Source organism: Microcoleus sp. N3A4, from assembly GCF_036701805.1.
Taxonomy (GTDB): Bacteria; Cyanobacteriota; Cyanobacteriia; order Cyanobacteriales; family Microcoleaceae; genus Microcoleus.
Genome location: NZ_JAUBRJ010000070.1, coordinates 1 through 42,920 on the forward strand (window position 1 = coordinate 1; position 42,920 = coordinate 42,920).

Consider the following 42,920-nt stretch of genomic DNA (forward strand, 5'->3'; position numbering starts at 1 on the left):
CCCAGTAATCACTTCAGGGTTGAATTTTTAAAATTTATAACCATCAATTCTATTTAAAGACCTGCGGAATGTGGGCTGTAACAAAGATTTCATAATCTGCTTTTCTTCCTAGTTGCTTTTATTCCTAGTACCGTATCTGCAAACTCATCTCCTTAATATAGCGGTTTTCAAGGAAATGAGGTACGCGCAATTCAATTCGGAGCGGGAAAAGGAACCATCAATACCCAATGCCCAATACCCAATGCCCACGAGCACCTAATTTACCTGAGAAAAGCTATATAGCAATATTTAAATACGATTTGGTAACAAATAACCATTCATCTTAAGACTGCAAATTTCTAGGGTGGCCAGAGATAGATCAGTGAGAATAGGACAACCCAGATCGCATCAACAAAGTGCCAGAACAAAGTAGTTGCACTGACACCAAAGTGACTCTTGTTGTAGTTGCCTCGAATGAATGAACGAGCCAGCATCAGTAACTGCAAGAGAATCCCTGTAAGAACGTGCAGCCCGTGGAAGCCAGTCAGCAGGTAAAATGTGCCACCCATCAGCCCCTCCGTCAACCGGAAGTTAAGGTTACTCCACTCGATCGCCACACCAACTAAGAAGTAAATTCCCATACCAGAAGTCAAGGCCCAAAGCCAGCGAAATCTAATAATTTTCTGGCGTTTTAGAGCGTTTTCTGCGGCTTGGATAACGAAGCTACTCGAAAGCAGCACCACAGTATTAATAATAATAAATTTAGACAATTCCGGGCCCTTGATACCAGGTGGCAACCAGTTGGAATGGGTCAATCGTAGAGCAATATAGGTGAAGAAAAAACTGAGAAAGATTAGGCTCTCCGACAGTAGGAATACGGTAACGCCGAACATCCCTTTACCATGATGATCGTGAGCTATGCCGCCACCAATTGGCAAGAACCTTTGCAACCAATTAGGCAGGGACTGTACTAGGCGATCGAAACGGATCGGGCTTTCATCTATATGATGTGTAGGATTTGGCATAACTCAGATGATTTTGAATTTTGAATTTTGAATTTTAGATTAAATAAAACTACTCAATTACTCCTCCTCGCCCGATCTATTCTTGAGTAACGACAGCCTCTGGTATCGCTTTAGAGTTGTAATGATAAGGCGGCTCATTGACAACAGGAATTTCCTCAAAATTCTCTCTAGGTGGCGGTGAAGAGGTCTTCCACTCTAACCCTGTAGCGTGCCAAGGATTATCGGATACTTTTTTACCCAATAGCAAAGAACCGACCATATTGGCAATAAAGGGTAGCGTAGACATCCCTAACAAAAACCCTCCCAAACTAGCAACAATATTCCATCCTTGGAACTGCGGATCGTAAGAGGAAACCCGGCGCACCATGCCTTGTAAACCCAGTGGGTGCATGGGAAAGAAAGTGAGATTAGCACCGATAAAAGTTAAAAAGAAATGCACTTTTCCCCAGCCTTCGGCGTACATTCGTCCGGTTATTTTTGGGAACCAGAAGTAAATCGCTGCAAAGATTGCCATCGTGATTGTATTGTGGACGACGTAGTGGAAGTGACCGACCACAAAGTAGGTGTTGTTGACATGAATATCAAACGGCACTGAACTAAGCATGATGCCAGTAAGTCCACCGAAAACAAACATCACCACACCTCCCAAGGCAAATAACATGGGGGTTAAAAGATGCAGTCTGCCATTCCAAACTGTGGCAGTCCAAGCAAATACTTTGACACCAGTAGGGACAGCTACCAACATTGAGGAAACCATAAATAGTATCCGCATCCAATTGGGTGTAGCACTGGCAAACATATGGTGTACCCAGACAAAGATGCTGACTAAACCAATTCCAAAAGAAGCGATCGCAACCGATCGATAGCCAAACAAAGGATTGCGAGAAAAGGCGGGGAGAATTTCCGAAAAGATGCCGAAAGCAGGCAGCGCCATCACGTAAACTGCCGGATGGGAGTAGAACCAAAATAGGTGTTGATAGATGATTGGGTCGCCATTCTCCAGGGGTTTGAAGAAATTTGTCCCAAAAGTGAGGTCAAAAAATAATAATACGATCGCACCCGTTAGGGAAGGCAGACAAATTAGTTGCAACAACTGGGCGCTGAGAACTGTCCAAACGAAAATCGGCATCCGAAAAAACGTCATCCCCGGTGCCCGCATCCAAACAATTGTAGTAATAAAGTTGACTCCCCCCATAATCGATGAAATGCCCAGCAGCATTACACTTAGTATCCAAATTGATTCGCCGTTGATGGGATAACCAGTTGGGTTTTGGAGGCTGATTGGTGGGTAAGACCACCAGCCAGCTTGTGCGGGCCCGCCTTGTACTAAAAAGCTTGATAGTAGGAGGATACCTGCGGGGGGAATTATCCAAAAGGCGATCGCATTCAGAACTGGAAACGCCATGTCTTTTGCCCCAATCATCAACGGCACTAAGTAGTTGGCAAGACCAGCATTGAATGGGATAATCCACAGGAAAATCATCACCGTACCGTGCAAGGTGAATAAGCCATTATATAAAGAGCGATCGACCAAATCTGATTCGGGAGTAAGCAGTTCGCCACGAATAATCATCGCCAACAGCCCGCCAATTAAAAAGAAAATGAAGGTCGTTACCATGTACTGAACACCGATAACTTTATGGTCGGTGCTAAAACTGAAATACTCCCGCCAATTGGTATCAGGTTTGCTGTTGCGATTTTCGGAGTCGTCAGTAATTGGGATAGAATTATTTGTCATATATTTTTTATTTAGGGGTAGCAGCTTGAGACAGCCATTGACTATAAGCTTCACTTGAATCAACATATACATTCGCCACCATCAAGGCAAAGTCGGTGCCGCTGAATTGGGAATCGCGCAGGTGATATTTGCCGATTTTGGTGGGTGTTAATACCAGGTTAATGTTGCGGTTGGGGATGATATCTTGCTTTAACCGGAATTCCGGGACATAAAAACCGTGAATCACATCTTGGGAATGCAAATTTAAGCGGGTACGTTCATTTACTTTTAGGTGTAATTCATTACTAATGAGATTATTTGGATAGCGGAAAGACCAAACCCATTGTTTAGCAACAACCTCAATATTTTCAGCCACAGGTTGACTGGGGATTTTGACCGTTGCAGCGGTAGCAGGTTCTTCTAGAGGTATGTGCAGATGTACGATCGGTTGTAGCCCCTCAATATCTAGTTGTTGATAAATGCTGAAACTTTGAGCTGCAAGCCATAAAACCAACAAAGTTGGGGCGACAGTCCAGAGGATTTCTAGTCTCACATCGCTTCTGGCAGGATGACCGTGACTCCAGTCTCCCTTGGGCGCGCGACCGATGAGAATTGAGTATCCGATCGTGCCTGCGATCGCCAAAAATATGAACGTTCCTACGGAGGTTAAAAAGCTAAATATCTGATCGACTCGTTTCGCTTCTGCCGTTGCCTGAATTGGCATCCAAGAGTAGGCTTGGTCTCCAATCCAGCGGGCTATTACCATAATTACCGCGATAAAAACCATTAATAATAGTGTGTTGAAAATTCTCCTCATCGCATCCCCTGTAAAATCAATTTTTCTAGTATCTTTGTTGCCATCATTTAAGTAGTTTGTAGAGTGCGTCAGACGCAGTTATTGACTGATAGAATCAGGGCTTGATTGTCTGACGCACCCTACTAATTTGGCCAGTTGCCTAAGTCCTAATTCTAGTATAGCAGTTCTCAAGTAAGTGAGGTAGGTAGTCGATGCTCTAGCCCTCTTAATTGTGCTTATATAGTTAAGTGAGGTAAGCACCTATAGCCTTTCTTAAAAAGATGAGGTATGATTGACAGATTATATAACCACTTAAACTGAGAGGGCTGAAGCCCAACTACGTACCTCATCTTTCTGAGAACGGCTATAACAACTCCCATTACCAATTAATACTCATACCTCATCTACCTGAGAAAAGCTATATATGTGTTGGCATCATTTGAGTAAAAAATTAGGATTTTTACCTTGTCGAATTAAGCCCGCTGCCGTATTATGTATCCCGAACTCGTCTCCCATCTGCGCTCCTAAAGTGCCGTGAATAAATAACAGTCCCAACATGGCAATACCCACCAACAAGTAGCTCCATTGCACTTGGATCGTGGCATCTTTGCGCCAGCGGTAGCGTTGCAATCCCCTCCACACGGTCATGGCAACGATCGCTGCTAACAGTAAAATTCCCCCCACACCATGCAACAGCATCGTTGTACCAGCCCCCAACCCCCAAGCACTTTTGATATTTGTGGGTGGGTTTGCCAGCATAATCTCAAAAAAGCCCGCCGCGACGGTAAAAAATGTGATAACAGCACTAGCTAAAAGATTGTACCAACCAACATCAAAAAAGCTGGAACGAATAGCAGTCAGAGCCAAAAATTTGAGGATTGGTTTTTCAAACCGGAACAGCGTTCCCGCAATATCAAAAATTATGGCAATAATGAATAAACCCAAAGTGAAATGCACTAGCTGCGGATGAATAGGAACCTCGTAGGGTAATCCGTTCGCACCTAGCTTGAACCACAACCGATCGATAAGTTGCGAGTTCATTGTAAAACTCCATTTTTTGTTGCTTCAACTACGGGTTCTACGTGCAGTCCATATACCCAAACTAACTGACTCCCTAAATATTGTTGAAAGAATACTAAAGAAACTAAAAATGTTGCTACACCTAGATAAGCAACAGGTATCTTTTGTGGAGTGCGGGCGCGAATCGCGAATCGCCATGCGGTAATCGCGACAATAATTGCCGAAAGTGACCAGCCAGTAATTGTGTGTAAATTCAGTGTCGGCTTGACGGCTTCGTAAGGTTGGGCCAAACCCGCTTCAAACTGACCAAAGATGACGGCGAGGAAAATACTGACTGAAGCAACAAACATATTCCAGAAACTCACCTCTAACAAACGATGATTGCGGGTAAAATAGCCTACCACGTCGCAGAAGAAAGAAAAAAACACCATCGCGATCGCGAAATGGACGATGATGGGATGGAGCGGATCTGGGTAGGGTAGATTCGCGTTATTGAGAGGCAGAAGCAGAGGCATCGCTTTTTTTACTGGATTTGCTCCCGGAGGCGAGCTGACACGGATTTCTCTAAATACAGAGTGAGACTAATTCTAAACAAACATATCTATCTAAAGATTGATCTAAGCCTAAAAAACAACCCTTGCTTCTAAAACTATTCGGCTTTCAACTCTCTAAAGTTTTAAGGCGATCGCTTGTAATATTTTTGACACACTAATGACATCAAATTTCACATATATCACAAAAAACATTTTTGAAAAATTAAAATAATATGTAATTTTATCGACGGTCGTCAAAAAATTCTATCCTTAGAAATAGACGCTTAACGCAAGTTGCTAGTTAAATTAAGTAGGTGCGTCAGAGCGGTAAAATTAGCGATCGTGTCCAAAAAATTGGGTAGGATGCACCCTACAAGTTGATTTAAGTGGGACAGTTGGCTTCAATCCTGATACTAACGCAAGTTGCTACTTTGACCATTAAAACTCAAATTAGGTATGTAGTTGGGCTTTAGCCCTCTTATTCCAACCCGGGTAAGAGGGCTAAAGCCCAACTACATACCCTAAAATACCCTAAAAGCAAATAACTAGCAACTTACGTTACTAATAGTTTGAGGATTAGATAAGTAGTTGTTAATTTAATTAGGTAAAAATTTACTTGCTAGAAAACAAGATGAGGAAAAAATATGAGCTATTCCCCTAATCTTCTCAAAGGTCAAAAAGCACTCGTAACGGGTTCTAGTTCTGGTATTGGTGAAGGAGTAGCCCGTGCTTTGGCTGCATCGGGTGCTTCTGTTGCAGTCAACTATCATTCTGAACAGGAAGCAGCAGAAAAGATTGTCAGCGAAATTCAATCGGTTGGTGGGGAAGCGATCGCCATTGGTGCAAACGTTGCCAAGGAAGAGGAAGTTTTGTCGATGTTTGACCAAATGTACCAGCACTTTGGCACGATCGACATCCTGGTAAACAACGCCGGATTGCAAAAAGACTCAGCCTTTGTAGACATGACCCTTGACCACTGGAATTTGGTGATTGGCATCAACCTAACCGGACAATTTCTCTGCGCCCGCGAAGCAGCAAAAGAGTTTCTCAAGCGGGGCGTGAAGCCAGATATCTCCTCTGCCGCAGGCAAAATCATTTGTATGAGTTCGGTACACGAGGTAATTCCTTGGGCGGGTCACGTCAACTACGCTGCCAGCAAGGGCGGCATCCACATGATGATGGAAAGTATTGCCCAAGAACTCGCACCCCACAGGATTCGGGTCAATAGCATTGCACCCGGTGCTATTAAAACCCCAATTAATAAGGCAGCCTGGGATACGCCGGAAGCTGAGGCAAAATTACTAACGCTCATTCCCGCAAAACGGGTCGGAGATGTAGCAGACATCGCTAAAGCTGCTGTTTGGCTTGCCTCGGACGACTCAGATTATGTCAATGGTGAAACTCTATTTGTAGACGGCGGCATGACTCTGTATCCAGGGTTTGCCACGGGGGGCTAGATGAACGCAGAACAGCAAAGGTTAGAGGAGAATCAAGCGGATGAACCTTGGTATCGTTGGGGTTCCTACCTGAGCGATCGCCAATGGGGTACAGTGCGAGAAGACTATTCACCTGACGGTTCAGCTTGGGACTACTTTCCTCACGACCATGCGCGATCGCGCGTTTACCGTTGGGGTGAAGATGGACTGGGTGGATGGTGCGATCGCCACAGTCAACTCTGCTTTAGTCTAGCACTGTGGAATGGCCGCGATCCAATTTTAAAAGAACGCCTATTTGGGCTGACCAACGAACAAGGTAATCACGGTGAGGATGTCAAAGAATATTACTTCTATTTAGACAACACGCCTACCCATTCCTATATGCGCTGGTTGTACAAATATCCGCAACAGGAATTTCCCTACACTCAGCTTGTAGAGGAGAACGCTCATCGCCACAAGGATCAGCCAGAATTTGAATTATTGGATACGGGCGTGTTTGACGATAATCGCTATTTCGATGTGGTTGCCGAGTACGCCAAAGCCTCTACAGACGATATTTGCATTCGCATCAGTGTCACGAATCGGGGGGCAGAAACAGCCACAATTGACGTTCTACCTACCCTTTGGTTTCGCAATACCTGGCTCTGGACGGGTAATAAACCGCAGTCACAGCTATCGAAAGTTGCTGATGGTGTAATTAAGGCGATCGCTAAGAAATATGGGGATTATTGGTTATTTTGCGATGGGAATCCTCCGCTTTTATTTACAGAGAATGAGACTAACAGCCAACGCCTCTACGGAGTTGCTAATGCCTCGCCTTATGTGAAAGACGCTTTCCACGAGTATGTAATTCACAACAACCATGATGCAGTGAATCCCGATCGGGTTGGTACAAAAGCAGCAGCTTGGTATCACTTGGAAATTGGGGCGGGACAGACCAGTGTAATTCAACTTCGCTTCACCAACCAATATACAGACACGCCCTTTAATCCAGCATTTGCCGACACCTTCCGCCAGCGTCAAACAGAGGCAGACGAATTTTATGAAACGCTCACATCTGGTCTAGACGAGGATTGCCGCAACGTTCAACGACAAGCGTTTGCCGGACTGCTGTGGAGCAAACAGTTCTATCAATATGATGTTCGTACTTGGCTGCATGGAGATTCAGCGGAACCTACCCCGCCCAGTCAACGCCTGACTGGGCGCAATTTTGAGTGGTGGACGCTCTACACTGAAGAAGTTATTTCCATGCCCGATAAGTGGGAGTATCCCTGGTTTGCGGCTTGGGATTTGGCGTTCCACTGCATTGCTTTGGCATTAATCGATGGAAACTTTGCCAAGCAGCAATTACTGTTATTAACTGGCGATCGCACCATGCACCCCAACGGTCAATTACCCGCTTACGAGTGGGCTTTTGGCGATGTCAATCCTCCGGTACAAGCATGGGCGGCGTGGCGCGTCTACAAAATTGAGGAAAAACGAGTTGGAAAGGGCGATCGCAACTTCTTGGAACGAATGTTTCACCGCTTGATGCTCTACTTTACCTGGTGGGTAAACCGCAAAGACCTACGAGGACAAAACTTGTTTCAGGGAGGATTTCTCGGACTAGATAACATTGGGCTATTTGACCGCAGCAAGCCATTACCAACGGGGGGATATTTAGAGCAGGCAGACGGCACTGCATGGATGAGTATGTTCTCATTAAATATGCTGGCGATCGCTCTGGAACTCTCCCGTGAGGACGAAAGCTACAGCGATATGACGTTGAAGTTTTTTGAACACTTCCTCTACATTGCTAACGCTATTAATCATGTAGGCCCTGAAAAAATTGTGCTTTGGGACGACGAAGACGGCTTTTACTACGATGCCTTGCACTTACCAAATGGAGAGGATGTGCGACTGAAAGTACGCTCAATGGTGGGATTAATACCGCTATTTGCAGTTGATACTATCGAGCCAGATTTGTTAGAAATTGTGCCGGGGTTAAAAGACAAAATTGAGTGGTTTCTCAACAACCGTCCCGAACTGGCAAAAAACATTGCTTGTATGACCATTGAGGGAGAAGGCGATCGCCGCCTGCTTGCTATTACTAGCCCCGAAGCGCTGCGCCGTATCCTGCGACGATTGTTAGATGAGGATGAATTTCTCTCACCTCACGGTATCCGCTCGGTTTCCCGCTATCACCGAGAGCATCCCTTTATCTTCGATTGGGATAGCACTCGCTATCAAGTAGACTATGAGCCTGCTGAGTCTACTAGCGGCCAATTTGGCGGTAATTCTAACTGGCGCGGGCCGGTCTGGTTTCCAGTTAACTTTCTACTAATTGAATCCTTGCAAAAGTTCTATCACTACTTAGGCGATGACTTCACAGTGGAGTGTCCAACAGGTTCAGGAGTAATGCTCAATCTCTGGGAGGTGGCGGCTTATTTGGAGAAACGGTCGATCGCTATTTTCTTGCAAAATCAAGATGGGCAGCGTCCGGTTTACGGTAGTATTGCAAAATTTCAGCAAGACCCCCATTGGCGCGATTTGATTCTCTTTTACGAATACTTTCACGGCGACAACGGGGCTGGATTGGGTGCAAGTCATCAAACTGGATGGACAGCACTAATTGCCAAATTGATTCAGCAGGTAAACGATAAACCATGATTGCCTACTCCTAATACCAATTCTTGAAACTATGACTACAAATCTCTACCCCCCGGCTTTGCCGTCACCCCTTGCAACGGCTACCGTGTACACACAAGTCAAAGTAAACTAGAAAAACGATTCACAGAGGTATAAGTTGCTGTACCTCTTGGTCACGCAAAGTGCTGTATATTGAGTAAAGCCGCAACTAAAATCCACCCAGATATGAAGCCAAAACCAAACAGTACAGAACAATCTGCACAGCATCGCAGGATCAAAAAGCTGCCAGAAGTTACCATTTTTTTCTGGATTATCAAGTTGCTGACTACGGGAATGGGCGAAACAACTTCAGATTACCTAGCCCATCAGATGAACCCAATTTTTGCGGTCGCTCTGGGGGGAAGTGGATTAGTGATTGCTTTAGTAATACAGTTTTCAGTACGGAAATATATTCCCTGGGTCTATTGGTTAGCTATTATTATGGTCGCTATATTCGGAACAATGGCTGCTGATGCTATCCATGTTGTATTAGGTGTTTCGTATCTCCTATCGACTGTAGGATTTTCCATCGTACTTAGTATTATTTTTGCAGTTTGGTATATGAGCGAGAAAACTTTATCGATTAATCATATTTACACACTTCGGCGCGAGTTATTTTACTGGGCAACCGTTATGGCTACATTTGCGCTTGGCACAGCCGCAGGTGATATGACAGCATCAACTTGGGGTTTGGGGTACTTCACATCAGGTGTATTGTTTGCCTTTTTATTTGCTCTACCAGCGCTCGTATACTGGCGCTCAGGACTTAATGAGGTCGGGGCTTTTTGGCTCGCATATATCCTGACTAGACCATTGGGCGCTTCCTTCGCAGATTGGATCGGTAAATCTCAGGATGTTGGTGGAGTAGGTTTTGGTACGGGGCAGATCAGCATTGTCTTAGCTATTCTGATTGTTGGTTTTGTTGCTTATCTCACATACTCTAGCAAAGACAGTTATAGCAATTAATAAATAACTACTCACTTTAGTTGTCCGCGAGCGTATTTTGGCGAACCTTAGCAGTGATGGCACGATCTAGAATACATAGATAATGTTTTTTGTCAATTCTTAAGTCCTAGGAAATTTATTTTTATGACTCATCTTCCATCCCACGAACAAACTGAAGCGCGATCGAGCGATCGCGAGCATCCAACACCCCCGACGATCGACTATTGGCACGTCTGGACTGACGAAGATGGCATCAGCCACCAGTCCCCTTGCCAAATTCAAGACTTCACTCTTAAGAGTATTTCACCACCTGCCTCTCCTCAGTGGCTCGAACAGATGCAGCAAGTTGGTGCTACCGTCGTCTTTACGGTGCAACCTGTTGGCTGGATTGGCACTTGGCATGAAAATCCGAAACCCCAGTGGATTATTCCGCTATCGGGACGCTGGTTTGTGGAGACGATGGATGGCCAACGAGTGGAGATGGGTGTTGGTGAAATTTCGTTTGGAGAAGACCAGAATACTAAAGCCAACGCGCAGGGACAGAAGGGACATCTTTCTGGTACTGTCGGCGATGTGCCCGCAGTTCTGATGATTGTACAACTTGAAGAAACGCCGACGATTGGGCAGGCTTGCCGTTTTCGATAATCTCAAAATTTTTATGTTGAATCGCATTCAGGTACAACGGATTCGTGCTATTGGATTAACAGTGAGTGATGCCGATCGCTCTCAGGATTTCTATACGCAAGCACTAGGATTTGAACCAGTTTCAGACATCACGGTTGAAACAGAGGATTACAGCGACTTATTAGGCGTGGCTGAGGCAACAATTCGCATTGTTACCTTGCAGCTTGGAGATGAACTCATTGAGCTGATGCAGTACCTCAATATTGAGGGAAAACCTCTTCCCAAGGATTCACAAAGTAATGATTTGTGGTTTCAACATTTGGCGATCGCAGTTAGTGATATGGATCGGGCTTATGCTCATTTGCGATCGTTTCCAATTGACCCGATTTCAGTTGAACCGCAGACGATACCAGCCGAGAATAAAGCATCTGCTGGTGTACGAGCCTTCAAGTTCAAAGACTGCGATCGCCACCCTTTAGAGTTAATTTGGTTTCCTGATGATAAAGGGCAAGACAAGTGGCATCACAAGAGCGATCGCTTGTTTCTAGGAATCGACCATAGTGCGATCGCGATTAGCAACACCGAGCAGAGTCTAAAATTTTACCGCGACCTCCTGGGAATGCAAGTTGAGGGTGGCAGTTTCAACCAAGGTGAAACGCAAGCTCGACTTGATAATTTACCAGAAGAAGTTGAAGTCCGAATTACAGCACTGCGACCTAATCGAGGCGGTTTAGGTATTGAACTGCTAGACTATCTTGTGCCTCCAAATAGTCGTCCGATGCCGAGTGACTGGAAAAGTTACGATATTGCCAATATGCAAATTGAGCTAGTTGTCAACGACATTGAGCAGGCTGCGGAGATATTGTGGCAGAATGGTGTTGAGATTGTGTCGTCGCGGGTTGTGGAGTTTACAGAAAGCTGCTGTCCTTATCGTCAAGGTTGCTTGGTTAAAGACCCTGACGGACATGGTGTATTACTGATTGCGGAATAAACCTTTTGTATATGGCCATTCACCCTTTTCTTTATAATCAAGCATCAAGTTCGTGATACTCACACAAGGATATTCCTCGATAAAACACTGAACGATTGTTGGGTAGTAAGTTATGATTGCTGTTGCAATTGCCAAGGGTTGGATAGGTGCGCTATAGAGTCTAGTTGAATTCAGGGCATTTATTACAATATCCATGTTCTCCTGCAACCATTTAACCTTACGGCTATACTTCTTTAAATATGATTTTTTAGAAGTAATAAAATCTTTTATGTCATCTCGAAAAAACTTCCCTTCAAAACCTCCTTGAACCATTTTGCATTCAGCTATGAGTATTATTTTTTCGCTTTCGGAGTAACCCAAAAAATCTATTTCGCCAACTTCTCTAGGGATTCTAATAGCATTATCCTGACTTCCAATCTGCTTTTTTACAGACCTCAATCCAATAAATCCAATAAGTTTTAGATTTTTTTCTACAACAGTTTCAAACCAACTTCCTGATTGATTGGAAAGGCTTGCAATGGCTGCATCAACTGTTTGACTTTTCCATTCTGATGGAATCTGTCTAAACACTACATTCCTAGCAAGCTGATTTAAAGACTCTAGAGCCATGCTTCTAGCAAATGCAAGATGAGTTCCAGTGGGATGTGGCATTTCAAAAAATCCACGTCGAAGAGAACGGTATTCCTGTTTAGGTTTCCAAACTGCTCTACCTTCTGATTCCATGTCAACTTTTCGTATTGTGAAGCTGTCTAGGACAATTTCAATAGCTTCTCTTGGCAGCTTTGTGTACTGATGCAACGTCTCAACTAAGTTAGAGCGATGTAGGAACAAAACAGGAAAACGCTCTTCTGGTGCTGGCATCGAATCCCGTATTACGATGATTAGTAAATTTATCACTTCTTGATAAGATATACCAATTGTTTCCTTCAGGGCATTGCCAATAATTTGATTATGAATGCTAATATCGATGATAAAACTTGCATCTGCTCCGATAACAGAACGCTGGTTTGTTGTATCACGTCTGACCGCTTCCTGTATATCACATTCCTTCTGTACATCTATGCTCCAAAGATCGAAACTACCTTCAGGATATATTTCAAAAGTTGTATGTTCTGGAAAAACCATAAAAGTTTGATCGCTGACTAGATAAAGATCGACCATCTCTTCTGCGGCAATCCATATTTCATCAAGCAGTGATCTAAGAAACTCTTCCGGACTATCAGGTGTTTCATCCGGTTGTAATAGAACAATGCGTTCAGCAAGGTATTTTACAGCTCTCCTGAATATTGAACCTAACTTTCTCCATCTAGATGCTTCAGGCTCGGAAAGTTGCCCATGCTTATACTTATCTTCAATAACCGATGCTTGGTCAAATTGAAAAAGAACAAACTCAATAAAGTTATGTGAAGCTAATTTTGGAATAATTTCTTCAAACTTTTTTGAATAAAACGCAAACTGATGTAACAGAATCTTATTGATTTCTTCTGGCTCGGAGTAAATACCGGGGGAGAATGCTGAACGCAAGTGTGCCTCAGACTCAATACGAAGTTTTAACTTACCAAAATTTCGAGGCCTGTAGACTTCTATACCCCCAAATCTCTCGTTAAATTCTGAGTCATCTTCCACTATGATCTTCATTTATTTAATGCCTCTAACAACTAGGGCTTGACGGTTATTTATTGTAAGGCATGAGTGATACTTATTCATCCTCCAAAAATGATAGCACCCAACGAATACGCACCCAGACCTAAAATCGCGATCGCTCTCCACCTCAGCCAGTCCATAAACACCTTTTCTCAGCGTTTGCTAGAACTAGATACTGGTTGTACTCTCTCATGCAGAGATGCTTGCAAACGATCGATCGCACAATGCAGACATTTCATTTCATGGGCAATTCGGTCTAGTTGTGTGGAAACAGGAGTTTGTTCTCGAACAGCTTGCCTCGTTGACGTTACAGAACCTGGATTCGTAGCCAACTCTGATATCCTAGTGATATGTAACTGTTCAATATCGTTGTGAATTGCTTCGATATAAATATCTAGCCTCGGTAAAGCTAGAGGTGGGTTTCCCTGTTCCAGCGCATTTGCTAAGTTCTCTAAAATTTGGACAATCGCATCGGTAAATCGTTGGAAATCTGCAAATTGGTACTCTCCGCTAAATTTCTGCTGATGTTCTGCTAGGGTTGTAACTGAGCTGAAAAAAGCACGAATGTAAAGTATTAGCATCGCGATCGGTTCTACTTCTCCTCGAACGTGACGGGGTTCGCTGAATAACCTTTGAGCCGCAGCAGCAGCATTTGCATTCTCTAATGCCGCTTGATGACGCAGGTTTCTGATAGTTTCAGTAGAGCACTTTTGTTCTGGGTTGATATAGCTAGCTGCAACCTGTTGAAAGTACGCGAGATTAGAGCGAATCGTTGTTGCCAGTTGTGCCGGAAGTTGCGATCGCTCCCAACTGGGGAATAACAAATAGCTGCCGAGTAATGCTAAAATGCCTCCAATTAAGCTATCGACAATGCGTAATACTCCAATCTCCCAGCCGCCTTGACTCGTCATATTCAGTAGCAATATGACTGCGGGAGTAAGGAGAGTGATAAAGATGCCGTAGCTTAGCGATCGCACCGACATAGCAGTGACTAAGAGTATCAGAAGACAGACTAATATTGCCACTGGATTGTGGATAAGTATGACCAGGCAAATGCCAAAGATGCCCCCTAATGTGGTTCCAATCACCCGTTGCACAGTTGTCTGAGAAGTACCGCCAAAGTTCGGCTTTAGGGCAACTACAGCAGTGAGTGTTACCCAATAGCCTGTGGGTACTTGCAATAGCAAGGCTACTAATTGGGCAGTTGTTACTATTAGCGCCAGCCGCAAAGCGTGACGAAAAATAACAGAATTAAACGTGAGATTGTTCCGCAGCGTGTCAATGATTGAAGAACGCTGTGGCTCTATCGGGGGATAAATGTTTAGCTGGGCGATGCTGCGCCTTTCTCCTCGTTGTAAATCTGTGGCAATTTCCGCATCGGTATGAATTTGTTCTGCTAGGGCTTTGAGACTAGCTACAATCTTGCCAATACTTACTAAGTCAGCATAGTCATCTGCGTGAGCCAAACTCGCCTGATTCAGGACTTGAGAGTGTATGACTTGCCATTGGTATTCTAGTGCCTCGATCGCCCGATCTATATCTCCCAAGCGAACAACATTCTTTCCTTTAGCAAGTGCATCTGACAAGATTTGCAGACCCGTTGCCGATGCTTCTAGCACTTGCTGAATTTCTCTGTGTAACTGCTGGTGGAATAAGGGACGAGAAGAGGCGATCGCTAACAGTTCCACCAGTGCTACAACAGAATTGGTAATTTGGTTGACATCCTCAATTAAGACGAGTAACTGATTGCCGCGCAAATCAGCAGTTTCTCGGCCCGTCCACACAGCACCCCAAACACTCCGGGCAGAGGTCAAATCCTGTATTACGCTGTCTTGACCTTGTAAGAATTGCTCTGCCCACTTCTGACGCTCCTCCAGAGTTAATGGTATCTCGCTTGCCATTTGCAAAAATTTGCTCAATGTCGCATAACAACTGCTGGCTGCCTCGATCGCTGGTGTATAAGGGCGTAACACCCACAATCCTAGAGATAACACCATCGCCCAGACACCTCCAGCTAGGCACAGCGCGCATTGAAGAAAAACAGTAGATAAATCTGGGAACGAAGCGAATTTTGCTAGCGAGACGATAAACATAGTTGATGTAACCAGGCTAACCGTCCCGGCGATCGTACCAAACAGACCAGCTAAGCCAGCGATGAACATCACTAAGAAAGTGGTTGGAATAGCCAGCCAAAGGTTACTACTAACCAGATTTGCGATTAGCAAGGCGACAGTAACGCCAATGGTTGCTGCGAGCATGACAGTCGCTTTTTGGCGGTAGGCTCCACCCGTATCGACCATCCCAACAAACATGGCTCCCATCACCGCGATCGTACTTGCAGCCGGATGACCTGTAATGAATCCAACTGCAATGGGCCCGCTCACTACCAAAAGGGTACGCAAGCCGTAGAGGATGTCAGGCTTACCGGGCAAGGGCTGAAACTGCTGCAACAGCCAGTTGAGAGATTGTCGATGGTCAGATGGCATTACTAGGCTACCTCTTTAAATTAAATTAACTGCTGATACCAGTGATGAGACAAAAAAGTTTTTTAACATATTCTTTAGCAATCAATACTCCGGACAGTTTTTGAGACCGAGGCTGAAACCCTCATTCTACCGTTAGCATTTCACCTCACTGAGAAGGCTGAAACCCGCATTCTGCCGTTAGTGATTGAAAACTGTCCGGACTATTGTTAGCAATGATTAATTTAAAAAGCTTGACATAGAATACATCTGAAAGGTAAGCGTGGGTTCACCGTCCAAAAATCAGAGCGTCCAGCGAATACGCACCTGGGCCTAAAACCGCGATCGCAATCAGCATGACACAATACATAAACGCCTTTTCCCAGCTTGGCGGTTCGCCTTTCCCTAAAGGCCCCTGATACTGTTCTTCAGGAATTAAATAGGGATCGCGAGCCACAAAAGGCAACCCTTGTGCAATTTCTAAAACCATTGCAAATACCATCGAGCCGAGAATTGGTAGACTCGCTAATAGAGTAAGAAATCCCAGAATTAGGCAAATCCCGCCGCCCAACATCGATGCTGCTGATAGAAAGCAAAGAAAGATCGGCATTTTCAGTAAATCAGCCCACTGTCGAAGATGCGTTATTTTAGGATAGCCGTGCAGCAGGAACAATACACCGACACTAACTCTTAATACTAAAAGCATCGCACCTTGCAGTCCGGCTGGGAACACAGTATTGAGCGAACTGAGTAGGTTTGGACTTAGCTCTGGGAGATTAGATGAAATGTTAGGAGTTAATAGAAAGTTCAGCACCAAGCCAAAAACAAATTTGTAAATCATTATCAGGTTTGACTCTTCGTCTCTAAATTTAATTGTGTTAGAAGATGTTTTAAAAGGGTCGTTTTACCTCATAGTTGGCACAAAGAAGCATCTATAGCAATCCTCAATGATTTGCTTGCATTATACGCGAGCTTTCTGGCTCGCACTGCAAGGATTCTGGTCTCGCTCGATTTTGCGACTGATGCGAGGATTGCTATATAGCAGTTCTCAGATAAATGAGGTATACAGAAACCCTGTATTTTCAAGCTTTCCAGGTCAAAATTCGTACCTCACCTTTTTGAGAAAGGCTATATAGCGGTTCGAGCGAAAGATTCGCGGACGTTGTTGGGCCCCGGCCCTCAAGCGTCTGGGTGGTTATGTAAGCTGTCAGTCATACCTCATCTTTTTGAGAAAGGCTATAAGTATGGACCCAAACCTTGATTGATCGTCTCAGCTAAGCCCAATTAGAAGGGCTAAATTATACCTGACCGGACTTTTAAAATATCCTCTTACAAATGATGCGGGCGGAACCAGCCAAGCGGCAATACAGTTATTTTCTAATCACGTCTTTCCTCCTAAATAAGTCGAGTCATGATTTTGATAAAAACTACCTGTTTTGTCGTGAGAATTAAATGATGTAGAATTCGCAACTTAGAGCAGCCGCATAATCGTTTGACTTCCACCCTCGGCTTTAATTTCTAAAGCAATAGCCTTGCCGTTATCGTCTTGTTCTTGCCACAATTCATTGGGAACATCAATTGTATGACCGTAGCTAACTTCATTAAGTCCGATCTCAATGGTTAAGTCATTCCCTTTACCGACAGGATCGTAGACCAATGACCATAGTGGCTGATCTTTAACAGGGGTTTGATCCCCAAGTTCCGGCTCGAGCACTTCAAGCACAATCAAACGTCCCTTGTTACCATTTGTAAACGTATCGCAAAACTCTACCCATTGCTCTGCCGGAATTCGTTTATTGATTGACATTTTTTTCTCCTTTAAATTTGGATGAATGGTATGGATACTTACCTGTATTTCTGCAAGCTGGAACTGTAAGAATCGAAAGCTGTGTTAGTAAATGTTGAGCAAACTGCGATCGCGTTAGCATGGTGCTTTAGCATAGTAGGGCGCTCTTAGCAAGCTATTAAGGTCGCTGAACGCCACGAGTATTGAGGTCGATCGCATATAAAGATGTGCCTGCCGTAATAAACAGGCGATCGCGCTCCACTCCACCAAAGGTGAGGTTAGCACAAGTCTCCGGCACTAAGATTTTCCCTAAGCGAGTGCCATCGGGCGCATACACCTGCACGCTATCCTTAGAGCTAGTAAAGATATTGCCGTACTCGTCCACGCGCAACCCGTCGGGTTGACCCGGATCGATGACTGCAAATACGCGATCGCGATCGTTGGTTACACGCCTACCGTTTACGACCTCGTACACGCGGATATGATGAGGCCCATCGGGGATGTTGAAAGCAGCGGTATCGGATACGTACAGCAGGTTTTCGTCGGGACTGAAAGCGAGTCCGTTAGGGCGCACCATATCTGTTACGATCGCATCGATGTCACCCGTCGCTGGGTCAAAGCGGTACACGAAACATCCACGTTGTTCCTGTTCGCCACCGTACCCTTGGTTGGGATCAGTGATGCCGTAAGAAGGGTCGGTGAACCAAATCGTGCCGTCACTTTTCACTACCAGGTCATTCGGGCTGTTCAGGCGCTTACCCTGATAACGGTCTACTAAAACCTTCCACTGACCGTCGCGATCGCGTCTGACGATCGCGCGAGAACCCGACGAACAAGCGACCAGACGACCCTCCAAGTCGCGGTAATTACCACTTTGATAGTCGGACGGGTCGCGCAGCACACTCACGCCATCACGGGCACTCCAGCGCAACAGGCGGTTGCCGTGAGCATCACTCCACACCACGCTGTCATCTTCGTGGAAGTAAACGGGACCCTCGCTATGAACGGCACCGTTAGCCAGCTTTTGGAGCGAGGCATCTGGGCGCACCAGCCGACGCAGGCGATCGTCATAGATTTCGATGGTTTCAGGCATGGCTATTTTCTGCCTTTTAACAAATGTTGAGGTGCGATGATTGCAGCTTTGAGTTCTGGCTAATTGTCGTTTAATTAGCGGCAATTACAGCTCATATCAATTATTCCGGTTGGATCGGAATGATTTAACCGCAGAGAGCGCAGAGTACACAGAGGAAAAGAAGAGAGAGATGAGTAATTCCGAATTTAATTCTTGACGAAAATTTGAAGGAGTTTTTGTAATAATAAGCCATCAGACAGACGACTTTATTGAGTTTAAGTTATAACCTGAATCAAACAATCTATCGCAAGAGCGATTATCACCGCCGAATTTACGACAAATAATCCTGCTGCTCAAAATTGTTCAAATGTCGAAACACTCAACAGTCAACAATCACCTGACGGTGTAACCGGAATTGATATGACTTCAGCGATCGCAGCAATGGAAAAAATTGCCATGAAAACGACAACAACTCACTACGATGTCATCATCATCGGGACAGGAGCAGGTGGAGGCACACTAGCTCACCGCTTGGCACCCACAGGTAAAAAGATTTTAGTGCTAGAGCGAGGTGATTTTCTGCCTCGTGAAAAAGACAATTGGAACGCAAAAGAAGTTTACCAAAAGGAACGCTATCACACTGACGAACACTGGTACGACAAAGACGGTAAGGCGTTTCGTCCGCAGACGGGCTACTGGGTGGGTGGAAATACTAAACTGTATGGGGCAGCGTTGCTACGACTGCGAGAGCGAGATTTTGAGCAGGTAATCCACAAGGGCGGTATTTCCCCAGAGTGGGAACTCAAGTATCAAGACTTTGAGCCTTATTACACTCAGGCAGAAAAGCTGTACGATGTTCATGGAGAGCGAGGCAAAGACCCCACGGAACCGCCTTGCAGTGAGCCCTATCCCTATGCTGCGGTGAGTCATGAGCTGGATATGCAGACGATCGCCGATGGCATTCACAAGCTGGGCTACTACCCGTTTCATCTACCATTGGGACTGAAGCTCAACGAGAGCGATCGCACTAAAAGTCCCTGCATTCGCTGCGATACTTTTGACGGCTATCCCTGTCTGGTGGGTGCAAAAGCCGATGCCGAAGTTAATGCCATTCGTCCCACTCGCGAGGCGTACTCTAACGTAACGCTGATGACGAATGCCAAAGTCCTCAAGCTGCACACTAGCGCGTCTGGGCGAGAAGTGACTGCCGTTGAAACTGATGTCAACGGCGAGTTGTATCAGTTTTCTGCTGATATTGTCGTAGTGGCTTGTGGGGCTATTAATTCCGCTGGCTTGCTGCTGCGATCGGCTAATGAGAAGCATCCCAATGGACTGGCGAACAGTTCAGATCGGGTGGGACGCAATTTTATGAAACATCACGCGATCGCACTATTATCAATTCATACTGAACCCAACCAAGCCAACTTTCAAAAGACGATCGCCGTTAACGACTTCTACTGGGGCGAACCGGATTTTCCCTACCCTATGGGCATGGTGCAAAATAGCGGAAATGTGCTACCAGATATGATTCCGGCGGAAGCGCCCCCACTTTTAGCACCCTACGTGAAATTGATTCCAGGCTTTGAACTCCACCTGATGGCTGAACGATCCGTGGGGTGGTGGTTGCAAACCGAGGATTTGCCCGACCCTAACAATCGCGTGCGTGTTGTCGGTGACAAGTTACACCTGGATTACACCCTGAATAATACTGAAGCTGCCGATCGCCTGGTTCATCGCTGGACATCGGTGCTAAAGTCGATCGAGCGAAATGCCATGCACGTCATCCCGTTTAGCCTCTATCCCCGCAATAACATTCCTTTGCAAGCTGTGGGCCATCAATGTGGCACCTGCCGCTTTGGTAGCGACCCCAAAACCTCAGTATTAGACCTCAACTGCCGCACCCACGATGTTGATAACCTTTATGTCGTTGATGGTAGCTTTTTCCCCTCCAATTCTGGAGTCAACCCGACACTGACGATTATGGCGAATGCTTTGCGCGTTGGCGATGCCATTGCAGAACGTTTGATATCGTTTACGGTTGTTTCGGAATGACTTAAACGCAGAGGCCGCTACGCAGGCGCAGAGGAAGAAAAGAGAGAGATGAATAATTCCGATGCCAACGGATTTGATTCTTCAATCCAAAATCCCAAATCTCAAATCCAAAATAGATTGACGGTGGCTCCCAAATGCGGCTGCGCTGGCGTTGCTGAATAGAGGTATGACGTATAAATAGAGGGGATTGAATACTGCTTAAAATGAATAATTACTTAAATAGGGAATCGGCACATCATCGAATTTCAGATAATGAATTAGTAACTTAATAGAATATCTCAGCAACTTGTTGTCTAATTTAGAATAACACAGAGTTTTTCTGTGCAGTCGAGCTATCCGGATGTCTTAATCTTGTGTTTTTACCTTCAACTCGGGTCATGTAAATTTTACAAATAATTTAGTCTCCTGCGGGAATAAACATTGGATAAACTTTCGGGCCATCGGTGACATAAAAATAGCATTGCCATTGACTAACGCGCCTCCCATAAAGGCTCAAATGTTTTGGCACGCACAGTCTCCTAGTACCCACCCCAAAATACCTGTCCTAAAGTGGTCTACTGCCCTCGATCGCCAAACTTTTTTTTTAAGCCCACAAATGTTTCTAATTCATCTAGTTCTCCTACAAGAGGGAATTATTTCTGGGTCGTAAGCCGTTGGCAGTAATGCTCCCACCTGCTTAACCCAATTAATAATTGTTGTATGATGAACACCTTTGACTCTCTCTATGGCTCGAAATCCCATACCATTGACATACATTTTGAGGCATTCCTGTTTGATTTCTGGAGCATAACCTTGATGGGTTTGATAGCAGTCTAGGAATTGCCGACCACAATCGACACAAATATAGTTCTGTTTGCCTTTTTTATGCCCATTTTTATTGACGTGAGTTGACTTACATTCAATACATTCCATAGATTTTAACTTGCGGTTAGTTACTTTGATTCATTTCTCTCTCTCTCTATTTATCATACCTTGACTCAGCAACGCCAATCGCATTTTTTGGCAGCGTTTTCACCAAGCTCCTCCATCCGCCAGTTCCAAGCGGTAAGCATAAGTGTGGACGATCGCACCCGAAAGCAACGATTTCACCATCACTCGAGCGCCTGAGACAGCTTTAACCACATATTTTTGAACCTCACCAGCAAACCGCACTAGCGCGCCCACTTTCAATGAGTGTCCTGCGATCGCAGCTTCCTCTGCTGGTGGCACAGCCTCCGATATATTTATATTCTTATCCGACCCTGTGTCGCCAGGAATCGCTTCCAAACAAGGAGCCGCAGCTTCTGCCAAAGAGATAGTCTTCTCATCCCGCTGCTGCCAAGCTGCAAAAATCGCCGACCTGCCGTCGTTGGGGAAATGGAACTGGTAAACTCGAATGCGCTTAGACTTGCCCAAAGCATCTCGTTCCTCCGACCTTTCTTGGCGAACCAGTCGCAGGGTAAAGCCCAGCTTCCCCTTCAAAACGTACTGAACCACCTCCATTGGCTGGGCATTAGGGTGGACGCTGATACCCAGAAAATCCTTCACGTCCGCAGAATACTGCTTGACCCTTTGAGCAAAGGCTATCACCTCCGGGTCAGTCCCTCGATACTCCCTGTCTGAGTCAAAGAACTCCATCAGTCCCAACTTCTTGAGAGCTTCCACAGAAGCTTTCAGGAAGCGCAAATCTTGCGGGCAAACCTTCCCTTGACCCCTTTCTTGATGCCCCGCCAAGTGATTTTTATCTCGTTTCCTGACAAACTCTGGGTCATGGGTCAAATAGTAATGCAGGCGAATTTGAGGCAGCCAGCCGTCGTCGTCCTTCAATTTCAGCTCGGGCGTCACCGACACCCCATAAGTCTCTTGCAGTTGGTACTTGCGCTCTTGATTGAGTTCGCCCCGAGTCTTGGAGCGCTTGTCCTTCAACTCCAGATACTCAGACAGAGTAATATCAGGAGCATCAGCAACAGCATCTGCTTCTACCCTGCTGTTCTCTCGCTGAATTGACTCAGCCTCTTTCTTAGCCAGAGCAGCTCCAACATTTCGGAGATTTAATTCATTTAACCCAGCATCAACCTTCTGGGCAACCTGCTGCAATAGCTTCCAGTTTTTAACCGCGCTGGCTGCTATTTGCTGCGCTAATCCCTCTAAAAGGAGTTGTTCTAGCTGATTTTCTCGGCACAGTTTTACCTGAAACCCTTCAGCTTTTAGGCTGTACCTAATCGCCTCCCTGTAATGCCACATTCCGGCATTAATTCTAGCAGCCATTTTTGCCCAAGTTCTCAGGTGAACCGGGTCGTGGGCCGCGTCGATGTCGAAGTCAACTCCTTGCAGCAAGCGGATGTTGGCTTTGATAACCTTCTGCTGGGAAGCGAGGAGAGCTCGATAAGAAGCGTTGCCGTTGCCAATTTTGCCAATGCCAAAGGGCGCAGTCCAGACAAAGATTGGAACATTTTCATCCCTGACGCGAGCGAGACTTTGCAGGGCATCGTTGACGGCAATTGCTCCTTTGAAAATGCCGAATACCGCTGCAAAATAACCGCGAATGTCGATGCTAACTCCTGTGCCAATGGTGGGGCTAGCGATGATGATGTCGTAGTTTTGAATGGTGGCATTAAGATTCTCAACGCAGCCACAAGCGGGGTGGTTGGGTTCGGCTACTGACTCGCTATCAATCCTGAGAATGCGCTTGTCTGGAAATCGTTTTTGCAGTTGTGTTTCTAGGTTGCGACACGACCATTTTCCTTTGACTTTTTGGGAGTCTTCAGCAACCATAATGTGAGGCTTATCTCGATCGAGCGGGCAGCAGAGGGCGCGACTTTCAAGGTCGCAGCCGGTGACTTCTCGCGACAGAATTTGCTCCATTTGAGCGAATAGTGGTGCGGGACTTTGAGTGGCGTACAAGATCGCGTCCCGCTCTTTTTTAGGTTTCCATTCGTTGACGGCAATCCAAGGTTCGAGAGGGATGCCAGCAAGCGCCTTCAAGTAGTCGATCGCGCAATCAGATAAGTCAGCATCCTGGGCAACGATTAAGCCGCCGGTGGTTAAGACGGTGCGAATGAGTTCTTGCAGGGTTTGCAAGATGGCGACGCGGTTTTCGCGGCAGGTGCTGGAGTTCAAGGCGTGCCAGATGACTTGTTCGCACTCATCAATGAGGACGATCGCCCCAGACCAGTTTTCGGGGTTGAAACGGGCCATTGAGTGGGGGTGGAGGCTGTCTACACACAAGCCGTACCCGAATAATTTGCCTTCCGGCGAGTTCTTGGTTTCGTCGATGTAGTTGATTCCCAACCCGGCGCAGATGGCGCGGCCGAGCTGAATCCTGTGGGTGATGACTAGCACGCGGCGTTCGCCCGTGTTGAGGGCGTGGGAAACCAGGTGGGCGAGGGAGCGGGTTTTGCCGGTGCCTTTGGGGGATTTGATGCAGGCTAAGCCGGCCTCTGGATAGGGGAGTTCTCCCAGATAGCGAGAATTTAGCGTTAAAGACGCGGGATAGGTTAAAAGCCATGATTCCCTATCCTGCCAAAATTGGAAGCCTCGTGCTGCGTTTTTGAGGGCAATGAGCGCATCCTCGCCTCTGGCTACCACGAAATCGTCGATGCCTTTCTCCGGTCCCGGCAGAGTGATGACGCTGACGGAGCATTTGGCGGTGGTGAACAGGCGGCCGAGTTTGTCAATCTCGCGGTTGACGTTGAGGACGGTAGAGTGCTTGCTGTCGCGATCGAAGCCGATGTAGATTTCCCGCCCTGGGGTGGCGAAGTGTTGGAGTTCGGGGATGAGATAGGGGTTGCACTTCTCCCCTAGCGCGTTCTTGGTTCTGACGCCCATCGTGACGCCGGGGAGGGCAACGGCCGCGTAGCCCATTGTGAGCAGGCAGGCGGCTTTTTTTACGCCTTCGACGATGGTGACGGGGATGTTGTTGTCCCACACCCATTGCCAGAATTGAGGCGGGTTTGGGGGAGAGGGAGCCGGGGAGAGGGGGAGAGGGGGAGATTTTCGTCCTCCATCTCCCCTCTGCCCCTAGCCCGTGCTGCCCCTAGCCCGTGTTGCCCCTCTCCCCCTCTGCCTCCCTGCTCAAGAGCTCCCCTGCTCCCCCTCCCCCCCTCTCCCAAATCCTCTAGGTCGATGGGGACGCCGTGGCGTTCTGCAACTTTTGCCCAGATGTGGTCTGGGACTTGCAGGAAGAAGGCTCTGGTGGGGGTTTTGGGGGGGTGTTCGTATTTGACGGGCTTGGTTTTACCGTTTGGGTCGAAGCTGTTGCGGGGCTGATAGGGTTTGAAGCAGCCCCAATACATGGGCTGCCAGTTGTTGAGGGGGTCAAGGCCCGAACACCACCAACCACCGTGCTCAATGTGGCTGTAGTGTTTTCTGGCCCACCGCCATTGTGCGTCGGGGTGGACTCTGCCGGAGGCGGCGTTAATTTCGTAGAGGAGGTAGGCGTAGGGGGCGTCGCCACTAAGAGTTTGCACGTTGAGGGTGAAGATGGCGGAGTCTACGCCGCTTTCTTGCCATTCAGTGAGGGCGGACTTAGACAAGACCATAACGCACCCCCATGTTGGCTGTGTTGACCTTCTGGCCTAGTAGCAATGCGAAAGGCACTCCAAGTTGCACCCGAATCTGGCTACCGCCAGAGCGCCTCATGAACGGGTCAGATGGGGTTAAGTGGACTATGAGTCTCTGTGAGGACTGATTTTGAAGGTCAATGCCTGTGCTATCTCGATAAATCTTCACCGGGCTATTCCTTGAGTGGGGAACATCCCTTTGTCTCATGTTCTGAAAATCGCTGCTTGCACGCCGATCAAAGATAATTAATTAATCGTTAATCCGCGCGTAGTAAGGTTCTGAAATGCTTGCTAGTCAAGAGTTTCAAAATTGAGTTGTCACCAGATCCGGGAGTTTTTGTCACCAGATCCGGGTGTTTTTGTCACTAGATCCGGGTGTGTCAGTAGTAAAGTCATAAGCCTTGCCTGGTAAAAGTTTGAAGGTGATTTTGAGGTCATTTTTGCCTTACTACGCAAAACTCCAGCCTTACTAAGCTTGGGGCTGGAGTTGGGGTCAAGGGGACGGGAAGCTAGATTGACAATTCTGGTAGCACTTTAGGCAAGATTTTTTTGAGGTGGGCGGCGGTTTTGGGGCTAATTGGCTTGCCGCGCTGAAGCTGTGAGACTAGCTGCTGAGATATGCCCAGCTTTTCGGCGATGACTCTTTGCTTCGTCCAATCCTTTGCTTCACAAGCCTTCTGTATCGGTTCCCACTCTAACGGGGCAGCAAATGCTGATTTCCGTTTCCGGGGCAAAGATGCTGATTTTTTAGCAGCTATCAAGGCAGGAATTTTACCGGGAGGCTTGATGGTGACGCCAGCTTCTAGCAGTAAATCAATAATTCTTTTTTTGCAATCTTTGGGTTTACCTGTTGTACTTCCAGGAGGCAACCATTCTGGGTAGGTTTCAGAGTCATATATAATCTGCCAATCTAACTCAGCTAGCTGCATTAAGGCTTTATCCCAACGTTGCTTCAGCTTACCAGCGTAGCGATGATCCTTACGGGCTAATTCAATCTCATTTTTCGGCATCACCATCTCTAGCACGGTCTTAACCGTGTATTTCCCATTTGTATGAATGGCGCTTTCTGTTGTTATATTGATGGCAATTAAGAATGCTAGCTCATCATGATACGGGTTCATTTTGAGCGTCGCTTCTGAAATCCAACCAAATTCATATAAGGCAACTGGAGGTCTGGCATTCTTGCCAGGTTTATTAAAGAAAAACTCAGCCCATCTACCCGCCCGAATGAAGGCTACTATTTCTGTTGGTTCATCAATTTCATCTGTGAAAATGTTACGCTGCCCGTAGCGCTCCACAGCAACGTCCCAAATGAGGGAATTCATATCGCATCCTAGCTTCCCGATATTCCATTTAATGGTAGCGTCCAGCCTTCTCAGAAGCTTCAGGCATTGCTCTATCCTGAGTAACTTCTGGGAAGTGGTCATATCTTTACGCTCACCCCAACCCATTAAGTCTATGAGGTTAGTGCCACCATTTTTCCCAGTTCCAGCTAGCTTAATTTCAGTTCTCCAAGGCACAGCTTGTTGAAAAACATAGGCAGATAGTAAACAGTGGAGTTTGGCAGTATCTTTCCCCAAATTGCCAAATTCCTCAATAATTCCCCAGGCGGCCTTGCCTGTAAAGTAAAAATATTCTTTAGTAACTGGGTCTTTATCCTTTAAGGCTAACTTAACAAAACCCGTGTTGTAATTATCTCGAAAAAACACATTTTTATGGGCATCTTCTTGCCAATCCCAAATTCGTAATAAGGACTTGCAAGCCGTTCTAGGAGGGGCTGAGGTGAGTATTTGAGTGATTGTGGTGCTGATAAATACCTGGGGTTCGGTTGCGGGAACTGTTTTTGAAGCCAGCCCCAGCATAGCGGTTAACTCATCTAGTGTCCGATTGGATAAATCGAGTGGCTCTAGAAAAATTAAAGCTGAATCAAGTGCCACGTTTTTCCATAAATTTTCCTCGGTTCTACCTGCCTGAAGCCAGAGGGTCAGATGATTTAATATTTCCTCTGCTTTTGTCAAGTAGAAAGCATCATCAACTATCTGCTCTTTGAGAAATTTTTCGAGTTCATCAACACACTTATGACTAAAGCCTTCTAATGTTTCATCCCTTTTAGTAATTTCGGCATGAATCCCCATTGCTACATTCAAGGCCAAAGTTTCTAAAAAATTACTCTGGCGTAGCTTCTTGGCGTACTCTTGAATGCGGTTGCCATCTATCGTGGTGGTGGTGGTGGTAGTAGATAACTCCATAGCCTAGCCTCTTCATGCCAATAATAGTTACAGGTTTGATAGACAAATATCTCACTTGCTTTATCGAACGGTTTTGTAAGGAGTAACCCGAACTTTCTGTACTACCACGCCCTGTATCCCCAAAGCATTTGCGTTCCAGTGGTGGCGAGAAATAATGTGTTTTTCCACTAACTTCACGATCGAAAGCTCTCCCATATACTGTCCCTATTCGCTCGTTACTACAGTTTACCATAACGCTATTATTTTAACATTGTCCAGTAATAATTTCCTGCTCTATCGCTGTTAATTTATGCCCGAAACTAATACTATTTTCCTAAAGTCCTGCTACAAATATGGCGTCTAAAATAAATTGCCATCCCGTCAAAGAAGCAATGAATTCATTAGTCAACTTTTTTAACTCTTTTTGCACCGCCGCTCTTAACTCTTCTATTTGTTCAAACCTCAACCATTTCAATTGTTCTTTTATATATCCCCAGAGTCTTTCTATTGGGTTGACTTCCGGACTGTAGGCAGGCTGAAACAGTAAAAGCACACTAAGACGGTATACTGAGATTTAAAGAGTTATGAAAGGGAGCATCCCGGTTTTGCAAATATGCAGAAGTATGATATTTTTGTAAAATTTTTCAACCTCCCTACTAGAACTTTGCCGAAAAATCGGTTTTAGGGTCAATGAGTTATTTTATATTCGGCGAATAATAGAATGGCTCAAGAGTTACAATAGTCAAGGAATAATTTTTAGGAATCCAACATGACACCGGACGAACAAGAACGTTTAGAAGCCTATACTGCTGAAATTGCCAAAACTTTATATAAAAACACTCCCCCCGAGGCATTAGATAGCGAAAGAAAGCATAGAAAGACACCTTAGAAAACAATGGCTTGAAATGGTGGGACCCCAAGTCGCTTTTTTTTATCAAAGAAACAACGGGAACAGAAAAAGGACGTCCCCGCACCGTAAAAAGCTGTGTGGGTGAGTTAACAATAACTGACAAACAAGCGGAACAATTAAACCTCAAAAAATCGACTCAATTAGCTCCATTTTTTGAAAAATGCTGCCTGCGACAAGTAGCCAACTTATCATATTCCAAGGCGTCCCAAGAAATTGAAGTACAGACGGGAGTTAAGATAGGTCATACCACTTTACATAGATTGGTAGAAAACCAACAATTGGTTGAACCAAGAGCCGAATTTCCCATTAAAGAAACCAGCGTAGACGGAGGGAAAGTTCGGATTAGAGGACCAAAAGGGGAGGGGTGTCACTGGCTTGATTATAAAGCTGTTCGGCTTCATGACAGCTTTTATGCTGGATATTTTCAAGAAAATGAAGTCTTGATTGATTATGTCAATCGTCAGCCGTTAAATTCCCTAGTCCAGATGAGTAAACTCGTAAAAAAATCCTTCTCCTGTTAGCGGCTCTACTGCTCCGTACAGCCACATATAAATAAAATCCCATTGTACTTTTCCTTGCGGTTTGATTCCGCGATGAGTTAACTTTCTTCTCTGAATTGTATGTAACCCCATCCGACTTTCATCTTCACTCCCATATCGCACTTTTTTCCACGGCTTTAAAAAGCTCTCACTCTGACGAGCGACTGCTTTTGATTAGAGATGACAGTTTTTTTAAAATTCTTCTACTACTCGCAACTTTTCTGTTTTTCACTCACGGGACGCGGGACTTTTAATTTCCCTTTTAGCCGATATCTTGTCCACTGGTGTACTGTCCGATATGCCACTTTTACTTCACAGCAGCTTGTCAACCATTGATGTACTTCTTTGTAGCTACTGAATCCTTCTGGGTCTTGCAATTCCTTTGATAACTTCTCTATAGTTTCAGGATTCATTATTTTTGGTCTTCCCGAACGAGGTTTCTGGAATAATAATTTTTCTATTCCTCCTTTTCTATAACTAGACAACCATTTTTGTACCGTGGTACGATGTTTCCCGTGCGCCGCACAGCAGCAGACAATACGGTTTCTACCGTTTGGGTTTTGAGCCAATACAGAAGAAGCAGTTTTTCGTGGCGGTGAGCGTCTTTCTCTCTCCCCAGAAGAGCTTTCAGTTCTTCTTCTGTTTCCCGGATATCAATTTTAACCACTCCTGACATTTTTCCGACTTCTGTTTGGGTACTAACTTACAAAAATGACCTCTACTAATTGTAGCACTACTTTAGGAAATTGGTATAACACTGGTCGATTAGCCTTTAGGGATTGAGCCTTAGCCTTGTATTTATTGAACAAAAGGTGCGCGTTCGGCGTTAAGAGTGGCGATCGAAAAGTTTCGCTCACCAACCAATTAACCAGCCCGCTCGTTTACCCTCTGAAACTTATAACAATGCTTTTGCTCGCCGACTGCAAGGGCATTTTTTTTGCATGAGTGAGGGAAGCTCTTTTCCAAAAGATTCATAACTTTTTATTAATGAGGAACGAAAATAGCAAAAAAACTTGCAAGTTGAATCAAAAAATAGTATAATTAAATTGTTACGAGCGCAAGTTATATTTAATCGTGCTGTTATGGTGGCCCTTGAACCTGTTACCTTCGGAGACATCATCGACGCGATCGCTACCTTGCCGATTATCAACTTTCCCGAGAATTCGAGTCAGTTGAATAGCAATAAGCGGGAAGTAAGTTGCAACAAGCGCCTCCGATTGCCCAGAAAGCGATTGAGCCGAATTTGGTTGGCCATCAAAGAATAGAAGCCAGTTAGCCTACTTGACGTAAACCCCCTTTCGTCCAATAATGAAGGAATTTACGCTAAGAGGGCTGCGCCGTGAAGGTTCTTGGGAATGGGCGCGCTAAGATTTTGACGCCCGCAGAAATTGACCGACTGTTTGACCGGGGTTTTATTACAGCAAGGGACAGGCTTTTGTTTGCTGTAACTTTTTACTGCGCCTGCCGCATTTCAGAGGCGTTAGCTTTAACAACTCACGACATTGTTGGGGGGTCAGTCACGTTGCGGAAAGCGACGACAAAGGGGAAATCAGCAACGCGAACGCTGCCGCTCCATCCTATGCTGGCTAAGTATTTAAAGGCTTACAATCCAGATGTAGGTTTTTTGTTTCCGGGGCGAGACAATACGAAGCCTTTGACTCGCGCCGCATCGGATGTGATTTTTAAAGAAGCTTGCAAGCGGGTAAGAATTAAGGGGGCTTCAACACATTCGATGCGGCGGACGGCGCTGACTAATTTGAGCAATGCGGGGGTGCCGCTGCGGGTGATTATGGAGATTTCGGGACACAAAAATTTGTCGAGTCTCCAGCGCTATTTGGAGGTACAGCCGGAACAGCTTGTCAAGGCGATCGGGCTCTTGAAGTGAGGCGACAGAGTTCAATATTTTCCTGTCTGTCCTTCAATATTACCGGAGTTTATAGATATTCCGAAACCGACAGCATTCAGCATCAAACAGCAACTTAACCGTTCCCGTTCCGCTATTGCGCCCTTTCAATCCAATAATTTCAGCCATTCCCCGATCGGGAGAATCAGGATTGTAATAATCGTCCCTGTAAACTCCAAGCACAACATCCGCATCCTGTTCAATTCCACCAGAGCCACGCAAATCCGATAAACTTGGACGCTTGTTCGTGCGAGTCTCTACCCCCCGATTGAGCTGAGAAAGCAGCACAACCGGCGCGTCAACCTCGCGAGCCAAAATCTTCATCTGCCGCGTAATTTCGCTAATTTTATTGACAACATTTTCATCCGCCGAATTCACCATCAATTGCAAGTAATCAACAATTACCAAACCCAATGGGCCGCGCTCACAAACAAACTCCCTAACTCTGGAACGAATCTCCAAGGGAGACGGTTCCAAACTTTCGTCTATCCAAAAATCAGCATCGCTAACTTTCCCTAAAGCCGAAGCTAGGACTTCGTACTTACCAGCTAGGTTAACTTTCCTGATATCTTTCACCGACACCCCACTCTCAAGTGCCATTAGTCGCGCTGCCAAGTCCCGACCTGGCATTTCCATCGAAAACATCAAAACTCGACCGTTCGTGGGAAGGGAAGCAATGTTGTAGCCAAGGGCACAAGCCAAAGCTGTTTTGCCGCTGCCGGGGCGACCTCCTATGACAATCAATTCGCCTCGGTAGAATCCCCCTCCCAATAGGTCGTCGAGGTCGTAAAACCCTGTGCTGATTCCAGGAAAGTAGTTAGCAGTCTCCAAGCGCTCTTCCTCAATTTCATCTAGATATCGCCAAAGCTCTCCGCAGTATTCGGAGAGAGGTCGAATAGCTTTTTGTCGCTCTTCTCTGTACTTATTGAGGGCAAAAATCTTTTCCTCGGCTTTATTTAGTATCGCATCCAATTCGGTGGAAGTCTCGTAGCCAAGCTGCACGATGTCATTGCCAACTTTGATGAGTTCGCGCCGGACAAACTTGTCCATGACTAGCAAGGCATACTGGTCGATATTGACGGCTGAAACAGTTCGGTCTACCAGCATTACCAGTTTGATTTGACCTCCTACTACTTCCAGCAGGTTGTGGTTGTCGAGGAAGGTGGTGATGTTCATCAAATCTGTGGGCTGTTCTAGAGAATGCAGCACCAAAGCGGCCCGATAAATATGTTGGTGGACTGTAATTGCCAATGCTTCGGGACGCAGAATATTTGCGATTCTTTTAATGGCTATTGGATCGATAAGAATTCCACCTAAAATTGCTTCCTCTGCATCAATATTGCTCGGAATAATTTTGTCAACAAAACTGACTGCCATGTCGGGTATTCTCCTTTGATATTGTTGCTAATTCAACTGTGCGAAAAGTTGTCTAAAAGATTAAAAGCTGTCTAAATGGGTTGGATGATCACTGTTTTCACAGAAGAGCTAAATAGCTAAGTAGTAGACAATTTGTTCACAATTTGTTTTGCTTGCTGAGGAAATCGCTGTATCCACTGCAAGTAAATTTGCTGCTGAATACCTAGCGCTGCGAAAGCTTCTTCGCCTAGTTCTTGGAACTGTTCGGATAACTTTCGGTGAGTTGTTAATGGCATATACTGAGGGTCAATATAATCCTCAGTTATTCTTGTTGTCTGTGCAGAAGGAGAATTTTTTGGAGTTGGAGAAGAGCCTGCTGAAGCTGGAGACGAAACAACATTTGTTGGGTTCGAGTTTGGAAAACCATTAGTTTTTCCCCACCAACGACCGCGCAAACAGTCAACAATCCATCCTGAAGGGTTAGATATTTGCTTTGTTTGGCTTCTGATTTGCAGCAGGTTTATGGCTGCTTGAATTTCTTCTAAGTTGTACTGGAGGACGCAAACTCTCAATTCGGGATTCATCCCTCCTGTGGCTTGCATAACTATCTCGACAATCTGAGTCGCATCGGGGTTGGTAATTGCAATCGCTTCAGAGTTAGGAATTGCATTAGGGTTGGCAATTTCAGTCGTTTCGCAATTGACAATTGCAACCACTTTGATAATTTCAGTTACATCAAGGCTGGAAATTACAACCGCTTCAGAATTGGAAATTACAACCGCTTCAGAATTGGAAATTGCAACCACTTCAGAATTAGAAATTGCAACCACTTCAGAATTAGAAATTGCAACCACTTCGACAATTTCAGTTGCATCGGGGTTGGCAATTGCAACCGCTTCGACAGTTTCAGTTGCATCGGGATTAGTAATTGCAATTGGTTCGACAGTTTCAGTCGCATTGGGGTTGGCAATTGCAACCGCTTCGATAATCTCAGTCGCATCAGGATTAGTAATTGCAATTGGTTCGACAGTTTCAGTCGCATCGGGGTTGGCAATTGCAACCGCTTCGACAATTTCAGGAACTTGGGGAGTAACAGGTGAAGATGTTTCAGGACTTAACGGAACAGCTTTATTGGTAGCTATTGGTGATTTGGCGGTAGAGATTGTTGGATTGTCGAGGCTGTTGAGTTCTGTCAGCAGTTTTTGCGGGGGTTTAGAGGTCAAACCTATTTGTTCTGAAGTGCAAGGCATTGCCACATCGACTGCCTGACTGTTATCTGAATTAATTCTCAGACATTCAGCGGTTGGGGCGGAACATTTATTTTCACTAGGGGTTTTTAGTTCTTGTTCTGAATTTTTATTTAATTCAGTGCTTTTAGATTTGAGCCCAGTTACAAGCTGTGGTTTTTTATCTGGTGAGGTTAAATTTTCTTCCTCTTGAGAAAAATTTAAAAAAACAGCAGCAACATTTTCAGTGCTTTGCTGTTCTTTTTTATCCTCTGTAAAGAGTACGGCACCATCAGGGTTTGAACCCCCTGTTTGCTCAATTTTTGGCTGGTTCAGTCGATTTTTTGACGGATTGCTCAGTTTTTGGAATTTTGAATGGGTATGAGTGAAGGGGCGAACGTCGCCCAGGTGCTGCACTGCTATGCGGAAAATGCCACGCCCGTAGTTTTTAAGGATTTTGACCAAACCAAGTTTTTCGAGCTGCTTCAGGGCTGTCCGCCTGGTGTTGGGGCTGTAGGGTTTGCCGTTGCGGACTCTTGTGGCTCGTTTTTCGCCCAAGGGGATGCAGTTGATGTCGATTTCCTCTGGTTTGCCGCCGATGCAGGTTCTGTACAGGTAGAGGGCGAGTTTGACGGCGCTGGGGGTAGCTCCTTCTAGTATGTCGGCTAGGGCTTCATAAATTGCGGCGTGTCGGGCGAATGGCGGTTTGTGCCAGGTAGTTGTATCTGCAACCATTTTTTATTCCGGGGTAAAAATGAGCGTGTTACTTTTAGCGACTGTAGTGGTCGCTAGAAGCGTGCGAGAGGGGTTGTTATCAATTTGGTCGCGGGGTATCCGCTCCCGCTTGCAGCAGGAAGGCGGGATGCGCTCCATCGCGCTGCATTGGCGATCGATCGTCGAGTGCGCGATTATTTTTTCCATCCTGCCAGGTCGATCGTCGCGGGATGTGGTGGCGGATCAGTCTTATCAGACTTATAAGAGTTGTAATCAAAAGCTGAAACTCAGATACAGCAAGAGTTTCAAAAAATCATAATCCCGGGATGTGGATGAGATTATCCTGGGATGTGGATCAGATTGTCCTGGGATGTGGATGTTTTTGTAATCAAGCTCAAACCCTTACATTGTCGGGGTTTGAGCTTGATTTTTAAATTTTTTTTTGTGATTACACGGCTGCTGTCGGCTTGATTACGGCAACTAGCCCTTTAGGATCGCTGGATCTCGCTAATTCTGAAAATAGGAGTATTTGAATGCGTTTGCCTGCATAGCTATCCGCGAGATACTGGACAAAACTGGACAACCAGCTCAAATCAGTAAAGATACAGCCCGGTAAAGTCTGGACTGAGGTTACGTTAAGAAAGTCATGACACCCGCCAGATACGCAGCCAGCCCCAGGCTCTGTCGCTGCGATCGCTCAAATTGAATAACAACTTGAATAACCAATTTTTTATTGCTCGGGCGTAGAGAATTTTTGCTTGCTGTTGATTAGTAAGGCTTTTGCTGGGTAACATCAAAATTCTCCAACGTGGCTAAAATCGACACAGCCCAAGGTCAAAGTTTTTTATCTGCTTGAAGTCACGATCGTAGGATAAAAAACAGTAACCCAATCTATGAGCAGCTTTGGGTAAGTTTTCCGAAGCAGCGACCTGTGAGGCGACGAGTCAGTTTGGTACGAGTACCGCGCACCAAAACTGAATTCAACAGCCGACAAGTTTCAAACCCCCATCGATCTAAAATCTCCAATCTCAAATGCGATCGACTTCACTCAGCGATATCCAATAGAGCGAGCAATTTAGTCTCTATTTCCGGGCTGACAGTCCGCTGACCGCGCTCTATCTGAGCAATCAGCGACTGTGAAACCCCCAACCAACCAGCTAATTTTCTCTGAGTCCACCCCTTACCTTCACGGGCTTTTCGCACGGAAGCACCTGCTATCGAGAGTGGTTTTGCCGAAGCGCGCTTTAATTGTTTGGGTTGGGTCTTCTTTGAGATTAAAAGTGGGATGGGTTCTGGCTGAAGGATGGTAATTTTGGCCGCCAGCCAGCATTCCAGGTAGCCTTTTGGGTTTCTTTCCTTGTTCTCAGGCTGAAGTTTATCTGGATAAGTTTCCGGGTCAAATTCTATTTGCCACTCCAGATTCATTAATAGTTTTAAGGCACTATCCCAGCTCTGCTTTAATTTGTAGGCTTTGCGATTATCGCTGCGAGCTGAGTCAATTTGTGGAGATGGTAAAATCGCTTTTAGTAGCGTTAAAACTCGGTATTCACCACTGGCGTGAAATCGGCTTTCTATGGTGACATGAATTGCTAGTCTTAAGGCAAATTCGTTATGGTACGGATCGATTCTCAGCACTTGCTGGGAAAGATAGCCAAACTGATATAACGCTTCTCTCGACTTGGCTCCAGCTCGGTTCAAAAAATCCTGAGTCCACAATCCGGGTTGGACTGTGATGTAGATTTCATGGGGGTTGTCTATCTTACCTTCAAAATTTAACTGACCTTGGGGTTTGATGTAGACATTCCACATTCTCCCTACAGGAGCACTAGCTATAATTTGCCCTTTCTTGTTCATTCCCTCAATCCAAACAGCTTTGACCAACAAACAATCAAGGGCAAATGCTGTATTAGCAATCTCTAGCAGTTTTTCTATTTGAGTTTTTTTGTGATTTTTATCCCATCCCATTTCCTTAACAATATCGCTGGCTTTTAGTGTAAAGCTGCTGTGCCAAGGAGTCTCTTGTTTCATGGTGTGAGCTGCAAAAATAATGTGCAATTTTGCGCTGGTAAACCCAAACTTATCAATGATTTGCTGGGCTTCGTTCCAAGGCAGCAGGGTAATGTCACCTGGGCTGGAAATGTAATGCTCGATATAATTGTTTGAGTTACCCTTTGCTTCATGTTGAAAAACAGCAATACTGCTGGCAGCTTCATACCACAAATCAGGTCGGATCTGCGCGCGGAGACTGGAAGCCATCAGAGCTGCTGTTGGAACAGCTTCTACAGATTTATTCTTGAATAATGGGGGTTCGGTTACTGGAATTGGAAGGGGTGCAAGTTCTAAGATTTTTGCCAACTGAGCTGCTGATAGATTTTGTATATTTATTTGTTGTAGTAATTCATCGGCAGCATGATATCCACACGCACTAATTATCTGAGATTCTGTCCGGGATTCGGATTTGGGTAAGGATGCGTCAGGGTGAAAAGCGATCGTTCCAGGCAGAATATCCGATAGGTTTTCTCCTCGCTCGCAGATATCTAATTGATTCAGTATCCACTCTGCATTCTTTTCCAGAAAATCAGATATAAAGTATTTCTCGAATGTTTTTTCAATAGTTCCTAATAATTGTGGGGTGATTTTTAAATCGCGATACGGTAAGTGTTTTATTCCACTGTTTTGAGATATAATTGTTTTCAAAACATGATGCAATCGGGTAGCAATATTCACTAATATTGAAGATAGGAGTTTACCTTCTCTACCTAGTTTGAGAGCGTATTGTTGGATGCGATCACGGTCTCTCATAAGGACAATGTGTTTTCAGGTTGCCACATATATCGAATCAAGCAAGATTTAACCCGCCGACTATTAATGGTAAACTCCTCAAGGCGATCGGTGCTTGCTACAACCAACAAAAAGCTGTTTTGCGATCGAAATTACCGTCAGACAGAACAACTTATCAAAAAATTCAAAAACTGACTCACAAGCTTGCATTGCCTCATGGATAACTACCTCCACAATGCAATTCGTTTATTATAGATTGTCTGGCAGCTAATCAGATCGAAGGCGATCGATAAAAACGATGGGTAGAAACAGTCGATCGATTTCAGCAGACAGCCCCATCGAAACTTTGTTGTTATACCAAATTCATAAAATATCGCTAAATATCTACCCCCTCAACTCCCCCGTTCGAGGGGAGGAGTTAGAACTGCCTCTGTAGCAGAAATTTATGAAATTGGTATTATTCCCCACCATTTTGTTTCAAAACCGCCTCAATTTCCGCCAGCTTTTGGCGCAAAACCTCCTGCAACTCCACCAGTTGTTCAACCTCAGCTTGCTCCAACACTTGCGGTGACAGCTTTTTCAAATTCCCGGTTGCCAACTTGACCTGCTTGAACGGGCGGGCTGCTCCTGGGAAATCATCCAGAGTGGAACTGATAATTTCTTGCACCAATTTACGAGTTTGGGTCACTGACAATTTATCGGCAATAACTTGATTAGTTGTTTTAACTCTAATCGGCAGCGCTTCTTCCTCTGGCAAGACTAAATTTTTAGCAGAGAGTTTAGAAAGAGCCATTGCATGAACCCCTTTAAGTCCTAATTGCCTGATAGCAGTCTTAAGGTCATCAGCCAAAGACAGCATCGGGAAAATGTTGGCATCGATAGAAGCGGGATTGAGCTGCAAATCCAACAGTGTCCGCAAAACGGCCAACTCTTGTTCATCCAAACCCAAAGCGGCCAAACCCTGTTGCTGCTCGTCAGGTGCCACCGTCACCAACTCGGAAACCAAGTTCATCCGTTTTTGCGCGTTCAAGCGTCGCACCACTGTCGAGAGAATGCGGGGGATAGTTGCAGCTTCCAAACCCGTATTTTCAGACAACTCCCGCACAATAGCTTCTGCTTTATCGAGGGGATTGAGATCTTCCCGGTGCAGGGAAGTCAGCAGTGCTTTGCGGTGCAAAGCCGCGGGTTCTGGAACGATCACAGCTTGTAAAGTTTCCCAGCCCAGATTTTTAGCGCTGCGCCAGCGCCGCTCTCCATCGAATATCACCAAATCCCCCCGTTGAATCAAGATAATGGGTTGCAGTTGTCCGTCACTAGCGAGGGAACGGGACATGGACTCGATACTTTCCGGCAAAAATGTCTGTCTGGGTTGTTCAGGATTAGGCACAATTCGATCTAGCGAAATGGAGAGGATACCGCTTGCGGACTCTAATTGTTCTCGCAGGGCGGCCAGCGGATTTTCCAATTCGGTCGATCCTGATTTTCGCAGTTCTTCAATCTCTGCTTTGAGTTGCTGAATCTCTGTTTCAGCTTCAGAGAGGTGCATTGACTGCTTAGCAGATGAAAAATAATTTCCTAGGTCTGGAGCTTTACGGGTGGCCATAGCGATTTGAGAATGAAGTGTGGAAATAGCATTCAGGGAAACGAAGAACTCGTTTTTGTGCGAAAGCAAGTTGCGAAATAAGCAGACTGCTGGGATAGGCCGCAGCAAGAGAAACGAAGAACTTGTTTTTATGCGAAACCAAGTTGCGAAATAAGCAGATTGGTGGGATAGGCCGCAGTAAGAGAAACGAAGAACTCGTTTTTGTGCGAAAGCAAGTTGCGATCGCGAATCAAACACTATTTCTTTTTTTTTCCTTTTTTGGCAATAGCCGGAGCAACTCCATTTCCCATTAAAGTAGCTAGGTGCTTAACAATCTCTTTGAAGTCGCCTAAAGCTGGGTGAAGCGGGCGATAAAGGTGTAATGGCAACCCTTGACCGCTGGCATTGACAAATTCTGCACTGTCCCGAATAGGTGGAAAAACGCGGATATTCATCTGCTCTAGCTGGGCTGGCAAGGACTCTAAAAGTTGTCGGTGGACGGCTCGTTTCGTATCGTATTGGTTGGGTACAAACCCTAAGATTTCTGGTTGCGGCTTGAGGCGTAATTGTTTGCAATGGTGGTAGTACCACTCCAGCAGGTGAGCTGCTCCTTGAATTGATTTTGGTTCGAGCTGTACGGGCACTATTATATGAGTGCAAGCAGTTAGTGCCATCAAGGGCAAGGGGCCGAGGGTAGCGGGGCAGTCGAAGATAATTAGGTCGTGATCCATTGGATAGTCACTCAGGCAATCGCCCAGAAGATAAGCGCCACGCTTGTGCAGAACTAACTCGTCTGCTGTTTGCGTCAGCGTCATTCCGCCTTGACAAACGGTTATATTATTGGTGTGGGAACTCCAGCTAGGAGTAAGAGGCCAAGAGCCATTGAAGCTTTCTCGCATTATGGCGGACAGTGTGTGTTCTGGCTCTGGCGGATTTAGACCGCAAAAAAGGGTCAGGGAGCCTTGGGGGTCGAGATCCATAATGGCTACTTTCAAACCCCTTAACCCCAGTTCGTAGGCGAGGTGAACTGAAAGTGTAGTTTTGCCAGTGCCGCCAGCATTGCTGATGACTGCTAGTCGAATTTGCATGGTTTTGAATTAAGTAGATGATTTAAGTATGATATATCGAGAGTCGGCATCAGATATCGATATATGAGAATATCACGGTAAACCACCGTTGGGCCCCCCGTTGAAGCCGCAAGTTAATATTTAGTCGGTCGAGCAGAATCTCGTCAAGTTTAGTACCAGACAAGACAGTTTAAAAGGATGTTCGTTCGATCGCTCGATTGAAACCGAACTTCATATATCAATATCTGAGCTACGTTATAACCGCCGAGTTAACTTTGAAAACCATCTTGGGATGGCGATCGTACAATCTACCTAAATGCAATCAAACTTCATATATCAATATCTGAGCTAAGCGAGCGCGATCCAACTTTTTGGGAAGAGCTACGAAGAAACAAGAAGTAATCGCCAAAACTTCTAATGTCCAGTTAAGTCTAGAATTAGGTAGTCATGGGTAAGTATTACAGAACGGAACAAAGGTTATTATTGTTGTATCTGTTAGGATCATCCCAATTTAGTAAAAACAGGAGTGCGAGCCGGAGTTCTCTTTCGCGAGATAGAAATGCAAGCGAGCAGGATGCGTGTACTCCTAAAAAACGCTCTTAGGTTAAAGCACTGACTGAGAAAATTCAGGTAAATGTCAATGTGTTTATCTAAATCTAAGTATAAAGTTAGAACGACGGAGTGAAAGGGTGCAACTATGTCTTATAGCGAATTTTCCCTAGATGATATTAAAAATAAACTCGGGTTGACAATTCGAGAAGTCTCTGAAGTTATTACGGCTGTAGAACCGATCGAACCCAGTCAGCTTTTAAAGGAAACCTTAGCAGAAAATATTCCCTTAGCCTTGGGAATCGACACGGAAAAAGCGCGCTCAGAGATGATTGTCGCTCCGGTATTGATTGAACTCCGCAGGCGCTGCGATCGTCAAATCAGCCTCTTTTCCGGTACGGAATTCAATATCGATCGAGTCAAAGGACTCAACGGTGTCTGTGACTTTATGATTAGCCATTCACCAGAACAATTATCTTTAAACGCCCCTGTGTTTACACTTGTCGAAGCCAAGAATGACAATATCAAATCTGGAATTGCCCAGTGCATTGCTGAAATGTTGGCAGCCCAGATGTTTAATCTTCAAAAAAACAACAGTATTTCTTGTGTTTATGGTGCCGTTACAACCGGCAGTATTTGGAAGTTTATGAAACTCGAAAAAAGTACGGTTTATATTGAAACAACAGAGCATTTTATTGAAAATATTCAACTAATTCTAGGTATTTTAATGCAAATTGTTCAGTTGACTCGCCCAACCCTTCCGTGTTTATGAACTCCTGAAATTTTACAGTCTATGACTTCCCGATCGTGATAAAATAAAAGTCTGGGAAACCACACTAAATTCCAGTGGTTCGTGCAGCCGGAATGTTCCGAGTGTTGGGATTTTGATTGTATTCCCAGCACGAGCGTAAAACTTTTCCGTTTATCGCACAAGCGACGCTCTGTTGAACGGTTGACTGGCTTCAGTTTTCTTCATGCTCTCTGGCCGAAATGGACTGCCGAAATTCATATATCGATATCTGAGGTACTGGTTCTAAACAGGGAGGTGGATTAAATAAAAAATTCTCTGGACAATACCGGATAATACCTCAGTTAACTTTGAGAACTGTCTTGGGATTTGGCGCTCGTACAATCTGCCGAAATGCACTTCTGAGTTAAATCGCTGATAATATCTAAGCTCATATTGTCAACTAATTTAGTCAGAGCCACAGCAAGAGGCTTCTGCGACAGGGGGATTCGCTCAATCAACAGCCTTACCGCTTGCTCGTCTCCACAAGCGGCTGCTTTATAAAGCTTCTTAATCGACTCCCTCGGCAACACAGATAGCGACTCAGAAGTCAGTTGCATAACAGGCTCATCCTGTTCGGACTTCCTAGACGACTCCTCTTCATAGATATAGCGAACTCCCAAATGAAGCGCCATCTTCTCAAAAATTACTGTTTCTCGGAACGGTTTGGCAACAAAGTCATCGAAGCCATTCGACAAAGCGAGTTTCTTGGTTTCAACAAACGCATTAGCGCTCAAAGCAATAATTTTTGTATTGGAGCCGTCAGGCAGAGAACGAATTTTTCGAGCAGCTTGAAAGCCGTCTAAAAGCGGCATTTTCAAATCCATCCAAATTAAATCCGGCTTGTACTTTTGCCACAATTTAACAGCCTCAGTTCCGTTATCCGCAAACCACAAAAGAAAGCCGGCTGACTTCAATATCTGAGTTAGTAGCAACCGATTTGCCGACTCATCGTCCGCTACCAGAATGCGATAATTTTGTTGGTTGGGTGCCAGTCCATTCACTTGTTTTTGAGGCTGGATGTCACGGACTTCGCTCTGTGTTGCACGACTCACTTTAATGTAAAAACTGAAAACCGTTCCTTTCCCCACAGAACTTTTGACCTTGATATCGCCACCCATCAGCTTGACGAAAGAGCGGCTGATGGGCAATCCCAAGCCCGTTCCCGTTTGTGATTTCCTGCCAGTTGCTGTTTGCACGAACGGCTTGAACAAACTGCTAAGCTCGTCAGGCGCAATACCAGGACCTGTATCCTTCACTGAGAACTGGAGAAAGAATTTGGGTAACGGTTTTTTTGCCAGTGGCTGAAGGCATTTTACAGTCAGCTTCACCCTACCCGCCTCAGTAAATTTAACAGCATTACCTAACAAATTAATCAAAACTTGACGCAGCTTGCTTTCATCAGTTCGGATGTATTGCGGCACATCAGAACTGCGTTCAAAAACAAGTTGCAAGCCCGACGACTGAGTTTTGAGCTGAAATAAAAGTTTTAAGTCATCGAGCAAACTGTACAAGTCAACAGCAGTTTCTTCGAGGGTGATTTGACCTGCTTCAATTTTGGACAGCGACAAAATATCGTTGATTAGTTTCAACAAATGCTCGCCGTTGCGATTGATAATATTTAAACTCGGCTGCTGTTCCGGGGCAGTTTGTTTGGAGCGGACAAGAAGGTGGGCAAAGCCGATAATAGCATTGAGAGGCGTTCTCAATTCGTGGCTCATGTTCGCCAGAAAGGTACTTTTAGCGCGATTGGCACTTTCGGCTGCAATTTTAGCTTGTTTTAGTTCCTTTGTTTTCTGTGCAACTTGCCACTTTAAATCGCCAGAATATTCTTCTAACCGCTGGCGAGATGCTTTTAACTGGCCATTCATGCGCTCGAAAGCACAGGCTAGGGCTTCGAGTTCGGCAACACCGCTACCTGAAACTGTTGAGTCGAAGTCGCCACCAGCTATCGCCTCTGTTGCCGAAATTAACCGCAGCAGCCGCTG

Annotated in this window: 36 protein-coding genes and 1 pseudogene; 13 read left to right on the top strand and 24 right to left on the bottom strand. The window is 45.4% G+C overall.

What is annotated here, in order from left to right:
* Positions 1 to 338 precede the first annotated feature (338 nt).
* From QUA56_RS29095 to QUA56_RS29115, 5 genes are all read right to left on the bottom strand, one after another.
* Positions 339 to 1,004, bottom strand: coding sequence for a heme-copper oxidase subunit III (locus QUA56_RS29095; RefSeq protein ID WP_333365214.1), 666 nt, complete (start codon positions 1,002 to 1,004; stop codon positions 339 to 341).
* A 76-nt stretch (positions 1,005 to 1,080) separates the two neighbouring features.
* Positions 1,081 to 2,742, bottom strand: coding sequence for a cytochrome c oxidase subunit I (ctaD, locus tag QUA56_RS29100; RefSeq protein WP_333365215.1), 1,662 nt, complete (start codon positions 2,740 to 2,742; stop codon positions 1,081 to 1,083).
* A gap of 7 nt (positions 2,743 to 2,749) precedes the next feature.
* Entirely contained in the window at positions 2,750 to 3,508 is a 759-nt protein-coding gene (locus QUA56_RS29105) for a cytochrome c oxidase subunit II (protein WP_333365216.1), read from the bottom strand.
* A 444-nt stretch (positions 3,509 to 3,952) separates the two neighbouring features.
* The gene (locus QUA56_RS29110; protein WP_333365217.1) at positions 3,953 to 4,558 is read right to left on the bottom strand and encodes a DUF2231 domain-containing protein; all 606 of its coding nucleotides are present in this window, start codon (positions 4,556 to 4,558) and stop codon (positions 3,953 to 3,955) included.
* The gene (locus QUA56_RS29115) at positions 4,555 to 5,052 is read right to left on the bottom strand and encodes a DUF2231 domain-containing protein (RefSeq protein WP_333365218.1); all 498 of its coding nucleotides are present in this window, start codon (positions 5,050 to 5,052) and stop codon (positions 4,555 to 4,557) included. The genes QUA56_RS29110 and QUA56_RS29115 overlap by 4 nt, the downstream gene beginning before the upstream one ends.
* 662 nt (positions 5,053 to 5,714) lie before the next feature.
* Here QUA56_RS29115 and QUA56_RS29120 point away from each other — a divergent pair.
* From QUA56_RS29120 to QUA56_RS29140, 5 genes are all read left to right on the top strand, one after another.
* Positions 5,715 to 6,527 (top strand): SDR family oxidoreductase, encoded by an 813-nt coding sequence (locus QUA56_RS29120; RefSeq protein ID WP_333365219.1) that lies wholly within the window; start codon positions 5,715 to 5,717, stop codon positions 6,525 to 6,527.
* Positions 6,528 to 9,155: an MGH1-like glycoside hydrolase domain-containing protein gene (locus QUA56_RS29125; RefSeq protein WP_333365220.1), complete on the top strand. Its 2,628-nt coding sequence runs from the start codon at positions 6,528 to 6,530 to the stop codon at positions 9,153 to 9,155. It abuts the gene before it with no gap.
* A 204-nt stretch (positions 9,156 to 9,359) separates the two neighbouring features.
* A complete protein-coding gene (locus tag QUA56_RS29130) occupies positions 9,360 to 10,139 on the top strand; it encodes a hypothetical protein (RefSeq protein ID WP_333365221.1) in 780 nt (259 codons plus the stop codon).
* 123 nt (positions 10,140 to 10,262) lie between these two features.
* Positions 10,263 to 10,763, top strand: a complete 501-nt coding sequence (locus QUA56_RS29135) for a cupin domain-containing protein (RefSeq protein WP_333365222.1) — start codon at positions 10,263 to 10,265, stop codon at positions 10,761 to 10,763.
* A 13-nt stretch (positions 10,764 to 10,776) separates the two neighbouring features.
* Entirely contained in the window at positions 10,777 to 11,733 is a 957-nt protein-coding gene (locus tag QUA56_RS29140; protein ID WP_333365223.1) for a VOC family protein, read from the top strand.
* On the opposite strand, the gene QUA56_RS29145 is transcribed toward QUA56_RS29140, so the two are convergent.
* The 5 genes from QUA56_RS29145 to QUA56_RS29165 form a co-directional block, all read right to left on the bottom strand.
* Positions 11,716 to 13,359: a hypothetical protein gene (locus tag QUA56_RS29145; protein WP_333365224.1), complete on the bottom strand. Its 1,644-nt coding sequence runs from the start codon at positions 13,357 to 13,359 to the stop codon at positions 11,716 to 11,718. The two genes, QUA56_RS29140 and QUA56_RS29145, sit on opposite strands and share 18 nt — an antisense overlap.
* Positions 13,360 to 13,529: 170 nt before the next feature.
* Positions 13,530 to 15,863 carry an FUSC family protein gene (locus QUA56_RS29150; protein WP_333365225.1) on the bottom strand — a complete coding sequence of 778 codons (2,334 nt, stop codon included), beginning with the start codon at positions 15,861 to 15,863 and terminating at the stop codon, positions 13,530 to 13,532.
* Between the two features lie 265 nt (positions 15,864 to 16,128).
* Positions 16,129 to 16,680, bottom strand: coding sequence for a DoxX family protein (locus tag QUA56_RS29155; RefSeq protein ID WP_333365226.1), 552 nt, complete (start codon positions 16,678 to 16,680; stop codon positions 16,129 to 16,131).
* Positions 16,681 to 17,310: 630 nt separating this feature from the next.
* The gene (locus QUA56_RS29160) at positions 17,311 to 17,646 is read right to left on the bottom strand and encodes a DUF5335 family protein (RefSeq protein WP_333365227.1); all 336 of its coding nucleotides are present in this window, start codon (positions 17,644 to 17,646) and stop codon (positions 17,311 to 17,313) included.
* A 157-nt stretch (positions 17,647 to 17,803) separates the two neighbouring features.
* Positions 17,804 to 18,718, bottom strand: coding sequence for an SMP-30/gluconolactonase/LRE family protein (locus QUA56_RS29165; RefSeq protein WP_333365228.1), 915 nt, complete (start codon positions 18,716 to 18,718; stop codon positions 17,804 to 17,806).
* A gap of 399 nt (positions 18,719 to 19,117) precedes the next feature.
* On the opposite strand from QUA56_RS29165, the gene QUA56_RS29170 reads away from it, so the two are divergent.
* Complete coding sequence (locus QUA56_RS29170) at positions 19,118 to 20,749, top strand: GMC family oxidoreductase (protein ID WP_333365229.1); 1,632 nt, start codon at positions 19,118 to 19,120, stop codon at positions 20,747 to 20,749.
* A gap of 198 nt (positions 20,750 to 20,947) precedes the next feature.
* On the opposite strand, the pseudogene QUA56_RS29175 reads toward QUA56_RS29170, so the two are convergent.
* Positions 20,948 to 21,661: pseudogene (locus QUA56_RS29175) on the bottom strand (IS1 family transposase).
* Positions 21,662 to 21,760: 99 nt separating this feature from the next.
* Positions 21,761 to 24,658, bottom strand: a complete 2,898-nt coding sequence (locus QUA56_RS29180) for a plasmid replication protein, CyRepA1 family (protein ID WP_333365230.1) — start codon at positions 24,656 to 24,658, stop codon at positions 21,761 to 21,763.
* 206 nt (positions 24,659 to 24,864) lie between these two features.
* On the opposite strand from QUA56_RS29180, the gene QUA56_RS29185 reads away from it, so the two are divergent.
* Positions 24,865 to 25,296, top strand: a complete 432-nt coding sequence (locus QUA56_RS29185) for a hypothetical protein (protein WP_333365231.1) — start codon at positions 24,865 to 24,867, stop codon at positions 25,294 to 25,296.
* Positions 25,297 to 25,799: 503 nt separating this feature from the next.
* Here QUA56_RS29185 and QUA56_RS29190 read toward each other — a convergent pair.
* The 3 genes from QUA56_RS29190 to QUA56_RS29200 form a co-directional block, all read right to left on the bottom strand.
* Entirely contained in the window at positions 25,800 to 27,539 is a 1,740-nt protein-coding gene (locus tag QUA56_RS29190) for a helix-turn-helix transcriptional regulator (protein ID WP_333365232.1), read from the bottom strand.
* Between the two features lie 60 nt (positions 27,540 to 27,599).
* Positions 27,600 to 27,734 carry a hypothetical protein gene (locus tag QUA56_RS29195; RefSeq protein ID WP_333365233.1) on the bottom strand — a complete coding sequence of 45 codons (135 nt, stop codon included), beginning with the start codon at positions 27,732 to 27,734 and terminating at the stop codon, positions 27,600 to 27,602.
* A 118-nt stretch (positions 27,735 to 27,852) separates the two neighbouring features.
* The gene (locus tag QUA56_RS29200; protein ID WP_332946632.1) at positions 27,853 to 28,071 is read right to left on the bottom strand and encodes a transposase; all 219 of its coding nucleotides are present in this window, start codon (positions 28,069 to 28,071) and stop codon (positions 27,853 to 27,855) included.
* A gap of 347 nt (positions 28,072 to 28,418) precedes the next feature.
* Here QUA56_RS29200 and QUA56_RS29205 point away from each other — a divergent pair, with 347 nt between their 5' ends.
* On the top strand, positions 28,419 to 28,949 hold the full coding sequence (locus tag QUA56_RS29205) for a hypothetical protein (protein WP_333365234.1): 531 nt from the start codon (positions 28,419 to 28,421) through the stop codon (positions 28,947 to 28,949).
* A 224-nt stretch (positions 28,950 to 29,173) separates the two neighbouring features.
* Here the strand turns inward: QUA56_RS29205 and QUA56_RS29210 are convergent, their stop codons facing one another.
* Both QUA56_RS29210 and QUA56_RS29215 read right to left on the bottom strand, forming a co-directional pair.
* The gene (locus tag QUA56_RS29210) at positions 29,174 to 29,452 is read right to left on the bottom strand and encodes a helix-turn-helix domain-containing protein (RefSeq protein ID WP_333365235.1); all 279 of its coding nucleotides are present in this window, start codon (positions 29,450 to 29,452) and stop codon (positions 29,174 to 29,176) included.
* Positions 29,425 to 29,643: a hypothetical protein gene (locus QUA56_RS29215; protein WP_332986362.1), complete on the bottom strand. Its 219-nt coding sequence runs from the start codon at positions 29,641 to 29,643 to the stop codon at positions 29,425 to 29,427. The genes QUA56_RS29210 and QUA56_RS29215 overlap by 28 nt, the downstream gene beginning before the upstream one ends.
* 406 nt (positions 29,644 to 30,049) lie before the next feature.
* Between QUA56_RS29215 and QUA56_RS29220 the strand changes: the two genes are divergently transcribed.
* Together QUA56_RS29220 and QUA56_RS29225 are read left to right on the top strand one after the other, a co-directional pair.
* Complete coding sequence (locus QUA56_RS29220; RefSeq protein ID WP_333205728.1) at positions 30,050 to 30,232, top strand: hypothetical protein; 183 nt, start codon at positions 30,050 to 30,052, stop codon at positions 30,230 to 30,232.
* A gap of 74 nt (positions 30,233 to 30,306) precedes the next feature.
* On the top strand, positions 30,307 to 30,852 hold the full coding sequence (locus tag QUA56_RS29225; protein WP_193976340.1) for a tyrosine-type recombinase/integrase: 546 nt from the start codon (positions 30,307 to 30,309) through the stop codon (positions 30,850 to 30,852).
* Between the two features lie 39 nt (positions 30,853 to 30,891).
* On the opposite strand, the gene dnaB is transcribed toward QUA56_RS29225, so the two are convergent.
* Both dnaB and QUA56_RS29235 read right to left on the bottom strand, forming a co-directional pair.
* Positions 30,892 to 32,247: a replicative DNA helicase gene (gene dnaB, locus QUA56_RS29230; RefSeq protein ID WP_333365236.1), complete on the bottom strand. Its 1,356-nt coding sequence runs from the start codon at positions 32,245 to 32,247 to the stop codon at positions 30,892 to 30,894.
* 116 nt (positions 32,248 to 32,363) lie between these two features.
* Positions 32,364 to 34,187 (bottom strand): hypothetical protein, encoded by a 1,824-nt coding sequence (locus QUA56_RS29235; RefSeq protein ID WP_333365237.1) that lies wholly within the window; start codon positions 34,185 to 34,187, stop codon positions 32,364 to 32,366.
* 19 nt (positions 34,188 to 34,206) lie between these two features.
* Here QUA56_RS29235 and QUA56_RS29240 point away from each other — a divergent pair, with 19 nt between their 5' ends.
* Entirely contained in the window at positions 34,207 to 34,485 is a 279-nt protein-coding gene (locus QUA56_RS29240; protein WP_333108125.1) for a hypothetical protein, read from the top strand.
* A 325-nt stretch (positions 34,486 to 34,810) separates the two neighbouring features.
* Here QUA56_RS29240 and QUA56_RS29245 read toward each other — a convergent pair whose 3' ends face one another.
* Both QUA56_RS29245 and QUA56_RS29250 read right to left on the bottom strand, forming a co-directional pair.
* Positions 34,811 to 34,960: a hypothetical protein gene (locus QUA56_RS29245; RefSeq protein WP_333365238.1), complete on the bottom strand. Its 150-nt coding sequence runs from the start codon at positions 34,958 to 34,960 to the stop codon at positions 34,811 to 34,813.
* Positions 34,961 to 35,210: 250 nt separating this feature from the next.
* Positions 35,211 to 36,968 carry a helix-turn-helix transcriptional regulator gene (locus QUA56_RS29250; RefSeq protein ID WP_333033765.1) on the bottom strand — a complete coding sequence of 586 codons (1,758 nt, stop codon included), beginning with the start codon at positions 36,966 to 36,968 and terminating at the stop codon, positions 35,211 to 35,213.
* 20 nt (positions 36,969 to 36,988) lie between these two features.
* Between QUA56_RS29250 and QUA56_RS29255 the strand changes: the two genes are divergently transcribed.
* Entirely contained in the window at positions 36,989 to 37,171 is a 183-nt protein-coding gene (locus QUA56_RS29255) for a hypothetical protein (protein ID WP_333033763.1), read from the top strand.
* Positions 37,172 to 37,404: 233 nt separating this feature from the next.
* On the opposite strand, the gene QUA56_RS29260 is transcribed toward QUA56_RS29255, so the two are convergent.
* Together QUA56_RS29260 and QUA56_RS29265 are read right to left on the bottom strand one after the other, a co-directional pair.
* Positions 37,405 to 38,550, bottom strand: coding sequence for a ParB/RepB/Spo0J family partition protein (locus QUA56_RS29260; protein WP_333365239.1), 1,146 nt, complete (start codon positions 38,548 to 38,550; stop codon positions 37,405 to 37,407).
* A gap of 236 nt (positions 38,551 to 38,786) precedes the next feature.
* The gene (locus QUA56_RS29265) at positions 38,787 to 39,617 is read right to left on the bottom strand and encodes a ParA family protein (protein ID WP_333033761.1); all 831 of its coding nucleotides are present in this window, start codon (positions 39,615 to 39,617) and stop codon (positions 38,787 to 38,789) included.
* A gap of 676 nt (positions 39,618 to 40,293) precedes the next feature.
* Between QUA56_RS29265 and QUA56_RS29270 the strand changes: the two genes are divergently transcribed.
* Positions 40,294 to 40,917: a hypothetical protein gene (locus tag QUA56_RS29270; RefSeq protein WP_106331512.1), complete on the top strand. Its 624-nt coding sequence runs from the start codon at positions 40,294 to 40,296 to the stop codon at positions 40,915 to 40,917.
* Between the two features lie 320 nt (positions 40,918 to 41,237).
* Here the strand turns inward: QUA56_RS29270 and QUA56_RS29275 are convergent.
* On the bottom strand, positions 41,238 to 42,920 hold a 1,683-nt coding region (locus QUA56_RS29275; RefSeq protein ID WP_333365240.1), incomplete at its 5' end, for an ATP-binding protein.

Excerpts from the sequence above, each read along its gene's own strand:
- QUA56_RS29095 (WP_333365214.1), bottom strand. The coding sequence starts at position 1,004 with ATGCCAAATCCTACACATCATATAGATGAAAGCCCGATCCGTTTCGAT.
- ctaD (WP_333365215.1), bottom strand. The coding sequence starts at position 2,742 with ATGACAAATAATTCTATCCCAATTACTGACGACTCCGAAAATCGCAAC.
- QUA56_RS29105 (WP_333365216.1), bottom strand. The coding sequence starts at position 3,508 with ATGGTTTTTATCGCGGTAATTATGGTAATAGCCCGCTGGATTGGAGAC.
- QUA56_RS29110 (WP_333365217.1), bottom strand. The coding sequence starts at position 4,558 with ATGAACTCGCAACTTATCGATCGGTTGTGGTTCAAGCTAGGTGCGAAC.
- QUA56_RS29115 (WP_333365218.1), bottom strand. The coding sequence starts at position 5,052 with ATGCCTCTGCTTCTGCCTCTCAATAACGCGAATCTACCCTACCCAGAT.
- QUA56_RS29120 (WP_333365219.1), top strand. The coding sequence starts at position 5,715 with ATGAGCTATTCCCCTAATCTTCTCAAAGGTCAAAAAGCACTCGTAACG.
- QUA56_RS29125 (WP_333365220.1), top strand. The coding sequence starts at position 6,528 with ATGAACGCAGAACAGCAAAGGTTAGAGGAGAATCAAGCGGATGAACCT.
- QUA56_RS29130 (WP_333365221.1), top strand. The coding sequence starts at position 9,360 with ATGAAGCCAAAACCAAACAGTACAGAACAATCTGCACAGCATCGCAGG.
- QUA56_RS29135 (WP_333365222.1), top strand. The coding sequence starts at position 10,263 with ATGACTCATCTTCCATCCCACGAACAAACTGAAGCGCGATCGAGCGAT.
- QUA56_RS29140 (WP_333365223.1), top strand. The coding sequence starts at position 10,777 with ATGTTGAATCGCATTCAGGTACAACGGATTCGTGCTATTGGATTAACA.
- QUA56_RS29150 (WP_333365225.1), bottom strand. The coding sequence starts at position 15,863 with ATGCCATCTGACCATCGACAATCTCTCAACTGGCTGTTGCAGCAGTTT.
- QUA56_RS29155 (WP_333365226.1), bottom strand. The coding sequence starts at position 16,680 with ATGATTTACAAATTTGTTTTTGGCTTGGTGCTGAACTTTCTATTAACT.
- QUA56_RS29160 (WP_333365227.1), bottom strand. The coding sequence starts at position 17,646 with ATGTCAATCAATAAACGAATTCCGGCAGAGCAATGGGTAGAGTTTTGC.
- QUA56_RS29165 (WP_333365228.1), bottom strand. The coding sequence starts at position 18,718 with ATGCCTGAAACCATCGAAATCTATGACGATCGCCTGCGTCGGCTGGTG.
- QUA56_RS29170 (WP_333365229.1), top strand. The coding sequence starts at position 19,118 with ATGACTTCAGCGATCGCAGCAATGGAAAAAATTGCCATGAAAACGACA.
- QUA56_RS29190 (WP_333365232.1), bottom strand. The coding sequence starts at position 27,539 with ATGGAGTTATCTACTACCACCACCACCACCACGATAGATGGCAACCGC.
- QUA56_RS29195 (WP_333365233.1), bottom strand. The coding sequence starts at position 27,734 with ATGGGAGAGCTTTCGATCGTGAAGTTAGTGGAAAAACACATTATTTCT.
- QUA56_RS29215 (WP_332986362.1), bottom strand. The coding sequence starts at position 29,643 with ATGTCAGGAGTGGTTAAAATTGATATCCGGGAAACAGAAGAAGAACTG.
- QUA56_RS29220 (WP_333205728.1), top strand. The coding sequence starts at position 30,050 with ATGGTGGCCCTTGAACCTGTTACCTTCGGAGACATCATCGACGCGATC.
- dnaB (WP_333365236.1), bottom strand. The coding sequence starts at position 32,247 with ATGGCAGTCAGTTTTGTTGACAAAATTATTCCGAGCAATATTGATGCA.
- QUA56_RS29235 (WP_333365237.1), bottom strand. The coding sequence starts at position 34,187 with ATGGTTGCAGATACAACTACCTGGCACAAACCGCCATTCGCCCGACAC.
- QUA56_RS29240 (WP_333108125.1), top strand. The coding sequence starts at position 34,207 with ATGAGCGTGTTACTTTTAGCGACTGTAGTGGTCGCTAGAAGCGTGCGA.
- QUA56_RS29245 (WP_333365238.1), bottom strand. The coding sequence starts at position 34,960 with ATGTTACCCAGCAAAAGCCTTACTAATCAACAGCAAGCAAAAATTCTC.
- QUA56_RS29250 (WP_333033765.1), bottom strand. The coding sequence starts at position 36,968 with ATGAGAGACCGTGATCGCATCCAACAATACGCTCTCAAACTAGGTAGA.
- QUA56_RS29260 (WP_333365239.1), bottom strand. The coding sequence starts at position 38,550 with ATGGCCACCCGTAAAGCTCCAGACCTAGGAAATTATTTTTCATCTGCT.
- QUA56_RS29265 (WP_333033761.1), bottom strand. The coding sequence starts at position 39,617 with ATGCAAATTCGACTAGCAGTCATCAGCAATGCTGGCGGCACTGGCAAA.
- QUA56_RS29270 (WP_106331512.1), top strand. The coding sequence starts at position 40,294 with ATGTCTTATAGCGAATTTTCCCTAGATGATATTAAAAATAAACTCGGG.